The organism is Hydrocarboniphaga sp. (assembly GCF_028291725.1).
GTDB lineage: Bacteria > Pseudomonadota > Gammaproteobacteria > Nevskiales > Nevskiaceae > Hydrocarboniphaga.
Genome location: NZ_JAQGNT010000084.1, coordinates 1 through 56716 on the forward strand (window position 1 = coordinate 1; position 56716 = coordinate 56716).

The window sequence follows — 56716 nt, forward strand, 5'->3', positions numbered from 1 at the left end:
CCGTTCCGCGCACGCTGCTGCGTCAGAAATGCTCGCAATAGTCACCACTATTGCTGTGCTTTCTTCCTTGCATCGCACACGGCCCGGACGCCCGGACCCATCCGCTTCCTCCGATTCAGCGGACTAGCCGATCGCAGCGGTGCCGGGGCTATCGTCCGTCATTAGTATTTTCGAATACGGCCACAGCACCGAAACGCATGCATTTGTCATCCTGAACCCCTAAACTGTCGCGCGCTGCGAGGCCTTCCGGGCATGGACATTGCCAGACCGGCGGCCCCCGATCTTTTTTTGGAGCGATGCATGCGAATTCGTAAGGCGGTATTCCCGGTTGCTGGTCTGGGCACGCGGTTTCTCCCCGCGACCAAGGCCAGCGCCAAAGAAATGCTGCCGGTCGTCGACAAGCCCTTGATCCAGTACGCGGTGCAGGAGGCGATCAGCGCTGGCGCCGAAGAACTGATCTTCATCACGGGCCGCTCGAAGAATTCCATCATGGATCACTTCGACAAGGCCTACGAGCTGGAGGCCGAGCTGAGCCAGCGCGGCAAGGAAAAACTGCTGCAGACGGTGCAGGAAATCCTGCCGCCGGGGATCACCTGCATCTTCATCCGCCAGGCCGAAGCCCTGGGTCTGGGCCACGCGGTGCTGTGCGCCTGGCCGGCGGTGGGCGACGAGGATTTTTCGGTGATCCTGGCCGACGACCTGATCGACGGCAAGCTGCGCCCCTGCCTGGCGCAGATGCAGCGCGTCTACCAGGAGTACGGCACCAGCGTCATCGCCACGCAGCGTGTGCCCAAGGAAGAAGTGTCGCAATACGGCATCGTCGAGACCCAGCCGGTCGGGCCGGGCCTGGGCGAGATCCGCCGCATCGTCGAGAAACCGAAACCCGAGGATTGCACCTCGAACCTCGCCGTCGTCGGCCGCTACATCCTGACGCCGCGCATCTTCAAGCTGCTCGAGCGCACGCAGCGCGGCGCCGGTGGCGAAATCCAGCTGACCGATGCGATCAGCATGATGATCCAGGAGCAGACCGTGCTGGCCTACGAGTTCGAAGGCACGCGCTACGACTGCGGCTCCAAGCTGGGCTACCTGAAGGCCAACGTCGAATACGGTCTCAAGCACCCTGAGCTGGCCGATGATTTTCGCGAATACCTGACCGAGCTTCAGATCGATCTGAAGAAGCCCGAGAAGATCGAAAAAGTACATGCCAAGAAGTAAGTAACAACCCGCCGTGCGGGGCGGCTGTGCCGCCCTTGTCTCTGCCGCGATCCCTCAAGCGGCTCATTCGCCCCGCACGGTGTTTCCCTCAAGCCTCAACGCAGAGCATCGCGGCAGCCAAAGAAAATGAGCGGTAACAAATATCAGAGTCTGATCGAGTCGAGCTCGATCCAGGGCGCCAACGCCGCCTACGTTGAAGCCTACTACGAGCAGTTCCTCGAAGACCCGGAGTCGGTCGACGCGTCCTGGAGAGCCTATTTCAGGCTGATCCAGGATCAGAACGCGCCGCGCGAAGTCGCCCACAGCGACGTGCTGGCGCGCTTCGAAAAACTGGCGCGCGAGAAGAAGCCGGGCACCATCGTCAACACGGCGTCGGCCGCTCAGGGCAGCTTCGACGCGCGTGCGGCGGAAAAGCAGGGCGGGGTGCTGCGCCTGTTGAATTACTACCGCGTGCGCGGCCACCAGGCGGCTCGCCTCGATCCGCTGAATATCGCGCCGCAGGTGATGGTGCCGGATCTCGATCCGGCGTTTCATGGCTTGAGCAACGGCGACATGGATACGGTGTTCAACACCGGGTCCCTGATGCACGAAGGTCCGGATCGCCTGCCGCTGCGCGAGATTATCCGCATCATCAAGAACGTGTATACCGACACCGTCGGTGCCGAATACATGTACATCACCGAGACCGCGCAGAAGCGCTGGATCCAGAAGCGTCTCGAAGGCCAGGCGTTCAAGCCTAAAGTCCCAACCGAGTCCAAGCCCGAGCTGCTCAAGCAGCTGGTCGCGGCCGAAGGCATCGAGCGCTACCTGCACAACAAGTACGTCGGCCAGAAACGCTTCTCGCTGGAAGGCGGCGACTCGCTGATTCCGGCGATGGACGAAGTGCTGCGCGGCGCTGCGGTTCGCGACGTCGAGGAGATCGTCATCGGCATGGCCCATCGCGGCCGCCTCAACGTGCTGATCAACGTGCTCGGCAAATCGCCGAAGGATCTGTTCGCCGAGTTCGAGGGCAAGTACTCGGCCGAGAGCCTGTCACGTGCCGGTGACGTCAAGTACCACATGGGCTTCTCGACCGACGTCGAGGTGCAGGGCAAGCGCCTGCACCTGGTGCTGGCCTTCAATCCCTCGCACCTGGAGATCGTCAACCCGGTCGTCGAAGGCTCGGTCAAGGCGCGGCAGACGCGCCGCAACGACGAAGTCGGCCATCGCGTGGTGCCGGTGCTGATTCACGGCGACGCCGCTTTCGCCGGGCAGGGTGTGGTCATGGAGACCATGCAGCTGTCGCAGGCCAAGGGCTATGGCACCGGCGGCACGCTGCACATCATCGTCAACAACCAGATCGGCTTCACCATGCCGAACCCGATCGAGGCGATGCCCGGCCACGATTCGCGCACCAGCCGCTACTGCACCGATCTGGCGAAGATGTTCGAAGCGCCGGTATTCCATGTCAACGGCGACGATCCCGAGGCGGTGGTGTTCGTCACGCGGCTGGCGATGGACTTCCGCAACGAATTCCACAAGGACGTGATCGTCGATATCTGCTGCTATCGCCGCCTCGGCCACAACGAGGCCGACACGCCCAGCATCACCAGCCCGCAGATGTACGAGGCGGTGAAGAAGCAGCCGACCACGATGAACCTCTACGCGCGCAAGCTCGAGGAGGAGGGCACGATCGCCAAGGGCGATATCGATGGTCTGGTAAAGGCCTATCGCGACGGCCTGGACAAGGGCGAGAACATTGCTCGCACGACGCTCGGCCTGGTCGGCAACAAGTACACCGTCAACTGGGCCAACTACACCAAGGGCGAGTGGGATACGCCGGCGGATACTGCGATCAGCCTGGAAACCCTGCGCACCGCGCATGCTCGCGTCGCCAAGCTGCCGGATGGCTTCACGCTGCACCCGCTGGTGAAGAAGCTCTACGACGACCGCGCCAAGATGGCGGCCGGCGATCTGGCGATGGACTGGGGCTTTGCCGAAACCATCGCGTACGCGACGCTGGTCAACGACGGCTTTTCGGTGCGCCTGTCCGGTCAGGACGTGCGCCGTGGCACGTTCTCGCATCGTCACGCCACCGTGCACGACGCGGTTACCGGCAACCGCCATACCGCGCTGCGGCATCTCGATCCCGACAAGTACCGCTTCGTCGCCACCGACACGCTGTTGTCCGAAGAGGGCGTGCTCGGCTTCGAGTACGGCTACTCGACCGCCGATCCGGATTGCCTGGTGATCTGGGAGGCGCAGTTCGGTGACTTCGCCAACGGTGCGCAGGTGGTATTCGACCAGTTCATTGCATCCGGTCAGGCCAAGTGGGGCCGCGCCTGTGGTCTGGCGGTGTTCCTGCCGCATGGCTACGAAGGGCAGGGTCCGGAACATTCTTCCGGCCGCCTGGAGCGCTGGCTACAGCTGTCGGCCGGCAACAATCAGCAGGTCTGCGTGCCATCGACGCCGGCGCAGATGTTCCACATGCTGCGCCGCCAGATGAAGCGCGGCCTGCGCCTGCCGCTGATCGTGATGACGCCGAAATCGCTGCTGCGTCATCCGCTATCGGTGTCGACGCTCGACGACATCACCAAGGGACGCTTCCAGCCGATCATCGCCGACAGTGAGATCGATGCGGCAGGCGTCGATCGCATCGTGTTCTGCGCGGGCAAGGTTTATTACGACCTGTACCAGGCGCGCCTGAAGCAGCAGCTCGGCAATGTCGCGATCGTGCGTATCGAGCAGCTGTACCCGTTCCCGCGTCAGGATTACGAGAACATTCTGGCGACCTATCCGAACGCCAAGGACGTGATCTGGTGCCAGGAAGAGCCGGAGAACCAGGGCGCGTGGTACCAGATCAAGCATCGTCTGAGCGCGTACCTGCTGCCGCAGCACCGCCTGCTGTATGCGACGCGTCCGGGTATGTCGACCACCGCGGTCGGCTACCTGAAAGTGCACAACAAGGAGCAGGAAGAAGTCGTCAACGGCGCACTGAGCGGCGGCAAGCCGGCCGGTCACAACGCCTGAAAACGATCGCTAAAAAGCTCCTGACTACGAACAAACAAAAAAAGGACTCTCATTCAAGATGAGCATCGAGATCAAAGTACCTGCGCTACCGGAATCGGTGGCGTCGGCAACCATTTCCACCTGGCATCTGAAGGCCGGCGAAGCGGTGAAGCGCGAGCAGAACCTGGTCGATCTGGAGACTGACAAGGTGATGCTGGAAGTGCCGTCGATGGTCGACGGCATCCTCAAGGAAATCCGCATCCAGCCGGGCGCGACGGTCAATGCCGGCGACGTGATCGGCATCATCGAAGAGGGCGCAACCGCCGCCAGCCCGCCGGCTGCGGAACCGCAGATGATGGGCAAGGCCGAGGCGCGAGCTTCTGCGCCGGGCAGCTCGACGACGACGCCGGTTCCGGCCACCAACGGCGCCGGTGACGACGGCCAGAGCCCGGCGGTCCGCAAGCTGCTCAGCGAACTCGGCCTCAGCTCGGCGAACATTCCGGCGACCGGCAAGGGTGGTCGTCTGACCGTCGAAGACGTGAAGGCCGTCGCCGGCGCTCAGCCGGCCAAGGCGGCCCAGGCTCCGGTATCGACGCCGGCTCCGGTCAGGAGCGAGGCGCCGGCGACCGCGCCGCGTACTTCCGCCGGTCTGCGTGAAGAACAGCGCGTGCCGATGACGCGCATTCGCGCGCGTATCGCCGAGCGTCTGAAAGAAGCGCAGAACACCGCGGCGATGCTGACGACTTTCAACGAAGTCGACCTGAAGGCGGTCAACGATCTGCGCGCCAAGTTCAAGGACAGCTTCGAGAAGACCCACGGCACCAAACTCGGCTTCATGTCGTTCTTCGTCAAGGCCGCGATCGAAGCGCTGAAGAAGTACCCGCTGGTCAATGCCTCGATCGACGGCAGCGATGTCGTGTATCACGCGTACTACGACATCGGCGTTGCCGTCTCGAGCGATCGCGGCCTGGTCGTGCCGATTGTGCGCGATGCCGACACGCTGTCGTTCGCTGAAATCGAAAAAACCATCGCCGGTCTCGGCGCGAAAGCGAAAGCCAACAAGCTGACGATGGAAGATCTCACCGGCGGCACATTCTCGATCACCAACGGCGGCATTTTCGGCTCGATGATGTCGACGCCGATCCTGAACCCGCCGCAGGCCGCGATCCTCGGCATGCACGGCATCTTCGACCGCCCGGTCGTGGTAGAGGGGCAGATCGTGATCCGCCCGATGATGTACCTGGCGCTGACCTACGATCACCGCATCATCGACGGCCGCGACGCTGTGCTGTTCCTGAAGACCATCAAGGAAGGCCTGGAAGATCCCAGCCGCCTGCTGCTGCAGGTCTGATCGCTCGTTTTCATTCAAAAAGCCCGCGAAAGCGGGCTTTTTTGTCACTGCGGACGATTCCGGCCGAAGTCGCTCCCAATCACGCGGCGCGGTTGCCGGGCGGGAGCGGAAACCGCAGTATCACGACCAGACCCGGCACTGCGTCCGCCAGCACCAGCTCCGCACCGTGCAGACGTGCCACGGCCTGCACCAGACTCAGTCCGAGGCCATTGCCCGGCAGGTTGCGCGACTGGTCGAGTCGCACGAAGCGCTCGAGCACGCGTGCGCGGTCTACCGCGGCAATACCCGGCCCGGTGTCGCTGGTCGCGAGTTCCACGCTGTTGCCGATGCGCCGGACGCTCAGACCTACTTGACCGCCCGAGGGTGTGTATTTGATGGCATTGTCGAGCAGATTGCCCAGCGCCTGCGCGAGCAAGTCGCGGCTTCCGAGGATGCTCACTTGCTGGCGATCGCTGCTGTCGAGCGTCTGGCCTTTTTCTTCCGCCAGCGGACCGTAAAGATCGGCGACATCGTGAGCCAGCGCGTCGAGGTTCACCGGCTCCCAGCCATTGCTCGCACTGCCGGCCTCGGCCTGGGCAATGCCGAGCAGCGCATTGAAAGTACGGATCAGCTGGTCGACGTCGTCGAGGCTGTGGCCGAGCGTCTCGCGGTACTCGGCACCGTCGCGCGGCTCGAGCAGCGCCACTTCGAGTTGCGAGCGCAGGCGTGCCAGCGGGCTGCGCAGGTCATGTGCGACATTGTCGGTGACTTCGCGCAGGCCCCGTACCAGTTGCTGGATACGATCGAGCATCGTGTTGAGACGCGCGGCGAGCGTGTCGAACTCGTCATTGCGCTCGCTGACCGGTACGCGCCGCGCCAGATCTCCGGCTGCGATATCGGCTGCGGTGCGGCCGATATCGTCCATGCGTCTCAGCATCGTGTGCGAGAGGCTCAAGCTCAGCGGCAGCGCGAGCAAACCCGCGACGCCGAGCACTTCGCTGAGATAGTCGGTGATCTCCAGCAATTGCTCTGCTTCAGCGTCTCGGTGTATCAGCAGCAGGCGGCTGCCATCGGCAAACATCCAGGCGACGGCCAGGCCGAAAACGTCGGAGTCCGAGAGGTCTTTCGGAACGACTTCCTCCTCGATCAATACGAGGTGGGCACGGCCATCGAGTGTTATCGATTGTTCGCTTGGCCAGGCGATCAGGTTGCCCTCACGACGCGCGCCCTCCGCAGTGACCAGCAGGAACAGACGATCGTCCCGCTTTGCACCGGCCTGCAGCTGCCGGAGCCCTTGGATCATTTCGGCTTCTCTACCGTTGTCGTGTGCGAGGACAAGAACGTGCAGCTTGCTTTCGATCTCGGCGCGTGTCCGATCGTCGATGTGGCTATGCTCTACCCACATCAACGCCGCCAGGGCGCCGCCGAGCACCAGCACGTAGATCAGCGCATAACGCAGCGCAAAGCGTACGGCGGTAGTTCGCAGCAGGCGCGGCAAGCGCACGCTAGCTCGCTTCGCCAAGCTGATACCCGGCTCCGCGCACGGTATGCAGTAGCTGCAGCTCGAAATCCTTGTCGATCTTGTTGCGCAGCCGGCTGATCTGCACGTCGATGACATTGGTCTGCGGATCGAAGTGGAAGTCCCAAACCTGTTCCAGCAGCATCGTGCGCGTGACGACGTGTCCGGCGTGGCGCATCAGGCACGCCAGCAGCCGGAATTCCCGCGGCTGCAGTCGCAGCAGGCGGCCTGCGCGTTTTACGGTCTGGCACTGCAGATCGAGTACCAGATCGCCGACGACGAGCGCTTCGCCCATTGGCGCGGGCTGGCGACGTTGCAAGGCCTCTAGCCGTGCCAGCAGTTCTCTGAACGCGTAAGGCTTCACCAGATAGTCATCGCCCCCGGCGCGCAGTCCGGCGACGCGGTCGTCCACTTCGCCGAGCGCCGACAACACCAGCACCGGTGTCCGATTCCCGTCCGCGCGCAACATGCGGATGATGGAAAGCCCGTCGCGCTTCGGCAGCAGGCGGTCTGCGACGATCACATCGTAGGAACCGCGCAACGCGAGCTGCAGGCCGCTGTCGCCGTCGGCGGCGTGATCGACGACGTGCGCACACTGTCCCAGTCCCTTCACCAGGTATTCGGCGGCGCGCGCGTCGTCTTCGATCATCAGGATATGCATGCCCCGATCATAGTCCCGCGCCGCCGCGTCGCCATTACCGGATCGCAATGTATTGGAAAGGGCCGCGACAGGGCACCGGAATCAGAATGGGACGCTGCGATTCCCGCCAGCTTTTCCACTGCGTAAAGGAGTACGACGATGATAGCGATCGAGAGATTGATCAGTGCCGCCAGAAAGCGTTTGGGCCCGGAAGGGAAACATCAATGGACGCGATCGGCCCTGCTCTGTCCCTTGCTGCTGGCGGGGCTGCCCGGCAACAGCAGCGCGGCGGGACTGGTGCAGGCCGTTACCGGGAACTTTTGCTCCGCCGCCGCCGCCGACATGAGGACCGCCTGCGGTTTCGATACCGCGGACAATTTCTGGGTGAAGTCCGCGATCTGCGCGAACCTTGCCGATGCTGACGAGCGGGCGGCCTGCGAGGAGGAGAAGAGGCAGGACTTCGCCGACGATCACGCGCTCTGCGCGGCTCAGTACGCGGGCCGGGCCGATGTCTGCAAAGACCTCGGCGAAGCACGCTACGATCCGGTGGTCGACCCGGCCAATTTCGTCGATCCTGCGGCGATCGGCACCTCGGTTGCCGCCAATCCTTTCCTGATTCTGACGCCGGGCTATACCCGGATTTATAGCTCGCCGACAGAGCTGATTACGGTCACCGTCACGAAGAAGACGGTAAAGATCGATGGCGTGATCTGCACCGTCGTCCATGACATTTCAAAATCGGGCAACTACGTAAACGAAGATACCGACGACTATTTTGCGCAGGACCTTCAGGGCAATGTCTGGTACTTCGGGGAATTGTCGACGGCCTACGACAAGGGCGAGCTGCCGAGTACCGATGGCTCGTTCAAGGCCGGCATCGACGGGGCCAAGCCCGGCATCGTCATGTTCGCCGCAGCGCAGCTGGGCCAGGAGTATCGCGAGGAGTTCGCTCTCGGCGAAGCCGAAGATATTGCCAAGGTGGAAAGTCTCACCGCCACGGAAACCGTCCCGGCAGCGAGCTGTGCCGGCAACTGTCTCAAGACGCTCAATTTCACACCGCTGGAACCCGACGCGACCGAGAACAAGTTCTACGTCCCCGGCATCGGCGAGATTGTGTCCTTCGATTCTGCCGATCCTAGCCAGCGTGAGGAGTTGGTCGAGTACCACTACTGAGCCGCTGTTTTAGGGGTTCTATAACGGCGATTTCCGAAGCGCAACTGTAGGAGCGGGTCATACCCGCGACTGTGCCGGCGGGGACTCAGTCGCGGGTATGACCCGCTCCTACAGTTGCGGATCGAGGTTTATTGGTACCCGTCTTCGCGCCACGAAAACCCGTCGCGCGTGATCAGCGTGCTGGCTGCCGTCGGGCCCCAGGTTCCGGCCGCATAGGTCTTTGGCGGTTCGCCGATCGCATCCCAGCCGTCGCGGATCGGGTCGATCCAGCGCCAGGCTGCGTCGAGTTCGTCGCGGCGCATGAACAGGGTCAGCTTGCCGAGTATCGCGTCCATCAGTAGGCGCTCGTACGCATCCCACTGCCGGGTCTTGAACTCCTGCTTGAAGTCGAGATTCAGATCGACCGGACGTACCTTCATCTCGGCGCCCGGTACCTTGACCATCAGGTACAGCATCACTTCCTCGTTCGGCTGCAGGCGGATGACCAGGCGATTGCCTTCGTTGGCCGACGACGGAAGAATCGCGTGCGGCACCGGCCGGAAGTTGACGACGATTTCGGCGACGCGTTCCTGCATGCGCTTGCCGGTGCGCAGATAAAACGGCACACCCGACCAGCGCCAGTTTTCCAGCTCGGCTTTGATCGCGACGAAAGTCTCGTTGGTACTGTCGCCGGGGATGCCCTCTTCATCCAGATAGCCGGGGACGGCCTTGCCATCGATCGCACCGGCGCGATACTGGCCGCGCACGGTCTTGGTCTTGATGCAATCCAGCGTAATGGGCTTCAGCGCACGCAGCACTTTCAGCTTCTCGTCGCGCACGGCGTCGGGATCGATGCTCGACGGCGGCTCCATCGCCATGATGCACAGCAGCTGCAGCAGATGGTTCTGCACCATGTCGCGCAGCGCGCCGTAGCGATCGTAGTACTCGCCGCGGCCCTCGACGCCGACCGTTTCGGAGATCGTGATCTGCACGTCCTGGACGTTGGATCGGCGCCACAGCGGCTCGAAGATCGAGTTGCCGAAGCGCAACGCGATCAGGTTCTGCACGGTCTCCTTGCCCAGGTAGTGATCGATGCGGAAGATCTGCCGTTCTTCGAAGATCTTGCTGACCGCCTCGTTGATCTCGTAGCTGGAGGCGCGATCGCGGCCCAGCGGCTTTTCCAGCACGACGCGCGTCTGCGGGGTCACCAGGTGCGCGGCTGCGAGGTTCTGGCAGATCTGCGCGAACAGGCTCGCCGCGGTCGACAGATAGAACACACGCACACGTTCGCCTGAGTTCTGCAGGCGCCGTGCGAGTTCGGCGTAGTCGTCGGCATGCAGACCGTCGAGCCGCAGATATTCCAGGTGCGTGGTGAACGCGGTCCAGGCCAGCGGGTCGAATTCACCATTGGGGATGAACTGCTTGCAGTTTTCGCTGACCAGGTTCAGGTATTCCTCGCGCGTCATCTCCTGGCGCGCGACGCCGATGATCCGCCAGCCCTGGGTGTGCTGGCTGTCGCGGAAGCGGTTGTACAGCGCCGGCAGCAGTTTGCGCATCGCCAGATCGCCGGTGCCGCCGAAGAAGATCAGGTCGAACTCTTGCAAGCTGTTACTGGCTTTCGCGTCCTGCATAATTTCTCCTGTCGTGAAATCGTTTTCACAGACGCCAGTTTTGCATAGAATCCGCTGGTGATGCGACTGCTGCGGCGTTCCAGGAGTTGGAACATGCAGTGTTGCAACGGGTCAAGCCCATATCCCGAGCCGGCTGCTGGCTCAGCTTTTGCCAGTCCGATTATCCGGACAGGGAGACGTCATGCAACATGCCGAGCTGCACCCCGTCATCGCAGCGGTCACGCAGCGCATCGTCACGCGCAGTGCGCCCTTGCGCGGTGCCTACCTGGCGCGGATGAACGCGGCGAAGCGGGCCGGCACGGTGCGTTCGCACATGTCGTGCACGAATCTCGCGCATGCCTTCGCCGCATCCGACGAAGTGGACAAGCGCGAGCTGCGCCAGGGGCGCTGGCCGAATATCGCGATCGTGTCGGCCTACAACGACATGCTGTCGGCGCATCAGCCGCTGCAGCACTATCCCGAGATCATCAAGCAGGCGGCGCGCAAGGCTGGCGCGGTCGCCCAGTTTGCCGGCGGTGTCCCGGCGATGTGCGACGGCGTCACCCAGGGCGAGCCGGGCATGGAACTGTCGCTGTTCTCGCGCGATGTGATCGCGATGGCGACCGCGGTGGCGCTGTCGCACAACAGCTTCGACGCGGTGCTGTGCCTGGGCGTCTGCGACAAGATCGTGCCGGGCCTGCTGATGGGCGCGCTGCATTTCGGCCATCTGCCGGTGATCTTCGTGCCGGCGGGCCCGATGACCTCAGGCATCTCCAACGACACCAAAGCCAAGACGCGCCAGCTTTATGCCGAGGGCAAGGTCGGCCGCGAAGCCTTGCTGGAATCGGAGGCGCAGTCCTATCACGGCGCCGGCACCTGCACCTTCTACGGCACCGCGAACTCCAACCAGATGCTGATGGAGATCATGGGCCTGCATCTGCCGGGCGCGGCCTTCATCAATCCGTACACGCCGCTGCGCGATGCGCTGACCGCCGCGTCGGCGCAGCGCGCGGCCAAGATCACGGCGCTCGGCGACGAGTATCGCCCGCTGTGCGACATCGTCGACGAGCGCAGCATCGTCAATGGCATCATCGGCCTGCACGCCACCGGTGGTTCCACCAATCACACCATTCACATGGTCGCGATCGCGCGGGCCGCCGGCATCCTGATCAACTGGGATGATTTTGCCGATCTTTCCGCGGTAATCCCGCTGATGGCCAAGGTCTATCCGAACGGCAAGGCCGACGTGAATCACTTCCATGCCGCCGGCGGCATGGCCTATCTGATCGGCAATCTGCTCGATCACGGCCTGCTGCATGGCGATGTCGAAACCGTAGCCGGGCACGGGCTGCGGCATTACGCAAAACAGCCGCAGCTGGTCGATGGCACTTTGAGCTGGCGCGATGCGCCGGCAAAGAGTCTGGACGATTCGATCCTGCGTCCCGCGGATGCGCCTTTCAGCGCCGATGGCGGCCTGCGGCTGCTGACCGGCAATCTCGGCCGCTCGGTGATCAAGGTGTCCTCGGTCAAGCCCGAGCATCGCGTCGTCGAAGCGCCGGCCATCGTGTTCGACAGCCAGGAGGCGGTGCAGGCCGCGTTCAAGCGCGGCGAACTGAAGCGCGATTTCGTCGCGGTCGTCCGCTTTCAGGGCCCGCGTGCCAACGGCATGCCGGAGCTGCACAAGCTGACCCCGAGTCTCGGCGTGCTGCAGGACGAAGGCTACAAAGTCGCGCTGGTCACCGACGGCCGCATGTCCGGTGCGTCCGGCAAGGTGCCGGCCGCGATACACGTGACGCCGGAATGCCTGGCCGGCGGACCGCTGGCGCTGGTGCGCACCGGCGACATCATCCGGCTCGATGCCGACACCGGCGAGTGCTACGTGCGCGTGCCCGCTTCGGAATGGGAGCTGCGCTCGCCATCAATGGTCGACACCAGCGCCAATGAACACGGCATGGGTCGCGAGCTGTTCACCAATGCGCGCCTGCATGCGGCCGGAGCGGAGCAGGGTGCGCAGATGTATGCGCCGTATGAAGTGCCGATGCAGGTGAACGTTCCCGAGGTCGAGGCGGTCGAAGCCTCCGCGTAGCCCGGGTGCAACCCGGGTTTGTTGCGAATCCCAAGCCTCCCGGGTTTCCACCCGGGCTACGAGTGCTGACATGAAGATCGACGATATTCTCGCGCTGGGCCCGGTGATTCCGGTGATCGTGATCAAGCAGCTCGAGCACGCGGTGCCGCTGGCGCGCGCGCTGGTCGGTGGCGGTATCCGCGTGCTCGAAGTGACGCTGCGCACGCCGGCCGCGCTCGCCGCGATCCGCGCGATCGGCGAGCAGGTGCCGGACGCGGTGGTGGGCGTCGGCACGATCACGCGAGTGCAGGATCTGAAAGATTCGCTGGCCGCCGGCGCCAAGTTCGGTGTCAGCCCGGGCGTGACTCCGGCGCTGCTCGAGGCGATCCGCGATTCCGGCATGCCGTTTCTGCCGGGCGCGATGACGCCGTCCGATGTGATGCTACGCCGCGACGCCGGCTTCACCGCGATGAAATTGTTCCCCGCGCAACAGGCGGGCGGCATCGGCATGTTGAAGGCCCTGGGCAGCGTCTTCGCCGATGTGCGTTTCTGCCCCACCGGCGGCATCGATGCCGCGACGGCGCCGCAGTTCCTGGCTCTGCCGAACGTGGCCTGCGTTGGCGGCTCCTGGCTCGCGCCGCCCGATCTGGTCGAGCAGGGGCGCTGGAGCGAGATCACGGCGCTGGCGAAAGCGGCCGTGCAACTAGGTGTGAAAACCCGCTGATGCGCGCTGGCGTGTTTATGGCCGTCGGCATCATCGCGACGTCCGCGCCGGCCTTCGCCGCTGATCCCGATTCGACATCCGCGACGCCGGACGCAGCGACGACCCGTTCGGTGGTGATTCCGCCGGAACCAGAGCCGGAGCCGGGCGGACTGGTCTTCGACGTGCCGCTGCCGCAGCAGCGCAGCCTGCGAGAAAACGCCCCGAAGTTCGATCGCCTGCTGCAAGGCCTGCCTGATCTGGAGACCCACGGCGTGCCGTTCAAGAAAGGCTGGACCGAAGCGATTGTCGATTCCTTCAATTCGCAGTGGAAGGACGGCCCGCCGCCTTGCAAGCCGAACCAATGTGTCGGTGCGGATCAGGTGGGGCAGCGCCTGCAACAACTCGACACCGACTACGGTCCGCAGGACGACTGGACCTGGACGCCGCCCAGCCGCTCAGCGGGCGAGGGCGAATAAGCCGCCACCGCTGCGCGGTGGCTACTGCATGAAATCCGCCTCGACATCTTCCTGGGTCAGCAGCCGCACCGGCACCTTGGTCACGGTCCAGATCTCCTTGCAGTACTGCTGGATCGTGCGATCCGAGGAGAACTTGCCGGAACGCGCGCTGTTGATGATCGCCATCCTGGTCCAGCGTGTCTGATCCTGGTAGACGCGGCTGACTTCGTCCTGACAGGCAAGATAGGCATCGAAGTCGGCGAGCAGGAAGTAGGGATCGTATTGCAGCAGCACATCGACCAGAGGCTTGAACACGCTGGTGTCGCCGCGGGCGAAATAGCCGCTGCTGATCAGGTCGAGCACTTCGCGCAGCGGCGCGCTTTTCTCGTAGCAGTCCATCGGCCGATAGCCGCGCGCCTGCCAGGCATAGACCTCCTGAGTGGTCAGGCCGAACTGGAAGAAATTCTCGGCGCCAACCTCTTCCATGATCTCGATGTTGGCGCCGTCCATCGTGCCGATGGTCAGCGCGCCATTCATCTGGAACTTCATGTTGCCGGTGCCGGAAGCCTCCTTGCCTGCGGTGGAGATCTGCTCGGACAAATCCGCTGCCGGATAAATGCGCTGGCCGTTGGTGACGCTGAAGTTCGGCAGGAACGCGACTTTCAGGCGGTCGCGCACATGCGGGTCGACATTCACCACATCGCCGATCGCGGTGATCAGTTTGATCATCAGCTTGGCCATGTGATAGCCCGGCGCGGCCTTGCCGCCGAAGATGAACGTGCGCGGCACGATGTCGGCGTTGGGGTCGGCCTTGATCCGCAGATACAGCGCGATGATATGCAGCGCCGCCAGATGCTGGCGCTTGTATTCGTGGATGCGCTTCACCTGCACGTCGAACAGCGAATCCGGATCGACGGTGATATGCAGGCGCCGGCCGATATGGGCCGCAAGCTCGGCCTTGTTGCCGCGCTTGACGGCCTGCCAGCGTTGCACGAACGCTGCATCCTGCACATGTGCTTCCAGACCGCGCAGCTGGTCGAGATCGCGGATCCAGCCGTCGCCTAGGGTTTCGGTGATCAGCGAGGTCAGCTTCGGATTCGCCAGCACGATCCAGCGGCGCGGCGTGACGCCGTTGGTCTTGTTGCTGAACTTGTCGGGCCACAGCTCGTAGAAATCTTTCAGCACGTCCTGCTTCAGCAACTCGGTGTGCAGATCGGCGACGCCGTTGATCGCGTGGCTGCCGACGCAGGCCAGATTCGCCATGCGCACGTAGCGTGGGCCGTGTTCTTCGATCAGCGACATGCGCGCTAGGCGCTCTTCATCGCCGAAGAAGCGCAGGCGCACCTGGTCCAGAAAACGGGCGTTGATCTCGTAGATGATCTCCAGATGCCGCGGCAGCGTGCGCTCGAACAGCGGCAGCGACCAGCGCTCCAGCGCTTCCGGCATCAGCGTGTGATTGGTGTAGCCGAAGCTTCTGCAGGTGATGTCCCAGGCGGTGTCCCAGTTGACCAGGTGTTCGTCGACCAGCAGGCGCATCAGTTCGGCGACGCCGATCGACGGATGCGTGTCGTTGAGCTGCACCGCGAATTTTTCGTGGAAGCGATCGATCGGAATGCCCTGGACTTTCAGGATGCGCAGCATGTCCTGCAGCGAGCAGGAGACGAAGAAATACTGCTGCTGCAGCCGCAGCTCCTTGCCCTGCTCCTGCTCGTCGTTCGGATACAGAACTTTCGACAGGTTCTCGGAGACGATCTTCTGCGTCACCGCCCCGGCGTAGTTGCCGCTGTTGAACTGGCCGAAGTCGAAAGACTCCGGCGCCTCGGCCTTCCACAGCCGCAGCGTGTTCGCGGTGTTGACGTGATAGCCGAGGATCGGCGTGTCGTAAGGCACGCCGTTGACGATGCGCGCCGGCACCCAGCGCACGCGCAGCCGCTGATGTTCGTCGGTGTATCGCTCGGTGCGGCCGCCGATCTTGATCTCGACCACCCATTCCGGGCGCGCCAGTTCCCAGGGGTTGCCGTAGCGCAGCCACTTGTCGGTTTTCTCGACCTGCCAGCCATCGACGAGTGTCTGGTGGAAGATGCCATATTCGTAACGTATGCCATAGCCCAGCGCCGGCACTTCCAGCGTCGCCAGGGAGTCGATGAAACAGGCGGCGAGGCGGCCCAGGCCGCCGTTGCCGAGGCCGGGTTCTTCTTCCTGATACAGCAGCTCTTCGATGTCGAGGCCGAGTTCACCGAGCATCTCGGCCGCGGTGTCGTAGATGCCGAGGTTGATCAGGTTGTTGCCCAGATGCGGGCCCATCAGGAACTCGGCGGACAGATAGCAGACCGTGCGCGACGCCTGCGTGGTATAGGCCGCTGCCGTGCTGATCCAGCGCTGCATCAGGCGGTCGCGGACCGTATGCGCGAGCGCCAGGTAATAGTCGGTCTGGGTCGCGAGCCTTGGAAACTTGCCCTGTACGTAAAGCAGGTTGTCGAGGAACGAGCGGTGCAGCGCGCGCTGGTCGAGTGCGGCGCGTTCGCTGACCGCACGGCGTTCGGGTTCGCGGTCCTTGTCAGGTGTTGTGCTGTCCATAACCGGCTCCATTGTTCTGTTCTTGTTGGTCCAGCCTGAGCGTCGCAAGTTTCATGCTGATGTTTTTCTGCGCCAGCGGCCAACACTAGGCGTTACAATATGCGCGATCAACGAGAGGAAAAAATGAGCGAAAACTACGACGTTATCGTGATCGGCGGCGGTCCGGCCGGTTATCCCGCCGCAATCCGCGCCGCCCAGCTCGGTTTCAAGACGGTCTGCATCGATGCCTGGATGAACACCGACAAGACGCCGGCTTTCGGCGGCACTTGCCTCAATGCGGGCTGCATTCCGTCCAAGGCCCTGCTGGAATCCTCGGAGCTGGTGCATCGCGCCCAGCACGAATTCGAAAAACACGGTATCAGTTCCGGCCCGGTCAGCTTCGACCTGGCCAAGATGCAGGCGCGCAAGACCAAGGTCTCGCGCGATCTCACCGGCGGTATCAAGGCGCTGTTCCAGGCGAACAAGGTCACCGGCCTGTTCGGTTACGGCAGGCTGCTCGGCGACGGCAAGGTCGAGTTCAAGGATCACGAAGGCAAGACCCAGGAGCTGGTCGGCAAGCACCTGGTGATCGCCACCGGCTCGGCACCGGTCAATCTGAAGATCGCGCCGTTCGACGGCGAGCGGATCATCGACAGCTGGGGCGCGCTGGACCTGGCCGAAGTGCCCAAGCGCCTGGGCGTGATCGGCGCCGGCGTGATCGGCACCGAGCTGGGCAGTGTCTGGAACCGGCTCGGCGCCAAGACCGTCATCATCGAAGCGCTGCCGAGCTTCCTGCCGATGGTCGATCAGGCCGTCGCCAAGGAGACACTGAAGCATTTGCTCAAGCAGGGCCTCGACATCCGACTGGGTGCCAAGGTGCTAGCCGCCAAGGCCGGCAAGGACAGCGTCACCGTCGAGTACGAGCAGAACGGCGAATCGAGGACCGAAGAGTTCGACAAGCTGGTGGTCGCGGTCGGCCGGCGCCCGTACACCGATGGTGTCGGAGCCAAGGAGCTGGGGGTCGCGTTCGACGAGCGCGGCTTCGTCAAGGTCGATGCGCACTACAAGACCAGTGTCCCCGGCATTTACGCGGTCGGCGACGTGATCGGCAATCCGATGCTGGCGCACAAGGCGATCGAAGAGGGCGTGGCGCTGGCCGAGCAGCTCGCCGGTCATCACACGCAGCTGAACTACAACGCGATCCCGTCGGTGATCTACACCTCGCCGGAAGTGGCCTGGGTGGGCTTGTCCGAGGAGCAGGCCAAGGCCGCGGGGTTCGAGGTCAAGACCGGCACCGCGTCGTTCGTGCCGTCCGGCCGTGCCAAGGCGATGGAGCAGAATATCGGCATCTGCAAGGTGATCGCCGACGTCAAGACCGATCGCATACTCGGCGTGCATATGGTCGGCCCTCACACTTCGGAGATGATCGCCGAGTCGGTGCTGGCGCTGGAATATTCGGCGACCTGCGAAGACATCGCGCTGACCATTCATGGCCATCCTTCGTTGTCGGAAACCTTTCATGACGCGGTGTTGCTGGTCGACGGCCGCGCCGTGCACGCGGTCAACAAGCCGCCGCGCAAAGCCTGAAAAAATGGCCTAAAAAAAAGCGCTACAAAAGCACGCTACAAAAGCAAAGGAACGAAAAATAATGACCAAGCTCCATGGATGGCTGGCTGTCGTACTACTCACCGCGACGGCCTTGCCGGCGCATGCGGAAACCTTCGACCTCAACATCAACGACGCCGCCGTGTTCGGCCAGTTCAACGGCCCCTTGTCTCATGTGTTCAACAATACCGATGGCGAATACCAGCTCGGCGGCCTGTACAGCGACGACAAGAACACCCGCCTGACCAACCTCCACGCCGGCCTGATGTTGACCGGCGACGCCGGTGCACAGGAAGCAAGGCTGACGGCCGGCATCGGCTTGCGCGGCCAGTACACCGACACCAAGTACGACACCGGCGGTGGCGGCGCGATCGGCGGCCAGTTCGACCTGCGTTTTGCCGGTTTCGAGCGCCTGGGGTTCCAGGGCTACCTCTGGTACCAGCCGAAGGTGTTGAGCCTCGGCGATATCGAGGATCAGCTCGAATTCGCGCTGACGGCCGACTACCAGGTCCTGCGTAACGCCGCGGTTTATCTGGGCTATCGCAAGCTGCGCCTCGACCCGGACAACGGCCACGCCTATACCGCGGATGACGGCGCCATTTTCGGTCTGCGCCTGACGTTTTGAGCTGACGTTTTAGAGTTTAGAAAACACCAGGAGGAAGGCCTTCATGGGTCGTGGTCCGAGTATCGAAGGCCGCAAGAATGCGGTCGATGCGGTCAAGGCGAAGCTGTTCACCAAGCTGATCCGCGAGATCGGCTTGTCGGTGCGCGCAGCCGGCCCCGACCCGGCCGGCAATCCGCGCCTGCGGCTGGCGGTGTCGCGCGCGCTGGACGTCAACATGACCAAGGACCGTATCGAGGCGGCGATCAAGCGTGCCAGCGGCGAAGGTGCCGAGGCGCCGCAGGAAGTCCGCTACGAAGGCTATGGTCCGGGCGGCATCGCGGTGCTGGTCGACTGTGTGACCGACAATCCGACGCGCACCGTCGCCGAAGTCCGCCATGCGTTCTCGAAAAACGGCGGCCACATGGGCACCAGCGGCTCGGTCGCGTTCCAGTTCACCGAGGTCGGCCAGCTGTGGTTCGACCTCAGCGACGATGCCTCGCTGGAAGAAAAGATCATGGAAGCCGCTCTCGAAGCGGGCGCCGACGACGTACAGGCCGATGCGGGCTGGTGCGAGGTGCTGACCACTCCCGGGACTTTCGAGTCGGTGAAGGCCGCGCTGCTCGCGGCCGGCCTTAGGCCAGCGCAGTCGCGCGTGTTGCAGCGGCCTTCCAACCGGGTCGCGGTCGAGGGCGAGGCGGCGGACTCGCTGCGCAAGCTGCTGGAGCGGATCGAAGAGCTCGACGACGTGCAAGAGGTCTATCACAACGCCGACCTGCCGGACTGAGCGGCGCGAGCGTGGCCACGCCGACCGTGCGGATACTTGGCATCGACCCTGGCTCCAGAACGACGGGTTGGGGCGTCATCGATTCCAGCGGCTACAAGAGTCTGCATATCGCGCATGGCTGCCTGGCCGTCGGTGCGGGTGAGCTGCCGGAGCGCTTGCTGAAGATCCTGCGCGGCCTGTCCGAGCTGATCGGCGAATACCGGCCCGAGGAAGTCGCGATCGAAGAGACTTTCGTCAATCGCGCGAACCCGCAGAGTGCCCTGGTGCTGGGGCAGGCGCGCGGCGCCGCGATCTGTGCGATCGCCGGCGCCGGGGTGCCGATGGCGGAGTACGCGGCCGCCCAGGTCAAGATGGCGATCGTCGGCAATGGCCGCGCCGACAAGGACCAGGTCCAGCACATGGTCAAGGTGCTGCTGAACCTGCAGCAGAAGCTGGCCACCGATGCCTCGGACGCGCTGGCGGTGGCGTTGACCCACGCCCATGTGCGCGGCACGCGCGTCCGCGCCGGCATCGCGCTGAGCAAGAGCTGGGGTTGATGTAGGTCGGCAATCCCTTGCCGACGTGCGCCCTTTCCCAACTGACACGTCGGCAAGGGATTGCCGACCTACGGTCGATGCGCGTCGGGAGCAACGGAGTTTCGTTGGGTCGACGTACAAAAGCCGGCATACTTCGCCTCATGATCGGACGACTCAGCGGCAAACTCATCGCCAAGCAACCGCCGCTGTTGCTGCTCGACGTCGGCGGCGTCGGCTACGAGCTCGAGGCGCCGATGTCGACCTTCTACAAGCTGCCGCCACTGGGCGAGCAGGTCACGCTGCAAACCCATCTGACGATCCGCGAAGACGCGCACCTGCTGTTCGGCTTTGCGTCGAATGTCGAAAAAAGCCTGTTTCGCGAACTGATCAAGGTTTCCGGCGTGGGCCCGAAGCTCGCCCTGGCGCTGCTGTCCGGCACCAGCGTCGATGATTTCTGGACTACGGTCCGCGCCAGCGATGTGATGCGCCTGACCAAGATTCCCGGCGTCGGCAAGAAGACCGCCGAGCGCCTGATCGTCGAGATGCGCGACAAGGCCGGAGCCGGCGGCGACGTCGTCACGCTGCCCGGCGCGATACCGTCCGGCCCGGCATCGCCGCTGCAGGAAGCGCGCACCGCGCTGGCGGCGCTGGGCTACAAGCCGGTCGAGATCCAGCGTTTCACCGAGGCTGTGCACAAGGACGGCATGAGCACCGAGCAGATCATCCAGGAGGCGCTGCGCCGTGCGGTCCGCTGACAGCAGCGAGGGCCGCACCGTGTCGGCGCGCGTCGGCGGCGGCGACGAGGAGCGCGTCGAGCGCGCGATCCGCCCGAGCAAGCTCGCCGATTACGTCGGCCAGCCGGCGGTGCGCGAGCAGATGGGCATCGCGATCGAGGCCGCGCGGCGTCGCAACGAGGCGCTGGATCACGTGTTGATCTTCGGCCCGCCGGGCCTGGGCAAGACCACGCTCGCGCACATTCTGGCGGAGGAAATGGGCGTGAATCTGCGCCAGACCTCGGGCCCGGTGCTGGAGCGCGCCGGCGATCTGGCGGCGCTGCTGACCAACCTCGAGCCGCGGGATCTGCTGTTCATCGACGAGATCCACCGGTTGTCGCCGGTCGTCGAGGAGGTGCTGTATCCGGCGATGGAGGACTACCAGCTCGACATCATGATCGGCGAGGGTCCGGCGGCGCGTTCGATCCGCCTCGACCTGCCGCCGTTCACACTGGTCGGTGCGACCACGCGCGCCGGCGCGCTGACCTCGCCGCTGCGCGACCGCTTCGGCATCGTGCAGCGGCTCGAGTTTTATTCGATCGAGGATCTGACCCGCATCGTCGTGCGCTCCGCCGGCATCCTGCGCACGCCGATCGACGCCGAGGGCGCGCACGAGATCGCGCGCCGTGCGCGCGGCACGCCGCGTATCGCCAACCGCCTGCTGCGCCGGGTGCGCGACTACGCCGAGGTGCGCGGGCAGGGCGTGATCACCCAGCAGATGGCCGTTGAGGCAATGAAGCTGCTTGATGTCGATACCAATGGCTTCGACGTGATGGATCGAAAGTTGCTGCTGATGCTGATCGAACGCTTCGATGGCGGCCCGGCCGGCATCGACAACCTGGCCGCCGCGATCGGCGAGTCCCGCGACACCATCGAAGACGTGATCGAGCCCTACCTGATCCAGCAGGGCTACCTGATGCGCACGCCGCGCGGACGCATCGCCGGGCGGCTCGCCTACCAGCATTACGGCCTCAAACCACCGCGCGAGCTCGAGGCTCGCATCATCCCCGACCTGTTCGAAGGCCCATGACTTCGCCGACCTCCGCAGCAACCTCTGGCCCGACTCATATCCATCCGCTGCGGGTCTACTGGGAGGACACCGACGCCTCGGGCGTGGTCTATCACGCCAACTACCTGCGCTGGTTCGAGCGCGCCCGCACCGAATGGCTGCGCGCGCTGGGCTACAGCCAGGACAAGCTGATGAGCGAAGTCGGCATCGCCTTCACGGTCGCCAGTATCGACATCCTGTATCGGCGGCCGGCGCGGCTCGACGACCAGGTCGAGGTGTTCACCTCGATCGCCGAGTTGAAGAATGTCAGCCTGATTTTCAGCCAGGTGCTGCGGCGTACCGAAGCGCCCGACGAGGTTCTGGCCAAGGCCAGCGTGCGCGTTGCCTGTGTGGACGCGAAGACTTTCATGCCCAAGCGGATTCCGGCACTGGGTTGGTGACCCTGGCAGCCAGTCGGGCTGCCAGGGTGCCGCAAGGCAGCATTCACCGTCGATTCATTCCCAGACGACACAGTGTTCACCCTATAATTCGGGTGCTTTGCGGCCGGCGATGCGCTGGCCGCTGCAAGTGCTTCCCGTGTTTCTACAATTCCAATCAATCAGATTCAATCAAGCAGAGGTTCTCAGGGAATGAACGGCAACCTGTCGCTGGCGCAACTGATCACGCAAGCGAGCGTCCCGGTCCAATTCATCATGGCCTTGTTGATCCTGGCGTCCGTCAGCTCCTGGGCGGTGATCTTCGCCAAGCGCAGCCTGCTGTCGCGCACCCGCAAGCAGGCCGAAGGTTTCGAGAACCGTTTCTGGTCCGGCGGCACGCTGGTCGATCTCTATGAGAGCACCCGCCGCGGCAAGGAAGACGAGGGCCTGATCCCGATCTTCACCGCCGGTTTCGAGGAATATTCGCGCCAGCAGCAGGGCGGACGCATGGACCCGGAAGACGTGATCGCCGCAGTTCAGCGCCAGATGCGCGTCGCCCAGGTGCGTGAAATCGAGAAGCTCGAAGGCGGCCTGTCGATGCTCGCCACGGTCGGTTCGGTGAGCCCCTACGTCGGTCTGCTCGGCACGGTCTGGGGCATCATGAGCGCGTTCATCGCGATCGGCAGCGCCAAGAACGCCTCGCTGGCGATGGTCGCTCCCGGCATCGCCGAAGCGCTGATCGCCACCGCGATCGGCCTGTTCGCGGCGATCCCGGCGGTCGTCGCCTACAACTTCTTCACCAATTCGGTCGAGAGCCTCGAGAACCGCTACGCCACGTTCACCGACGAGATGATCGGCATCATCGAGCGCGCGCTGCGCACTGCCAAGGCTTGATGAAGCGGCTATCGGATGCCTAGAAAAATGAGCGAGCTGGACGATACTAAGCCCAACGCCAGTAAAGCCTCACGCAGAGCCTTCGCCGCCGTCTGCCTGCAAGGCGCGGCTGCGCCGGCAGGGTCATTCCCTGTCAAGCAGACGCAACGCAGCAGGCGGGCGGCGGCGAAGGCTCCCTCCGGGCGAGGCCTGTCGGCCCTTCTGGCGGCGTTGCCGTCGCTCGCCATAGGCTCGCTATGCCAGCGCGCCGGCGCCTTGCCACAAGCGCCGACAGGCCTCGCTGCGCGAGGCTTTACTGGCGTTGGGCTTAGTATGCGCGGCGCTAGCCGGCTCCTGCGGGATGGCCGCTTCATCAAAACGGAGCATGGCTTTTTGCTTGTTGCTCCGGCCACTATCGGGTGCGTTAACAGGAGCGGTGTAAGCATGCGAGCTGAGGTTCCCCGTTTTGATTGTCAGTGGCCGGAGCAGTAAGCATGGGCGCCTCGGTCAGCCCCCGCGGGGGCAAGAAGCGGCGCTTGAACGCCGAGATGAACGTCGTGCCGTATATCGACGTGATGCTGGTGCTGCTGATCATCTTCATGGTCACTGCGCCGCTGCTGACCCAGGGTATCGACGTCGAGCTGCCCGAGGCCGACGCGGCGAACATCACGCAAGGCGAAGAACCGATCACGCTGTCGGTCAGCCGCGATGGCCAGCTGTTCCTCAACGTCGGCGAGAACCGCAGCAGTGCGCTGTCCGACGAGGAGGTCGTGCAGCAGGCCGGCGCGATCGCGCGCAACAAGCCCCAGGAAATGTTCCTGGTCGAGGGCGATGCCAAGGTTCCTTATGAATCGGTCGCTCGCGGCATGTCGCTGCTGCAGACGGCTGGCGTCAAGAAGATCGGCTTCGTAACTTCGCCGGTGGCTCCGACTACCAAGAAGAAGCGCTAAGCGCGCATGCCTGCGAATTCTCGCCACTTCGGGCTTGCGATTGCGGTCCACGTCATCCTGTTGCTGTTCCTGCTGGTTGGCGTGCATTGCTCGCCGACCATGGTGCCGCCGACGCCGATGACCGTCGTGATGGTCAATCCCGCATCGACCAAGGCGAACACTCAGACGCCGACCCCGGTCGTTATCGACGAGCAGAAGCGCGACGATCACGACGATCAGGTCAAAGCCGAGCAGGCGCAGAAGCGGCAGGAAGAACAGAAAAAAGTCGAGCAGAAGAAGCAGGACGACGCCAAGCAGGCCGAGCAGCAGAAAACCGAGCAAAAAAAGCAGCAGGACGACCTGAAGAAGCAGCAGGAAGACCAGCAGAAAAAAGCCGACGATGCCAAGAAACTGGCCGAGACCGAGCAGAAGAAGCAGGCTGATCTGGCGCTGAAAAAAGCTCAGGAAGAAGAGCAGAAAAAGCAGGCTGACGCCGCCGCAAAAGCCAAGGCTGAGGCCGAAAAGGCCAAGGCCGACGCTGACGCCAAGAAGGCGGCCGCCGAGGCGGAAGCCAAGGCTCAGGCCGAGGCCGAGGCCAAGCGCAAGCAGGAAGAAGCGCGCAAGGCCGCCGAAGAGAAGAAGCGCCAGGAAGAAGCCGCACGCCGGGCACAGGAAGATCTGGCGCGTCAGGCAATGGCGGAAGAAGCCGCCCGCATGGAGGCCGAGCGTATAGCTGGCATTCAGGCGAGTTGGGGTCAGATCCTCGCGGCGTATATCGCGCAGTACTGGGAGCGCTCGCTGAATCTGCCCGCTGGCCTGAAGTGCCGTGTCGCAATTACCCTGCTGCCGAGTGGCTCGGTCCAGGATGTCCGGATCGTGCAGGGCTCGGGTGTTCCGGCCTTCGACGATTCGGTGATTCGCGCGGTCCAAAAGGCGAGTCCGCTGCCGCTGCCGCAGGATCCGAAAGCGTTTCAGCGCAACATCACCGCCGTGTTCACTCCCGAAATGCTCAAGCAGTAAACCCTTGGTGTGTCTATGAGAAATGCCTCGATGAAAGGAATCTATCGCTTCATCCTCGTGCTGTCGGTGTTCTGTGCGAGCCCGGCTTTTGCAGACCTGGATATCACCGTGACCGGTGGTGTCGCCGGCGCGCAGCCGATCGCGATCGTGCCGTTTTCGAGCAACGACGGCCTGCAGACCGATGTTGCCAGTGTGATCGACGCTGATTTGTCACGCAGCGGCATGTTCCGGACCTTGCCGCGCGGCGACATGCTGGAGAAGCCGGACGATCCCAGCCGCGTCGATTTCCGCAACTGGCGTTCGGTCAACATGAACAACGTCGTGGTCGGCAAGCTCAACCATGCTCCGGGCAGCGACCGGGTTTCCTCACGCTTCTTCCTTCTCGATGTGATCACTGGCCAGCAGTTGATCGCGTATGACATGCCGCCAGTGGCGCCGGATCAGCTGCGCTACGTGGCGCATCAGATCGCCGATCTGATCTTCGAGCGCCTGACCGGCATCCCCGGCGTATTCAACACAAAGATCGCCTACGTGACCTCGGCCGGTCTGGGCCCGACGCGCAGCTATCAGTTGATCATCGCCGACGCCGACGGCTACAACCCGCGCACCATCGCCAGCTCGCGTGAAACGCTGATGTCGCCGTCGTGGTCGCCAGATCGCAAGAAGCTCGCTTATGTCGGTTACGAACGCGGCCGCTCCGGCATCTACATCCACGACATCGCCAGCGGCCAGGTCAAGAAGATCCTCGCCGAGAAGGGCATCAACGGCTCGCCCGCGTGGTCGCCGGATGGCACCAAGCTCGCCATTACTCTGTCGTTCGAGACCAACCCCGACATCTATATTCTGGATTTGCAGAGCGGCCAGCGTAAGCGTCTGACCGATCATTACGGCATCGATACCGAGGCTTCGTTCTCGCCGGATGGACAATCGATCGTGTTTACGTCGGATCGTGGCGGACAGCCCCAGATTTACAAGATGTCGGTCGCGGGCGGCGAACCCCAGCGCATCACTTTCCAGGGCCGGCAGAATCTGGACGCCAGTTTTTCTCCGGACGGAAAGTCCCTGACTCTGGTGAATCTGGACGAAGGGCGCTATCGTATCGCGCTCCTTGATTTGGCTAATGGCAATCTTCGCATTCTCAGTGAGGGCGGACTGGACGAAAGTCCCAGCTTCGCTCCCAACGGCGCGGTGATCATCTACGCGACCCAGGTTCGCGGTGGTGGCGCCGAGCTTGCAACCGTTACCACGGACGGTCGTGTACGGCAGAGGCTGCATCAGCCAGGCGAGGTTAGAGAACCATCATGGTCTCCGTTGGCAAAATAAGTCTCATAGTTTCAGCATTCCCATAAAAATCGGGTCGTTTCTTCAGGAGTTGGAAAAATGTTCAAGCAAATTCTCGTTTCTTCGGTTGTCGTCGCGAGCCTCGCGCTCACCGCCTGCGCCAGCAGCGGCAAAAAGAATGCACCGCCGCCTCCGCCGCCGGTCAATAACAGCGGCATGGCCGGCTACGGTGCGTCCGACAGCAGTGTCAGCGGTACCGGTCTCGGCGGCGGTCTGGCTGATCTGGCCAACAAGAAGACGGTGTACTTCGAGTACGACAGCAGCGATCTGAGCGCCGAAGGCCAGGGTGTTGCCGCCGCCTGGGCCAAGTACCTGGCCGCCAACCCGAGCGTTCGCGTTCGCCTGGAAGGCAATGCCGACGAGCGCGGCACCCGCGAATACAACGTCGGCCTCGGCGAGCATCGCGCCAATGCCGTGCAGGCTGCGCTGGCCTCGGGTGGTGTTTCTGCCAGCCAGATCAGCGTCGTCAGCTATGGCGAAGAGCGTCCGGTCGCTGCCGGGCACGACGAAGCCGCTTATGCGCTGAATCGTCGCGTCGACATCGTTCAGCAGTAAGCTTCGCGCGTTCAGCTGATCCGTATCCTGAAGGAGTAGGTCTCAATGATGGGTCACCGTCTTTCCGCGTTGATGGGCGTGTCTCTGCTTGCTCTCAGTGGCTGCGCGGATTTCGGTGGGCCGATCAACGGTTCCGGGCAGCCGGTGCTCTCGCCACAAGAGCGCCGGCTGCAGGATCTGGAGAACAAGACGGCGCAGATGTCGCGCCGGCTCGATGCGATCAACTCGAGCGGACAGGATCAGGATCTGATCCGCCTGCGCGACGAGGTTCGCGATCTGCGCGGCATGGTGGAAAAACTGCGCTACGACAGCGATCAGCGGGATCGCGCCGCCAAGGATCAGTACCAGGATCTGAACGGCCGTCTGCAGCGTTTTGAAGGTAGCGCTCCGCCGGTGGTGTCCGGCGCGCCAGCTACCTATCCGGGTGCAACTCCGGGCACGATTTCGTCGGGCCCGACGCCGCAGCGTCCGACCGTCGCTTCGCCGGAGGAGGAGTCCGCGTATCTTGCGACTTTCGATCTGCTGAAGAACGGCAAGTACGACGATGCGATCCGCGGTTTCAAATCGATGCTCGAGCAGTGGCCGCAGGGCCGCTACGCGGACAACGCCTGGTACTGGATGGGCGAAGCCAACTACGTCAAGCGCGACTACAGCGCGGCGCTGAGCAGTTTCCAATCGCTGGTGGATCGTTTCCCCACCAGCCCCAAGCTGGCCGACGGCCTGTACAAGGTCGGTCTGTGCCAGATCGAACTCAGGCGCACCAGCGAGGCCAAGGCCACGCTGCAACGCGTGACCCGCGAGTTCCCGACATCCAATGCTTCCAATCTGTCACGGCAGAAATTGGAACAGCTAGGCGGTTGATGCATGAGTTGGGCATGACTTCGGCCGTCGCGGCGCCGGTGGCGCGACAGACACGGCTGAAGATCACCGAGATTTTCCTGTCGCTGCAGGGCGAGTCCTCCAGCATCGGCTGGCCCACGGTGTTCGTGCGGCTCACCGGTTGCCCCTTGCGCTGCCAATACTGCGATACCGAATACGCGTTCTACGGCGGCGCCTGGCGTGCTATCGACGATGTGCTGGCCGAAGTATCCAGGCTCGGCGCCCGGCATGTTTGCGTGACCGGCGGCGAACCGCTGGCCCAGAAGAACTGCTTCCAATTGCTGACCCGACTCTGCGATCTCGGGCATTCGGTGTCGCTGGAAACCAGCGGCGCGCTCGACGTGAGCGCGGTCGATCCGCGGGTGACGCGAGTCATCGACGTCAAGACGCCGGGCTCGGGCGAGCAGGCGCGCAACCACTGGCCGAATCTCGATGCGCTGCGTGCGCATGACGAAATCAAGTTCGTGCTGTGCTCACGCGAGGATTACGACTGGGCGCGCGCGATCGTGCAGCAGCGGGATCTGAGCAGCCGATGCATGGTGCTGTTCTCGCCCAGCCATCACCAGCTCAGCCCGCGCGAACTTGCTGACTGGATCGTCGCGGATCGTCTGCCGGTCCGCTTCCAGATGCAGTTGCACAAGCAGTTGTGGGGAGAGGAGGCAGGGCGATGAGCGATCAACCTCGCGGTGTGATTCTGCTGTCGGGCGGCCTGGATTCGGCCACGGTGCTGGCGATCGCGCGCGATCAGGGCTACGAGACCTACGCCATCTCGGTGGCCTACGGACAGCGCCACTCCGCCGAGATAAAAGCCTCGGCAGACGTGGCGCTGAGCCTGGGCGCGAAACGCCATCAGGTGATGCATGTGAACCTCAACGACGTCGGCGGATCGGCGCTGACCGATCGCTCGATCGCGGTTCCGGAGTCGCCCGGCGATGGCATTCCCGTCACCTATGTGCCGGCGCGCAACACGCTGTTCCTGTCGCTGGCGCTGGGCTGGGCCGAGATTCTTGGATCCACCGATATCTTCATCGGCGTCAACGCGGTCGACTACTCCGGCTACCCGGACTGCCGTCCCGAGTTCATCGCGGCATTCGAGCGGCTGGCCAATGTGGCGACCAAGGCCGGCGTCGAAGGCAAGCGCTTCAAGGTGCACACGCCCTTGATCGATCTGAGCAAGGCCGACATCGTGCGCTGGGGCACGAGGCTGGGCGTGAACTACGCCGAGACCGTGTCCTGCTATCAGGCCGATGATCGCGGCTACGCCTGCGGCCGTTGCGACTCCTGCCGCCTGCGCCGTGCCGGTTTCGACAGCGCCGGCGTCCCGGACCCGACGCGCTATTACTGATCATTGCCGCGATGCGGCACCGGTGAAGTTTCCAGTGCTGCGTCGCGGCCCGCTATTCAACGATGCGGCCTCATCCAGTATGATGCGCGGCTCGCCGGACCGGCATCGCCGTTTTTGGTTCTGGGGGTCGTTAGCTCAGTCGGTAGAGCAGTTGACTTTTAATCAATTGGTCGATGGTTCGAATCCATCACGACCCACCAATAAGTAGTCCGGCGGCTGGATCGCTATCGTGTGTAGCGCGCGAAGAAATCGAACAGGATGCTGGTCGCATCGATATCCGTGCTCGTGGTGCCGATAAGCGGAATCGGTAAATACTGCCAACCGCCCGGCCAGGCATGTCCGCCCCCGGTAACGGCATAACGGGCCACCTCTTTGCCTGAGCCGCAGGTCTCGTTGACGATTCGCTGGACCGTGGTCCCGTCAGCGGTGCTGTCCGGCAGGTCGGTAACGACTGCAGCACTGGTGTCGCATCCGTTGCGCTGTGCCCAGAACGCCAGAGTGTTGTCGGCGGAACGGATGTTGCCAATTCCGCCGTAGGGAACAATCGGATCAGAGGTGCCGACGATGAGCGTTATCGGCCGCGGCAGGCCAGTCGTGCAGGAACCGGCTAGGCCATTGCGCAGCGCGGCGGAAACCACGCCCACCGCCGCCAGGCGATCCGACAATTCGCAGCTGAGCCGCTGGCTCATGAAGCCGCCATTGGAAAGGCCCGCTGCATAAACCCGGTCGGGATCGAGGCCATAGCCGGTGACGGCGATGTCGATGACGCGCGAAATGAAGCCGACATCGTCCTTGCTCGGATCCGAATTTGCCGGATCGTCGTCCCAGACTCCATTCACCGCAGCCGGCAGAAAAACCCAGAGACCGCGCGCCGCGACCTGCGGCGCGATCTCGGCCAGGTTCGCCTGATTCTGCGGGGTGCCGCCGTTTCCATGGAGCATGACGACGGCCGCCACCCCGGTGGTCGCCGGCTCTGGCCTGACGACGATGATGGTGCGGCTGTTGCCGTTATGAGTCACGGTCAGATCGAAAGCCGCGGTGCCCGGTACCAGTTCCAGGGTACGGCCTTGAATGCGGATGACCGTGTGCTGGACAAATTCAGGTGCGATTTGCGTCACGCCGACCAGCACTCCAGCGAAAGGATCCGTCACGGTTCCGATAACGTTCGAGACGGTACTCACCACGCCGCCATAGATCTCTGTCACCAGGTTGCTGGCATATCCGCCGAACGAACAAAGGCTCAGACTGCCTAGCGCGACCCATCTCGCAATGGAAAATTTCATTTTGTCTCCTGCACGTTTTCAGGCAACCTCGCCTCAAAAGGTTTTGCCTGATTTATTGTTGGTAAAGCAGCGACATGGTCGCAGAGGCGGCTTCAGCGGCTTCCCGGGAAGACCGCGCGCTCGATGCTAGCGGACCCTGATCGAGCTGTCATGAGCGCCGAGCGATGAGGGTTGGCGGAACCCAATCAGAAGGCTCCGCCGGACGCTGCGGCGAGCGGTTGGAGCGCGCCGGTCCTGACGATGTTCTTGATCCGCCCAAAAATTCCGCTTGAGTGGAGGCCAAACCACACGTAGAGTCGCCGCTCCCCGATCGCAGGTCCATCGCGGCACGCATGACCGATCCGGCAACATCTACGATCCGTTCCAGGCTTCTCAATCCATGAGTCGAATCTCTGCCCGTCTCGCTGCGGTTAAAGACCGTGGGCGCAAGGCTCTGATCCCGTATATCACCGCCGGTGATCCACACCCCGGCCAGACCGTCGGGCTGATGCATGCGCTGGTCGAAGGCGGTGCCGACCTCATCGAACTCGGCGTTCCTTTCTCCGACCCGATGGCGGACGGCCCGGTAATCCAGCTAGCCTGCGAACGCGCGCTGGCACACGGCACCAGCCTGCGCCAGGTCATCGGCATGGTCGCGGAGTTCCGCAAGCGCGACGCGCAGACGCCGGTCGTGCTGATGGGGTATCTGAACCCGATCGAGCACATCGGCATCGCTGCGTTCGCCGTCGAGGCCAGCGCCGCCGGCGTCGACGGCGTATTGATCGTCGATCTGGCGGTGGAGGAGGCGGCCGATTTCATCGGGCCGCTGCGTGAATCCGGCATCGACCTGATTTTCCTGATCGCGCCGACCAGCCCGGCGGCGCGGATACAGGCGGTGGCCTCGCAGGCGGGGGGCTATCTGTATTATGTTTCAGTCAAGGGAGTAACCGGCTCGTCACAACTGGATGTCGCCAGCGTGGAAGCGAAATTGCAAGAGATCCGACGCTATACCGCATTGCCGCTCGCGGTCGGCTTCGGCATCCGAGATCCGGAGTCGGCGGCGAAAGTCGCCCGGATCGCCGACGGCGTGATCGTCGGCAGTGCACTGGTCAGCGAAATCGAGAAGCACCAGGGGCAGGCGCAGGTTTTGCCTGAGATATTGAAGGGGAAGCTCCGCGCGATGCGCCGGGCGATGGACAACGAGGGAGTGCCGTCATGAGCTGGCTCGACAAGATCGCGGGATCGCAGTTGCTTACTCACGGCGTGCGCAAGCACAACGTGCCCGAGGGCCTGTGGGTCAAGTGCGATGGTTGCGCATCGGTGCTGTATCGCGCCGAGCTCGAACGCACGCTGGAAGTCTGTCCCAAGTGCGGCGCGCATCGTCCGATCAATGCCCGGGCCCGCCTGAACCAGCTGCTCGACCCGGAAGGCCGCATCGAGATCGCCAAGCATCTCGCTTCGGCCGATCCGCTCAAGTTCAAGGATTCACGCAAGTACACCGATCGCATCAAGGAAGCGCAGAACGACACCGAGGAGAAAGATGCGCTGATCGTGATGAGCGGCCAGATCATCGGCCTGCCGCTGGTGGTTTCGGTGTTCGAATTCGGCTTCATGGGCGGCTCGATGGGCTCGGTCGTCGGGGAGAAATTCGTGCACGGCGCCAATGCCGCACTCGAAGCGGGCATTCCCTACGTGTGCTTCTCGGCCACGGGCGGCGCGCGCATGCAGGAGTCGCTGTTCTCGCTGATGCAGATGGCGAAGACCTCGGCGGTGCTGGCGCGGCTGTCGGATCGCGGTCTGCCGTTCATTTCGGTGCTGACCCATCCGACGATGGGCGGCGTATCAGCGAGCCTGGCGATGCTCGGCGACATCATCATTGCCGAGCCGCGCGCGCTGATCGGCTTCGCCGGTCCGCGCGTGATCGAGCAGACCGTGCGCCAGAAACTGCCGGAGGGTTTCCAGCGCGCCGAGTTCCTGCTCGAGCATGGCGCCATCGACATGATCGTGGATCGTCGCGAACTGCGCGAGAAGATCCACCGCCTGCTGGCGATGATGACCCATTGGGCGCCGTCGCCAAAGGCTTGATACTCGACCCGAAGCTGCTCTCCGCCGCGTCCCCGGCCACAGCGCCGGGGCCCGACGCCAGCCTGGATGCCTGGCTCAACTACCAGCAGCGGGTGCATCCGAATGCGATCGAGCTGGGTCTCGGGCGCGTGCGCATGGTCGCCGCGCGCATGGGCCTGCCTGCGGCCGGCATCGTCACGCTGACCATCGGCGGCACCAACGGCAAAGGCTCCAGTGCGACACTCGCTGCGCTGATCTATCAGCGGGCGGGCTATCGAACCGGCCTGTATCGCTCGCCGCATCTGCTGCGCTACAACGAGCGCGTGGTCATCGATGGAGTCGAGGCGAGCGACGCGGCCCTGTGCGCCGCATTCGCCGAGATCGAGAAAGCACGCGGTGAAATTGCGCTGACGTATTTCGAATTCGGCACGCTGGCGGCGCTGTGGCGGTTCCGCGAAGCGGGCGTGCAAATCCAGGTGCTGGAAGTCGGTCTCGGCGGCCGCCTAGACGCGGTCAACATCGTCGATGCCGACTGCGCGATGGTCACCAATATCGGACTGGATCACCAAGACTGGCTGGGTACCGGGCGCGAGGCGATCGGTTTCGAGAAAGGCGGGATTTTCCGCAGCGGCCGGCCTGCGGTGCTGGTCGATCCGATGCCGCCGCAGAGTTTGCTGGATCAGGCGCGGAACCACGGTGCGGAGCTGTTGCAGCTCGATACCGACTATCGCTACCAGGCCAGTGAAAGCGGCTGGCGTTGGCAGTCGGCGCAGATCGCGTTCAAGGATCTGCCTTTGCCGGGATTGAGCGGCGCAGTGCAACTGCGCAACGCCGCCGGCGTGCTCGCCGCAATTACCGCCTTGCAGCAGCGGCTCCCGGTCGGGGAGCACGCGATCCGTGCGGCACTGCCGGATCTCAGGCTCGCCGGCCGTTTCGAGAATCGTGGCCGCTGGTGGTTCGACGTGGCACACAACACCGAAGCCGCCGAAGTGCTCGCCGACAACATCGCGCGGACGATGCCCGGGCGAGCGCCCTGGCTGGTGCTCGGCATGCTGTCGGACAAACCGGTGGAGAACGTGGCGCGCCTGCTGGTGCCGCACGTGGCCGGCGCGAGCTTCGTCAGCCTGCCGCCGCCGCGCGGCCTGGATGCGAAAGGCCTGCAGCAGCGGGCCGCCTCTGCGGGTCTCAAAGGTAATGCAGTGCCCGACATGGCCGATGCGCTGATCGAGGCCCGCGCCAACACCGGCGCGGACACGCCGATTCTGGTCTGCGGTTCTTTCCTGACGGTGGCGATGGCGATGGACTTGCTGGATCGGGGTGCGATCGCATGAACCGTGTGCTGATGCGAAGGCTGCTGGGCGCCAGCGTGATGCTGATGATGCTGTTCATCGCCAGCCTGCTGTTGCCCGCGCCGAGCGATCCCAAGCCCGCCGAGCCCGGCATGCGCCGGGTCGAAATCGCGGTAGACGACCGCCATCCGATCGAAACGCCGAAGCCGGTGCCGTCCGCTGTCGGTCTGGCCGCGGATGAGGGCGCAAGCGCATCGGGTCGGCCGCAACCGCCGCAGGCGTCACAGAAAGAACTGGCGGATTCCGCGGAGGCCGCTGCAGCGCGCTTCTCCGGGATGACGCCTGAAACCGTGACCCGCCCTGAAGTCGCGGGTGTCCCCGCCGAGGAAGACGACGATATCGCCGCCGCGCCGGTGGCCGAGACGGCTGCGCCGGAGGAGCCGGAGCCGAACCCGGCACCAGCGGTGCCGCCGATCGGGCAGCGCACGCCGCCGGCGATGGTGATAGCAAAGCCGAAACCCGCGCCGCCGGTCGAGCAGGCCCCGCCCAAACCCGCTGCAGCCGCGACACCGGCGCCCAGCCCCGCAGGCAAAGGACAGCGCTGGGCAATACAGGCCGGCAGCTATGCCGACATCGCGAACGCGCGACAAATCGAAGCCCAACTCAAATCGCTGGGATTCGCGGCTTCGATTTCGCTGACCGAATCCAGCGGCAGCGCGCGCTATCGAGTGCGCAGCGGCCCTTATGCTACGCGCGACGCGGCCGACGCCGCGCGCCAGCGCCTGCAGCAGAACCGCATCCCCGCGAACGTGGTGTCTGATGGCGGTTGAGCGTCGGCTCATCCGTCGTCGTGCGATCCCCGCGCATCGCCTGCCGGCCACGCTGAATCCGGTCCTGCAGCGCGTTTACGCGGCGCGAGGTCTGATCGAGCCGCAGGAGATCGGTCTGGATCTGGCGCAGATGCTGCCGCCGGATCAACTGCTGGGCCTGCCGCTGGCGGTGCAGATTCTGGCCGACGCGATTCGCCTCAGGCGCAAGATCGTCATTGCCGGCGACTACGATGCGGATGGTGCGACCGGCGTTGCGCTCGCAGTGCTGGGCCTGCGCGCACTGGGCGCCGAGTCGGTCGCATACGTGGTGCCGCATCGCGTGACGATGGGCTATGGCCTGTCGCCGGCGCTGGCGCAGACCGCGCACGCGATGAACGCGCAAGTGCTGGTCACCGTCGACAACGGCATCGCCAGCATCGCCGGTGTCGCGGCGGCGCGCGAACTCGGTATGCAGGTGGTCGTCACCGATCATCATTTGCCGGGCCCGGTGCTGCCGCAGGCCGATGCGCTGGTGAATCCGAATCAGCCCGGCTGTCCGTTTGCCAGCAAGGCACTCGCCGGTGTCGGCGTGATGTTCTACCTGCTGGTGGCGCTGCGTGCGCATCTGCGTGAAGGCGGCGCCTTCGATTTGCAGCCGGCGCCGCGGCTGGCCGACTGGCTCGATCTGGTGGCGCTCGGCACCGTCGCCGACGTGGCCCGGCTCGATCGCAACAACCGCATCCTGGTGTCGCAGGGCCTCGCAAGATTGCGCAGCGGCCGCGCGCGTCCCGGCCTGCTGGCGATGCTCAGTGGTGCAGGGCGGGCCGTGGATACGATCAGCGCGCTCGACCTGGGCTTCGTGCTCGGCCCGCGAATCAATGCGGCAGGGCGTCTGGCCGACGCGCGCATCGGCATCGAATGCCTGCTTGCCGATGACGCTGTGCGTGCCGCGGAACTCGCGGCGGCGCTGGAGCAAATCAACCGGGAGCGCCGTGAAATCCAGCAGGGCATGACCGACACCGCGATCGCCATCGCCGAGCGTCAGCAGCTGGAGGATCGCAATGGCGTCTGCGTGTTCGACGAGGACTGGCACGAGGGCGTGCTCGGGCCTGTCGCCGCGCGGATCAAGGAGCGCCTGCACCGGCCGACGATCGCGTTTGCGCCGTCGCAGGATCGCGAGCTGTTGAAGGGCTCGGCGCGCTCGGTGCCGGGTCTGAATATTCGCGACGCGATTGCCGCCGTCGATGCGGCGCATCCGGGTTTGATCGAACGCTTCGGCGGTCACGCGATGGCGGCCGGATTGAGCCTGAGCAAGCGCGCTTATCCAGTATTCCGCGAAGCCTTCAATGCCGCTTGTGCAGCGGCGATGCTGCCGTTGGAACGCGAAGCAAGGCTGGACAGCGACGGACCTTTGTCGGCGACCGAATTGCAGATCGAAACCGCGCGATGCCTGGAGCAAGGCGGCCCCTGGGGCGCGGGTTTCGGCGAGCCGCGTTTCGACAATCGCTTCGAGGTGATCGATGCGCGCATCGTCGGCGGCGATGGCACGCACGCCAAGTATCGGCTGCGGCTCGCCGGCGGCAGTGGCGCCGACATCAGCGCGATTCATTTCGGAGGCGCCGACCGGCTATGCCGCCGCGGCCAGCTGCACGCGCTTTATGCGCTCGGCATCAACCGCTACCGTGATCGTGAAAGCATTGATCTGCGCATCGACTATCTGGAAGCGATCACGGCGTAGGTCGGCAATCCCTTGCCGACATGAGGCCCCGGTTGCGCATCGAGTGCGCACGTCGGCAAAGGATTGCCGACCTACTGCTCAACCACCCGGTGCGTAGAACACCACCGGCGAGGGTTTGGCGATCGCAAGCCCGAGCAGGTAATCGGCACCGAGACGACGCCAGGCATCGAGCGCACCGGCGTCGCCGAGATTGGCGACGACGACGCGTTTGCGCAGCGTGCGTGCCAGGCGCACCAGCGATTCCGCCAGCAGCTGTTCGACCGGGTCGGTGCCGAGGCTGCGGAAGTGCAGCGCGTCGATCTTGACGAAGTCGATATTCAGCCGGCGGATCAGCGCGACGTCGGACGCGCTGCGGCCGGCGAAGTGATCGACTCCGACGCGCACGCCCAGCGAGCGCATTGCCTCGCAGAAGATCTGCGCCTGGTTCGGGAATTCCGCCAGCGCGTCTTCGCGTAGCTCGAAACACAGCTTGCGCGGCGTTACATCCGGATGGCGTTGGAACTGCTCGGCCAGATATTCGACCAGCGAATGATCCGACAGCGTGCCGGCCGACAGATTGATGCTGCAGAACGCCAGGCGCTCCAGCGTATCCGGCGAGCGCGCCAGGTATTCGAGCGTATTGCGGATCACCCAGCGATCCATCTCCGGCACCAGGTGGTGGCGCTCGGCGACCGGCAGGAATGCGCTGGGCGATGCCCAGAAACCTTCTTCGTCTTCGAGCGCGAGCAGGATGTCGAAGACATGCCCTTCGCTCTGGTGGGTCTGTGCCGGCATCGCCCATTGCGTCGTCAGGTGAAACAGGCTTTGTTCGAGACCGGCGCGGATACGCCGCACCCAGATCGCATCGTCGGAGCTGCGCTCGGCTCGATCCTGGCTGTTGTCGTAGATCATCACCGCATTGCGGCCGGCACGCTTGGCTGCGGCGCAGGCATCTTCGGCGCGGCGCATCAGATCGACCGGGCCATAAGTCTCGTCCGTGATCGCGGTCAGGCCGATGCTGACGGTGACGTTGACCGACTTGGATTCCCAGTAGATGCGCGTGTTGCCGAGCAGCTCACGCAGCGCCTCGGCGAATACGCGGCCGCGCTCCTCGTCGAAATTGCTCAGCAGCACCGCGAACTGATCGGCGCCCATGCGGAATACTTCGCCTGCACTGGCCACGCGCGACACGATCGACTCGCCCAGGCGCGTCAGCACTTCGTCGCCGGCCTGCTGGCCGGCGCTGTCGTTGACGCGCTTCAGATGATCGACGTCGATAACCAGCAGCACGTGAGGCCGCGCGGTGATGCGCACGCCATCGAGCAGGGCTCGTATCGCCCGGTCGCAGGCGATACGGTTCGGCAGGCCGGTGACCGCGTCGACCATGCGGCGGTCCTGCAGAGCCGGGTCGGCCTCGCTGATCTCGGCCGCGGGGCGGAACACGACGATCGCGCCGATCACGCGGTTCAGCCGCGTACGGATCGGTGTGACCGAGACATGGACCTCGAGCTCGCGCCGGCTGTCGTTGTGCAGGAAGACGCCGTTGGCATACTCGAGCCGCGTGCCGCGCTGGATCGCCAACTCGGCGAGGTTCGGCAGCGGGCTGTCGGCCGCGGTGTTTTCCCGCGTCGCCTGGGCTTTGAATACCTCGGTAAAGATGCGGCCGCGAGCCGCCCGGGCCGTGACGCCGACCAGTTGCTCGGCGACCGGATTGATGTCCTCGACGATGCCGCGCTCGTTGGTCATGATCACGCCGTCGGCGACCGCCTGCAGCGCCAGCGTTGCGCGCTCCTGCGCTTTGGCGAGCGCTTCCTGCGCGGTGCGGCGTTCGTCGGACTCGACCACCAGCTGTGAGTTGGTGGCGACGGTGCGCTCCATCAACTCGCGCAGTTGCCGCACGCGCTCGTTGTGCCAGTGCGAAAGCACCCCGATCTCGTTGTCGGAGTTTTCGTCGAACTGCACGTGCAGTGCGTCTTCGGCGGTGTCGACATTGGCGAGATCGCTGGTCATCCGCCGCAACGGGCGCAGCACCAGCCAGTTGATGCTTAGATAAATCAGCAGTGCGGTAACGAGCGCGGCGCCGCCGACGATCAGCAGGGTCTGATTGAAGAAGTAGTGGACGCCGTTGAAGCCTTCACGCTCCGAGGTCACCCTGACGATGCGCCAGAAGGTCTGCGGCAGTTCGATCAGCGTGGCGAACGCGGGTTCGTTGAGCACCGCATCGTCGTCGAAACGCAGCAGTCGCGGTGCTTCGGGCTGGCTGCCACGCCTTGCGATCTGGTTCCAGATCGAGGCCAGCGCAAGCTCGGATTCCTGGCGCGACAGGTCGCGCGTGCCGTCCTTGAGAGCCGAAACCGTGGCCGCGTCGTAGGCCGGCGATTGCACCGCGGCACTGATGAAGGCTTCGTCCTGCTGATGGATCGTCAGCGCTAGCGGATTGAACTTGGGTTGCTGCTGGGCCAGCTGCACCAGGTTGGCTGGCTGCTTGATACCGAACTGGCGCGCGGCGATGTCGGAGATGCCGATCAGGCGCGTGTCGCGGCCGATCAGCAGGCTGTAGCCCGGGCTGCCGGCAGTGAAGCGCGCGAACATCTCGTTGAGACGGATCACCGACAGGCTGATCGTGATCGCGCCAATGAAGCCGCGGCCGTCGCGCAGCGGCAGCGTGCACGACACGACCTCCTGGCGGGTTAGCGGCTCGCGGTAGATCGGCGTCCAGTAGCAGCGATCGGCGGCGGCGTAGCGCGCCGGTGTGAACCAGCTTTCTCCGTAGTACGGCGCCGCGCGCTCGTCGTTGTAGTCGTCACGCGCGTTGAACACGCCGGAGGCATCGCGCTGCAGAAACAGGCTCGCCCGATCGACGGCGGGGTCCAGGGTGTGCGGCAGCGGCCAGACACCGACCGCGACGATCAGGCTGCTGGCGGCGCTGCGCTCGACCAGGATCGGCGTCACCGCGACGAACTGGGCCCGCGCCGGCACACCTGGCTGCACGGCCAGTGTTCCCAGGGTATTGGAAAGCTCCTGGACCTGATCGGACAGTGCGGTGAAGCGGTCGGCGACGCGCTGCGCGCTTTCACGTTCGTAGCGGAAGCTGTCCGCCATCAACTCGGCGCGGACCAGGTATCCGCCCGCCAGCCAGGTCGATACGCCCAGCACAAACAAGCTGCCGACCAGCAGCATCGCCAGCTTGAACTGGAGCCCCTGCCGCCAATGCAAAGGCCGCACCCGCGCCGGTGCACGCATCGGGATGCTGGGTCTTGATCGGCTCATTTTTATGAAGAGTCTCGGTTCCCACACCTTATCTCGGCATGGTTGGCCGAATAATTACACAGGCCGTGCTGTTTTGTGCTTTAAGGCGATCAGCGCGCTATCGCAGGACGATCGCCGGATCTGCCGGGCCGACTAGCGCAGCAGCCGGCTGGCCTTGCGCAGTGCCGCGGCGAGCTGATCGATGTCGTCATGGCTGTTGTACACCGCCAGCGAAGCGCGGACTGTCGCCGACACGCCAAAGCGCTCCATCAGCGGCATCGTGCAGTGGTGGCCGGTGCGGACCGCGACGCCTTCCTGATCCAGGATTGCGCCCACGTCGTGCGGATGTGCCTGATCCAGCACGAAGGACAGGATGCCGGCCTTGTTCGCAGCGGTGCCGATCAGGCGCAGGCCGTCGACGCCCTTGAGCGCCTCGGTGCCGTAGGCGAGCAGTTCGTGTTCGTGCGCGGCAATCCTGGCCAGGCCGAGCTGGTCGATCCAGCCGAGCGCCGCGGCGAAGCCGATCGCGCCGCTGATGTCGGGCGTGCCAGCCTCGAACTTGTAGGGCACCTCGTTCCAGGTGCTTTTGTCGAAGCTGACGGTGCGGATCATGTCGCCCCCACCTTGCCAGGGGAGCATCGCCTCCAAATGCTCGCGGCGTGCCCAGAGCACGCCGAATCCGGTCGGGCCGTAGGCCTTGTGCGCCGAGCAGCAATAGAAATCCGCGCCCAGAACCGACAGATCCACCTTTGTGTGGGCGATCGCCTGGGCGCCGTCGATCAGCACCGGAATGCCGCGAGCCTTGGCTTCCGCAATCATCTCGGCGATCGGGTTGATCGTGCCCAGCGAGTTCGATACCTGCACAACCGCAACCAGCCGCGTGCGTGGGTTTAGCATCGCTTTCCAGGCTTTGAGATCCAGGCTGCCGTCGTCGAGCACCGGTGCGGCTACGGTTTTTGCGCCGACCAGCTGCCAGGGCACGATGTTGGAGTGATGCTCCATGCCGGTGACCAGTACCTCGTCGCCGGGCTGCAGCAGCGGCTGCAGATAGCTGCGGGCGACCAGGTTGATGCTCTCGGTCGTGCCGCGCGTGAAAACGATCTGCTCGCGCGACGTATTGAAGAACGCGCCGATGTGATCGCGCGCCGACTCAAAGCGGCTGGTCGCGCGCGCGGCGAGTTCGTGTACCGCGCGATGTACGTTGGCGTTCGCGTGGCGGTAGTAGTCGTCGAGTGCCGCGAGCACGGCCTCGGGTTTCTGTGTCGTCGCCGCATTGTCCAGGTAGGCAAGGCGCTTGCCGTGAATGCTCTCGGCCAGTATCGGGAACTGGGCGCGGATCGCATCCAGGTCCAGCGCGGCGGCGCGAGTCAGATCCGGTCCGCGGTCGTTCATATCAAATCCTCGTAGGCGGTGGAGCCGGGCAAGCGGTTGGCGAGCCGACGTTCCATCTCGCGGCGCGCATCTTCTGCGCCGACTTTTGCCAGCACTTCGTGAGCGAACGCGAACAGCAGCAGATTGCGCGCGGTGTCGGAATCGAGCCCGCGCGAGCGCAGGTAATACAGCGCCATTTCGTCGAGCTGGCCGCAGGTCGCACCGTGCGCGCACTTGACGTCGTCGGCGTAGATCTCGAGCTCCGGCTTGGCGTTGATCTCGGCTCCGGGCGACAGCAGCAGCGACGCCAGCTTTTGTTCCGAGTCGGTTTTCTGCGCGGCTTTCTCGACGACGATGCGGCCGTTGAACACCGCATGCGCCCGGTCGGCGACCAGGCCGCGGAATACTTCGCGGCTGGTCGTGTGCGGCGCCTGATGCAGGATGCGTGTGTGGGTGTCGACATGCGTGCTGCCTCCGGGTGCGAACACGCCGTGCACTTCCGCATAGGCGCCAGGCTCACACAGCTGCACGTTCAGATCGTGACGCACCAGCGCGCCGCCGAGATCCAGCCCGACATATTCCAGGCGTGCGTCGCGGCCGACCCGGATCTGGCTGCGGAACAGATCGGTGGAAGCCTGGCCGCCATCCTGGATGCGCAGCAGCCGAAGCCGCGCGTTCGCACCGATTTCGACTTCGAGCACGCCGGTCGCCAGCGTCGCGCTGTCGTCGCCGCGCGTGTCGATCAGCAGGGTCGCCTCGCTGCCGGCTTCGAGCACGACGCGATGGCGCAGATGAGTCATTGCTGCAGCGGAATTCAGGCACAGCAGATGCAGTGGCTCGGCCTTCTGCTTGCGCGCGACGCGCAGATCGAGGCCGTCACGCGTCAGCGCTGCGTTCAGCGCGGTAATGCCGTCGTCGGCCAGCGGTGTTTCAAATGCGCGGACTTCGCCGTTCTGGCGCTGGCCGTTGGCGAAGACCAGTGACTGCCAGTTCTGAAGTGTCGTCGCGACTATGGAGGTTTCGGTTGCTTCCGCAAAGCGGGCGTCGTTCAGCGCGCTCAGGTCGGTATAACGCCAGTCTTCTTCGCGCTTGCTCGGAAAGCCCTTGGCAACGAACTGCTTCCAGGCGCCGGCGCGTGCAACACGCAGCGTTTCGGGCAACTGGTCCCAGGCTTTTTGGTAGGAAGCTGCGCTCACGCGGCCTCCAGCCAGCCATAGCCACGTTCTTCCAGTTCCAGCGCGAGTTCGGGGCCGCCGGATTTGACGATGCGGCCGCGTGCCAGCACGTGGACGATGTCGGGCTTGACGTAGTCGAGCAGGCGCTGGTAATGCGTGACCAGAATTACCGAGCGCTCAGGTGAGCGCATCGCGTTGATGCCATCGGACACCATTTTCAGTGCGTCGATGTCGAGGCCGGAGTCGGTCTCGTCCAGCACCATCAGCTTGGGCTGCAGCACCAGCATCTGCAGGATCTCGTTGCGCTTCTTCTCGCCGCCGGAGAAGCCTTCGTTGACGCCGCGCTGCAGCATCGCGGGCTCGATGCCGACTTTTTTGATTTGCATGCGCACGAACGCGAGAAAATCCGTCGCCTCGATCTCGGGCTCGCCGCGGCGCTTGCGCTGCGCGTTCATCGCAGCTTTCAGAAAGTACATGTTCGATACGCCGGGAATTTCCACCGGGTACTGAAAGCCCAGGAAGATGCCGGCGGCGGCACGCTCTTCGGTTTCGAGTGCCAGCAGGTCCCGGCCTTCGAAGCTCACCGAACCCTGGGTGCATTCGTAGCCTTCTCGGCCGGCGAGCAGGTGGCCCAGCGTGGACTTGCCGGCGCCGTTCGGGCCCATGATCGCGTGCACTTCACCGGGTTTCACGGTGAGGCTCAGACCCTTGAGAATTTCCTTGTCGCCGACTCTGGCGTGCAGGTTTTCGATAGTGAGCATGTCTATTTTTTATCCTGAATCTGGTCGGCCATCAGCGTGCCGCCGACGGCCCAGTTGTCTTTTTTGTGTTCGTCGATGACGACGGTGACGCCTGCCTCGGTACAACCCGCGATACGGGCCAGCTCGCGCGTGAACACGGCCGCGATTTCGCGCTTCTGCTCGATGCTGCGGCCTTCCAGCATTTCGACTCGGATAATCGGCATGGCTACGCCCCCCGCGCGCGCGAAACGCGCGGGCGTTCGCCGCTGTAAAAGCCGCTTAATGTGGCTTTTACTTGCCTTCGGCAACCGCGCCTCACCCCACCGCTCCTTCCAAGGACACCTGCAGCAGCTTCTGCGCTTCCACCGCGAACTCCATCGGCAGTTCCTTGAAGACGTCTTTACAGAAGCCGTTGACGATCATCGACACCGCGTCCTCGGCCGACAGGCCGCGCGAGCGCGCGTAGTACAGCTGGTCTTCGCCGATCTTGCTGGTCGTTGCCTCGTGTTCGAGCTTGGCGCTCCGGTTGCGCACCTCGGTGTACGGGAAGGTATGCGCGCCGCTTTCGGAGCCGATCAGCAGCGAGTCGCACTGCGTGTAATTGCGTGCGTTCTCGGCTGAAGCAAGGACGCGCACCAGGCCGCGATAGCTCTGCTCGCCGCGTCCGGCGGAAATGCCCTTGGAGATGATCGTCGAGCGCGTGTTCTTGCCGACGTGGATCATCTTGGTGCCGGTGTCGGCCTGCTGGCGATTGTTGGTCAGCGCTACCGAATAGAACTCGCCGACGCTGTCGTCGCCGCGCAGGATGCAGCTCGGATACTTCCAGGTGATTGCGGAGCCGGTCTCGACCTGGGTCCACGAAATCTTGGAGCGCGGGCCACGGCAATCGCCGCGCTTGGTGACGAAGTTGTAGATGCCGCCGCGGCCTTCCTCGTCGCCCGGATACCAGTTCTGCACGGTCGAATACTTGATCGTCGCATCGTCTAGCGCGACGAGTTCGACGACGGCCGCGTGCAGCTGATTCTCGTCGCGCTGCGGCGCGGTGCAGCCTTCAAGATACGACACGTGCGCACCTTCTTCGCAAATGATGATCGTGCGTTCGAACTGGCCGGTGTTGCGTTCGTTGATGCGGAAATACGTGGACAGCTCCATCGGGCAGCGCACGCCTTTCGGCACGAAAACGAACGAGCCATCGGTGAACACCGCGGAATTCAGCGCCGCGTAGTAGTTGTCGCCGAACGGCACCACCGAGCCCAGGTATTTCTTCACCAGTTCCGGATGCTCGTGCACGGCCTCCGAAATCGAGCTGAAGATCACGCCGGCTTTCTTCAGCGTGGCGCGGAACGTCGTGCCCACCGACACCGAATCGAACACCACGTCGACAGCGACGTTCTGCACGCCGGCCAGCATCTCCTGCTCACGCAGCGGAATGCCGAGCTTCTTGTAGGTCTCGAGCAGCTTCGGGTCGACTTCATCCAGCGACTTCGGCCGGTCCTTCATCGACTTCGGCGCCGAGTAGTACGAGATCGCCTGGTAGTCGATCTTCGGGTAATGCACGTGCGCCCAGGTCGGCTCGGTCATCTTCAGCCAGCGCTGATAGGCCTTCAGCCGGAACGCCAGCAGCCATTCCGGCTCGTTTTTCTTGACCGATATCAGGCGGATGGTGTCTTCGGAAAGGCCGGGCGGGGCGCTTTCGGATTCGACGTCGGTGATGAAGCCCGCTTCGTACTTGCGGGCTTTCACCATGTCCTGCATTTCTTGGGTGGCTGCCATTGGGTTGCCGTTGGTCTGTCTTGGGGTTTGCCGCGATTACTCTGGCGTCGGCCAGAGTACGGTGGATTTGGTGCTCTTCGCGGATTTGGCGCGTGGATGGAAAGTCAGCGGATTTTCGTTGCTGCTGCGACGCAGCGGCGCGGCGATCTGCGCCAGCGTCACCGCTTCCAGCGCCTGACGGATCGCGGTATTGATCAGCCGCCAGTTGGCGCGCGTGCCGCAGCTGGTTTCGATGTTGCAGTCGCCGGTGTGGATCGAGCATCGCGTGACAGCGATCGGGCCCTCGACTGCGTCGACGACGTCGGCGACGGTGATCTGCTCGGCGCTGCGCGTCAGCCGGTAGCCGCCCTGGGCACCGCGGGTCGCTTCGATCAGCCTGGCCTTGGCCAGCTGCTTCAGCAGCTTGGATACCGTTGCCGGCGGGAGATGCGAACGGTCGGCGAGTTCCTGCGCGCTGTGCAGCCGCGCCGGGTCGGCCGCGATTGCGGTCATCACGACCGCCGCGTAATCCGTCAGTTTGGCGAGTTTGAGCATAGGCTGTTTATACAGGACTAATTTGGTACGGATTAAATTTTAGACTCTCCGGCCCGTCATAACAAGAAGCTGAGATGGTGGATTCTGTTCAGGCGAGCCGATAACCGATGCCAGACACGCACAAAGCCCGGCTGATCGCGGCGGCGATCGAGCGCCGGCGAGGCCTGTCGATCGACTACGACGGCGGTCAGCGGGTAACTGGGCCGCATACGCCGGGCGCGGATGCGGTGGATCGATGATGGTTTGCGGCCATCAGCTACGCGGCGAGAGCCGCTCCGGCCAGGGCAGTGGCTTGAAGACGTTCACGCCGGCGCACATGCGAGGTCTCGCGACCGGATCGTCAATCCGGGGTATGTCCCTTGAGCGGGTAGTATTCGCGCCACGGCCTCGCCTCGTCGACGACCCGTGCGATCGACGGGCGAGCGAGCAGGCGTGCGCGATAATCCCGAAGCGCCGTGTGAGACTCCGGGATCGGGTAAGCCCAATGCGCGTAGAAGAGCGCCGGCGCCGCCGCGCAGTCAGCGATGCTGAAGACATCGTTCGCCGCCCATTCGCGCCCCGTCATCCAACGGTTCAGCCACGCATAGCTCTTGTCTAAGCTCGCTTTCGCCTCGGCGCCAACATGCGGATCGCGTTTGTCCTCATCGCGCAGGGCGTTGAACACCATCCGCGACTGTGGAGCCATGACGTAATCGTCAAAGACACCGTCCATCTGCCGCGCTTCGATAGCGGCGCGTGGATCGGCCGGGACCATCGGCGGCGCGTTGCCATAATGAAGGTCGAGATACTCGATGATCGCCGCCGATTCGATGACCGTTCGATCGCCGTCAACCAGGACCGGAAATTGACCGGTCGGGCCGAGGCGGCTGACGGCTTCGGCGTTTTCCGGGTGATCGGCGTCGATCATCAGAAATTCGAACGGCAGCTTGCGCTCGTACAGTGCAATGAGCGCCTTCCAGTAGAAGGCGGCGAAAGGGTGGCCATAAATTCGCACCATCGATTTGCTCTCCCGGCGGGTTAAACTGGTTGCTTAGTGCAAGCGGTTTGATCGTACTGAATGCGTTTGCATGCTGCAAGCCAATTGGAGGGACGATGCCGGACGACCATCGCTCGGGGTGCCCGATTAACCTAACGATGGAAGCGCTCGGCGACCGTTGGAGCCTCATTGTCATCCGCGACCTCATGTTCGGAAACCGCCGGTCATTTCGGGATCTGCTTACCCAGTCGGAGGAAGGCATCGCCTCGAATATCCTGTCGGCCCGGCTCAAGCGCCTCCTGTCGCTAGGGCTTCTGAGCAAACAGGACGATCCTCGACACCGCCAAAAGACCATCTACAGCTTGACCGAACCGGCGATCCAGCTGGTGCCGGTGCTCGCCGCGATCGGCGCCTGGGGCCGTCGCCACCTGGAGGTGAGCGAGGCGCTCGCCATCAGGGCGCAGCTCTTGGAGGAGGGCGGTCCGATCCTGTGGGACGCATTCATGGATGACCTTCGTGCAATGCACGTGGAAGATCCAGTGGGTGGCGCCACCGGAACCCGGCGGTCGGGGGTGCTCGACGATTTGACTGAAGCGTTCTTGAAGCTCGCAGGTGGGGACCGCGGGTAGATCGATCGAAGCTACCCGGCCGGGAGACTGCAGCCACGCGTTGCTCGCTCTGTCGCTATGGTTGTGAGCGAACGTCCGCACTTCGGCGAAGTCATTCCGGCAGCAGCGGGCTCGGCGTGCGCGGAGTCGACAGGAGGTCGAAGAACGCGCGCCACTGCGCCCACAGCGGCTCGTCGGGTCCGGTGGTGCGCTGCAGATAGTCCTTGATTACCCGCTCGCCATAGGAGTAATTGATGATGTACGCGCCGTAGGTGTCGAAGAACGTGATCCGCTGCTGCGCGCGCTCCGGCGTCGCCAGGCCGAACGTACGCAGCCAGTCGACGGTTTCTTCCATGCTCGCCGAGCCGTCGCGATAACGCCGGCCGGCTTCGAGTACCGCGGCGCCGCTGGGTTTGGCGGCTTCGCTGATCGCGTCGTAGTTCTCGACTTCGAACGGATCGAAGCCGGCGAGTTCGAACAGCTGGCGCTCCAGCGCGAGCCGGGCGTCCGGGGGAAATGCCATCTGCACGCCGTAGTCGGCGGTGCCTTCGGCGATGAAGGATTGCGGCGAATACAGCGGATACACCGTGAATTCCTTCCAGCCGCGGCCTTTCACCAACTGGTCTTCGAGCAGTACGTTGTAGACATGATGGCCGGGGTAGCCTTCGTGCGAAGCCAGGCCAATTGCGCGCGAAATCGTGATCGGCTGATCGACATTGACCTCGATCTTGCTGACGTAGCCGCCCTGGTACCAGTTGTAGGCGCTCCAGGGCTTGTCGTGCACTAGCGTGAGTTCAAAGCGCTCGCCTTCGGGAAGACGGAAGTACTGCAGAGTCCGGGCACGCGCCGCATTGATCGCGAATGTCATCACCGCTTCGATCCGGTCACGCGGAATCGCGTAGCGCTCGATGTAGCGGTTGTAGCGATCCGACACGCTGCCTTCGCCCGGCGGTAACAGCTTGTCGAGCGCTTTGATCATCGGCGAGAAATCCTCGCGGCCGTAGAACGGCGCGGACACGTCGAACAGCGCCAGCGACTCGTCGTCGAAGCTCGGCTTCCAGTCCTCGAGCATGCGCGCGCGCGCTTCGAGCGCGCCGAGCTGGTTGCGCAGGAAGCGTTTGCGCAGGGCCCACAGCTCCGGCGGCACGTTCGGATCCACCGGCGCGGTCTCGATGTCCTTGACCAGGCGGGCGTTGAAATTGCGGATCGCCAGCAGCGAGCGCTTCTCCTTCTTCTCGGAGTCGCGCCAAGCGGCGGGGCCGTAGTAGGCATCGACATAGTTCGGGTCGTGCTCGCCCATCGCGATCACCTGGCGCACGTAACCTTCGGCGATTTTGTCCATGCTCAGCTGCGGTGGTGGGACTGCTTTATGCGGGCCCGAGGTGGTGCAGGCGCTGAGCGCCGCGATGGAAAGCGCTGTGGTCAGCGCGGCAAACCGATAGTTCAAGCTTGAGCCCTCCTCAAGGCGGCAATTCGATGCTCAGCGTTCCCGGCCGCGAAAGCGCGGTGAAATGACGGACATTGAGCGTATACAGAATGCTGGCCTTGGCTTTCCGGGCCACGGCCAGATGAAGAAAATCGTATAACGCGCCACCACGCACGCCGGCTGCTGAAGTCTTGCCGATCGCCGCCAGCAATTCACGCGAAGTCAGGTCGACGGATTTGAGTCGCGGCGCCAGCGAACTTTGAATCAGCTCAGTGGCCAGCGCCGGCGGAACACGCAGCCCGAGTTTGCCGCCGGTCAGCGTTGCGAAGGTTTCCGCCAGCGCGTGGCTCCAGATGCACGCCGATTTGCGCGCGAGCAAGCGCAGACAGGCTTCGTGATGGGTTTCGTCCTCCACCAGGGCCGCGACCAGTACCGAGGAGTCCAGCAGCACGATGCTGCCAGGGGTCACCGGCGTGTGCCCCGGGCTTCTTGGTCACCGCGCTCGGCTGCGACAGCGGCGGCGGCATCGACCGGCTTGCCGGTCGCGGCGAGTACCATCAAGCCGGATTTCCTCACCACGGCCGGTTGTTCCTCGTCGGAAACCGGGATCAGCTCCAAATGACCGGCGACGACAGAGGCCTGCAAGCGGGCGCCGCCCTGGAGATTGAGCCGCTGGCGGATCGCCTTGGGCAGTACCAGGCGTCCGCTGGCATCCATGGAAATGGTCGTCGTCATGGCTGAATTTCTACCATGAAGTCCGCCATGAAACCAGCCGCGGGGTCGTTTCGTCCGCCCGTTCCTCCCGAGTAGCCGCAACGCGGCGTATCGAGGGACGCATTGAAGCTCGACGCGATCCCTCGATACGTCCCCTGCGGGGACTACTCGGGAGGAACGGAGGGAACGGAAGCGGCGAGCACAAAAAAGGGGCGGCTTTCGCCGCCCCCTTTCACTGCATCGACAGCCTGCGCTTACGCGGCGGCCATCTGACGCAGCATGTACTGCAGCACGCCGCCGTGAGCGTAGTACTCCCACTCCTTCGGCGTGTTGATGCGGACCTTGGCCTTGAAGCTGACGGTTTTGCCGTCGGCTTTCTTGGCGGTCACGTCGAGGCTGGTCGCACCGGCTTTCAGGCCGGCGAAATCGAACACTTCGGTACCGTCCAGGCCCAGGCTGGCGGCGGATTCGCCATCGACGAAGTTCAGCGGCAGTACGCCCATGCCGACCAGGTTCGAACGGTGGATACGCTCGAAGCTCTCGGAGATCACCGCCTTGACTCCGAGCAGGATCGTGCCCTTGGCCGCCCAGTCGCGCGAGGAGCCGGTGCCGTATTCCTTGCCGGCCAGCACGACAAGCGGGACATTTTCGGCCTTGTACTTCATCGCCACGTCGTAGATCGACTCGACCGGGCCGATGGCGCCGTTTATATGCTTGGACACGCCGCCTTCAACACCCGGCGTCATCGCGTTCTTGATGCGGGTGTTGGCGAAAGTGCCGCGCATCATGATTTCGTGGTTGCCGCGTCGGCTGCCGAAGCTGTTGAAATCGGCCTTGGCGACGCCGTGCTCTTCCAGGAACTTGCCCGCGGGGCCGTCCTTCTTGATGTCGCCGGCCGGGCTGATGTGGTCGGTGGTGATCGAGTCGCCGAGCACCGCGAGCACGCGCGCGCCGCCGATAGCCTTGATGCCCGGCGGGGTCATCGTCATGCCGTCGAAGTACGGCGGGTTGGCGATGTAGGTGCTCTTGCTATCCCAGGGATAGGTTTCCGACTTGCTGATCTTGATCGCCTGCCAGCGCGCGTCGCCCTTCAGCACGTCGCCGTAGCTGGCCTTGAACAGGTCGGCGGTGACGGCCTTGGTGACGAGGTCCGAGATCTCCTTGTTGGTCGGCCAGATGTCCTTCAGGAACACGTCCTTGCCATCCTTGCTCTTGCCGATCGGCTCGGAACTCAGATCCAGGTCGGTGGTACCGGCGATCGCGTAGGCGACGACCAGCGGCGGCGAGGCGAGGTAGTTCATGCGCACGTCCTGGTGGACGCGGCCTTCGAAGTTGCGGTTGCCGGACAGCACGGCCGACACGCTCAGCTTGTTGTCGACGATGGCCTTGTCGATCGGCTCGTTCAGCGGGCCGGAGTTGCCGATGCAGGTCGTGCAGCCGTAAGCGACGATGTTGAAGCCCAGGTATTCCAGGTCCTCGATCAGGCCGGCCTTGTTCAGGTACTCGGTGACCGCCTTGGAGCCCGGCGCCAGCGAGGTCTTGACCCAGGGCTGGCTCTTCAGGCCTAGCGCGCGGGCTTTCTTCGCCAGCAGGCCGGCGCCGATCAGCACGCTCGGGTTGCTGGTGTTGGTGCAGGAGGTGATCGCCGCGATCACGACCGCACCGTCCTTCAGCTGATAGGTCTGGCCCATGTCGGTGACGGTGGCCGGGCCGGCGGACGGGCGCATCTTCTGCTCGCCCTCGAAAGCTTTTTTGTAGTTGGCCTTGACGTCAGTCAGCAGCACGCGGTCCTGCGGGCGCTTCGGGCCGGCCATCGACGGCTGGATCGTGGCGAGGTCGAGGTGCAGCACGTCGGTGTATTCGGCTTCGGGCGCATCCGGCGTCCACCACATGCCCTGGGCCTTGGCGTAGGTCTCGACGACGGCGATCTGATCTTCCGAGCGGCCGGTCAGGCGCAGGTAGCTCAGCGTCTCGTTGTCGATCGGGAAGATGCCGCAGGTGGCACCGTATTCCGGCGCCATGTTGCCGATGGTGTTGCGGTCGCTCGCGGACAGGTTCGCGAGGCCCGGGCCGAAGAATTCGACGAACTTCTCGACCACGCCACGCTTGCGCAGCGTCTCGGTCACGGTCAGCACCAGGTCGGTGGCGGTGGCGCCTTCGGCCAGCTTGCCGGTGACGCGGACGCCGATCACTTCCGGCATCAGCATCGACGAGGGCTGGCCGAGCATCGCGGCTTCGGCTTCGATACCGCCGACGCCCCAGCCGAGCACGCCGATGCCATTGACCATTGTGGTGTGGCTGTCGGTGCCGAAGCAGCTGTCCGGGTACAGCATGCCGTTTTCGTTTTCGAACACGACGCGAGCGAGGTATTCGATGTTGACCTGGTGGACGATGCCGGTATCGGGCGGCACGGCCTTGAAGTTCTTCAGCGCTTCCTGACCCCAGCGCAGGAAGGTGTAGCGTTCTTCGTTGCGCTGAAATTCGACCTTGGCGTTGAGGTCGAGCGCTTCCTTGGTGCCGTAGTGATCGATCATTACCGAGTGGTCGATGACCAGTTCAACCGGGCACAGCGGGTTGACCTTGCCCATGTCGCCGCCGAGATTCTTCATCGCGTCGCGCATTGCCGCGAGGTCGACCACGCAGGGCACGCCGGTGAAGTCCTGCAGGATCACGCGGGCCGGCGTGAAGTCGATGTCCTTGGTCGGCAGGTTCTTGAAATCCGCGCCGGCCAGGGCTTCGATGGTTTCCTTGGTGACGTTGGCGCCGTCCTCAAAGCGGAGCAGGTTCTCGAGCAGAACCTTGTAGGAGTAGGGCAGACGGGACAGCTTGTACTTCGGCTCCAGCGCTTTCAGGTTGAAATACTGGTAGTTCTTGGCGCCGACCGTAAGGGTGGCTTTGGACTTGAAGCTGTCCGTCATGGCTCGAAATCTCCGGGAGGAAGTGGCTAGCGGTTGCAGCGATCACACGTGACGCGGGCAGGGCGCGCATCGGGCGAAACAGTGCCGAATTGGGCGCCGAATTGGCACGGAATTATAGCGGATGCGCACTCCCGACGCCTGCAGGAAACGGGCTTTGTTGGCCCCGATTCGGATAAAACCAGAAGCGAATCGGCTCAGGCAGCAACGGTCCGCCCCCGGCTGGCCGGCGTGATCCGCGCATCTTTCACCGCGTTGGCCTGGGTCTCGGTGATCTCGAACAGATAGCCGTCGATCTCAACCTGCCGCCCTGGCTGCGGGATCTGTTCGAGCCGTTCCATGACCAGGCCATTGACGGTCTTGGGACCATCCAGTGGCAGTTTCCAGCCGAGGCTGCGGTTGAGGCTGCGCAAGGTCACCGAGCCGCTGACGCGATAGCTGCCGTCGGCCTCGGCGTAGAAGTTCTTCACGCGCAGGCTGGGGTCGGTGGTGAACTCGCCAACCACTTCCTCGAGGATGTCGTCGAGCGTGACCAGGCCGCGGATGTCGCCGTATTCATCGACGACGAAGCCCATGCGGCGGCGCTGGTTCTGAAAGTTCAGCAACTGCTGGTTAAGCGGCGTGCCTTCCGGAATGTAGTAGGGCTCGCGCACGTATTCCATCAGCGTATCGGCGTCGAGGCGGCTCTCGGCAGCCAGGCGCATCAGCCGGCGCAAATGCACCACGCCGAGCAACTCGTCGATCGACCCGCGAAACACCGGCAGCCGCGTGTGCTGAGACTCGATGATCTGGTTGCGCACTTCGTCCCAGGGCTCGGAGACGTCGACGCCGATGATCTCGTTGCGCGGCACCATGATGTCCTCGACGGTGCTGTGCTCCAGGTCGAGGATCGACAGCAGCATCTTCTGGTGGCGTTGCGGGATCATCGCGCCGGCCTCGGCGACGACGGTGCGCAGTTCCTCGGCCGACAGCGAGTGCTGGGCCGCGTCCTCGGGCGACACGCCGAACAGACGCAGTATCCGGTTGCCGATGATGTTGACCAGGTCGACCAGCCAGCCCATCGCGCGCAGCAGCGGCCAGTAAACGAAGGCGGCCCGCAGCGCGACACGTTCCGGATGCAGTGCACCCAGGGTTTTGGGCATCGACTCGGAGAAGATGAAGATCAGCAGCGCGGTTGCGACCGTGGCAATCACCACCGCGGTTTCAGGATCGCCGGTCAGACGCAGCGCTATCGCCACCAGCAGCATCGGGATCAGCGCCTGCACGATGTTGTTCATCAGCAGGATCAGGCCGATCAGCCGGTCGGGACGCCGCAGCAGATCCTGGGCCATCCTGGCGCCGCGTTCGCCCTGCTGTGCACGGTGGCGCAGGCGATAGCGGTTCAGCGTCATCAAGCCGGTCTCGGAGCCGGAGAAAAAACCCGACAACAGCAGGCACGCGATGAGCGCGGCCACCAAAACTGCTAGGGGAATATCGTTCAAGCGCCGTGCGATCGTCCGTGAAGGCTAATCTAGTTACTGAATCTGGTCTGAAGCTGTCAACCGGCGGCCCGCCCTGACGGCTTTAAGTTCCGGTCCAAAGCCAATGTTTCTGCAGAATTTGTTCCAGGATAATCTTGGTGCCGAAATAGGCGAGAATCAGCAGCCCGTAGCCGGACAGCGCCCAGCGGATCGCAATCCGGCCACGCCAGCCGTAACGCCAGCGGCCCCACAGCAGCACGCCGAATACCATCCAGGCGATGATCGACAGGATCGTCTTGTGGGCAAGGTGCTGGGCCAGCCAGTCTTCGATGAACCAGAGCCCGGTGAACAGGGTCAGCGACAGCAGCGCAAAGCCGACCGCGACCATCTGGAACAGCAGGCGCTCCATCAGTTGCAGTGGCGGCAGGTGGCCGGTACGCGAGGCGATAGCGTGATTGCGCAACAGCCGCTCCTGAATGGCCAGCGCGACCGCCTGCACCGCGGCCAGGGTGAGAACGCCGGCAGCCAGCAGCGAGATCAGGATGTGCAGGCTGACTTTCCAGCTCAGAACATCGACATCGTTGACCGGCGAGGGCCAGAACGCGGCACAGGCGGCGAACAGGCCTGCCAACGGATAGATCAACAGGCCATTGACCGACACCGGCTCGCGCCAGCTGAATGCCCACAGCAGCAGCGCCGACTGCCAGGCAAACAGCGACAGCGCTTCGGTCACGCCGATGTGCAGGCCGCCGCCGTGCCACAGCTGGCCGGACAAGGCGGCGGTGTGCAGGATCAGGGCGGCAGCGACCGCCCAGGACAGCCATCGGTTGCCGCGCCAGGCGAGAAACCCGGCAAGGGCATACAGACCAGCGGCAAGGACCGTCAGCGCAAGGATGAGGGAAGATGACATGACGCGAGAATACCGGTTTTCGCTCGATTGCCGGGGTCGATCCGCATCTGCCCGAGGCGCGCCGGGCCTGCTAGCATCCCCGGTTATATCGGGCCGCACGACAGACGAATGCGTATCCAAGTGTTGGGGTGCAGCGGTGGAGTGGGGCCCGATCTGCGGACCACCAGTCTGCTGATCGATGACCACATCCTGATCGATGCCGGCTCCGGCGTCGGCGACCTGTCGCTGGCCGAGATGGGCCGCATCAAGCAGATCTACCTGACGCACTCGCATCTTGACCACATCTGCGGCCTGGCGTTCATGGCCGACAACCTGTTCGATCTGGTCGAAGACCCGATCGTGGTGCACGCACTGCCGGCGACGATCGATGCCTTGCGCAGGCACATCTTCAACTGGGTGATCTGGCCGGACTTCACGGAGCTGCCCAATACACAGAACCCGATCATGCAGTTCAAGCCGATCCAGCCGCTGCAGGCCGAGATCGCGCCAGGGCCACTGCAGATCACGCCGTTCCCGGTCAATCACACGGTGCCGGCGGTCGGTTACAGCGTGCTCGGCGACAGCGGCGTGTTCGCGTTCAGCGGCGACACCGCGGCCAGCGACAGCTTGTGGGCGCATCTGAACGGCCTGCCGCGGCTGGACAAGCTGATGATCGAGATCGCGTTCCCGAACGAGCAGGCCGAGATCGGTTCGACTTCCCGGCATTTCACTCCCGATTCGCTGGGCCGTGAACTCGCCAAGCTGCGCCATCGGCCGCAGCTGCTGCTGACCCATCACAAGCCCGGCAGCGAGGTGGTGATCGCGAGCCAGTGCATCCGGGCGCTCGAGGGCTGGGACTATCACCACCTGCGACGCGGCGACCTGATCGAAATTTGAGCTCCTGACGAGGATCATCCACACGGTCGAGGAAGCGGGCGGGGCTCGCGTACACTCTCGCACCGTCATATAAGGCAGCAACGTGTTCGAGAACCTGACCTCCCGCCTGACCCGCGTCCTCGATTCGATCCGCGGGCAGGGCCGCCTCACCGAAGAGCAGATCACCGCCGCCGCGCGCGAACTGCGCATGGCGCTGCTGGAAGCCGACGTCGCGCTGCCGGTGATCAAGGACTTCATCGACAAGGTCAAGGAGCGCGCGCTCGGCGCCGAGATCACGCAGTCGCTGACGCCGGGACAGGCGTTTTTACGGGTGGTGCAGTCGGAGCTGACCGCGACGCTCGGCGGAACCGCCGAGCCGCTGAATCTGCGCGCGCAGCCTCCGGCGGTGATCCTGATGGCCGGCCTGCAGGGCTCGGGCAAGACCACGACCACCGGCAAGCTGGCGCGGCGTCTTAAAGAGGACGAGAAAAAGAACGTCATCGTCGTATCCTGCGACGTGTATCGCCCGGCCGCGATCGAGCAGCTGCGCATCGTCGCCGCCGCTGTCGGCGTCGAATTCTTCCCGTCCGAAGTTGGACAATCTCCGGTCGCGATCGCCGCCGCCGCGCTGGCGCATGCGCGCAAGCAATACGCGGATGTACTGATCGTCGACACTGCCGGCCGCACCAGCATCGATCAGGCGATGATGGCCGAGATCGCCGAGTTGCATGCGGCGCTCAACCCGGTCGAAACCCTGTTCGTGGTCGACTCGATGACCGGCCAGGACGCGGCGAAAACCGCACGCGCGTTCGCCGACGCGCTGCCGCTGACCGGCGTGATCCTGACCAAGATCGACGGCGACTCGCGCGGCGGCGCGGCGCTGTCGGTGCGTCATGTCACCGGCCGCCCGATCAAATTCCTCGGCGTCGGCGAGAAGTCCGACAAGCTCGAAGTGTTCCATCCGGACCGCATCGCCAACCGCATCATCGGTCAGGGCGACATGCTGAGCCTGATCGAGGAGACCGCGAAGAAGGTCGATCAGGAGAAGGCTGCCAAGCTTGCCAACAAGCTCAAGAACAAGAAGAGCTTCGACCTCGAGGATTTCCGCGAGCAGATGCAGCAGGTGCAGAGCATGGGCAGCATGGAGTCTCTGCTCGAGAAGCTGCCCGGCGGTGCGCAGATCCAGGCGCAGATGAAGAACGTCAACACGGCCAAGGAAATGGGCAAGGTCGTCGCGATCATCAACTCGATGACGCCGCAGGAGCGCAAGCATCCCGATCTGATCAAGGCCTCGCGCAAGCGCCGCATCGCCGCCGGCAGCGGCGTGCAGGTGCAGGACGTCAACAAGCTGATGCGCCAGTTCGAGACCACCCGCGACATGATGAAGAAAGTCATGAGCGGCGGCATGGCGAAGATGATGCGCGGCCTGGCCGGGCGTCTGCCGCCGGGCATGATGCCGCGGCGCTAGTGCTTAGCACTAGCCCACTCGGAACCACACTCCGCCATATGCCGCTTTCTTCGTTCGCCGTTTCATTCCGTGTTCGCTGCGCGGCCTTGCTTGTGATGGGCCTGGCCATCAGCACCCGCTCGTCGGCGGCAGCGCCTTTCGTCGTCGGCATCGGCGACCAGGCGCCGGAAGCGGCGGGCATCGTGCTGCAGGGTCCGGCCGGCACCAAGCTGACCCAGCTGCGCGGCAAGGTCGTGCTGGTGGATTTCTGGGCGTCTTACTGCGGGCCCTGCCTGGAGTCGATGCCCGAGCTCAACCGGATGCGCGACGAGCTGTTCCGCGAAGGCTACGGGCAGGATTTCGAGATCCTGTCGGTGGCCACCGACAACGAGGTTGCCAAATCGCGGCGCTTCCTGGAGCGGGTCAAGGTTGATTTCCCGGTGGTCGCGGATCAGATCGGCATCTCGGTCCAGACCTATAAATTGTGGAGGCTGCCTTCGGCCTATCTTGTCGACCGCAACGGCCGCGTCCGCATGATCTA

At 64.0% G+C, this 56716-nt stretch carries 51 protein-coding genes and 1 tRNA gene (1 of these 52 cut by a window edge); 33 read left to right on the forward strand and 19 right to left on the reverse strand.

Annotation, left to right across the window (positions count from 1 at the left end; all coding sequences use genetic code 11):
- Positions 1 to 300 precede the first annotated feature (300 nt).
- From galU to odhB, 3 genes are all read left to right on the forward strand, one after another.
- The gene (galU, locus tag JWQ90_RS21715) at positions 301 to 1215 is read left to right on the forward strand and encodes a UTP--glucose-1-phosphate uridylyltransferase GalU (RefSeq protein WP_299697083.1); all 915 of its coding nucleotides are present in this window, start codon (positions 301 to 303) and stop codon (positions 1213 to 1215) included.
- Between the two features lie 126 nt (positions 1216 to 1341).
- A complete protein-coding gene (locus JWQ90_RS21720; protein ID WP_299697084.1) occupies positions 1342 to 4224 on the forward strand; it encodes a 2-oxoglutarate dehydrogenase E1 component in 2883 nt (960 codons plus the stop codon).
- A gap of 58 nt (positions 4225 to 4282) precedes the next feature.
- Positions 4283 to 5554: a 2-oxoglutarate dehydrogenase complex dihydrolipoyllysine-residue succinyltransferase gene (gene odhB, locus JWQ90_RS21725; protein ID WP_299697085.1), complete on the forward strand. Its 1272-nt coding sequence runs from the start codon at positions 4283 to 4285 to the stop codon at positions 5552 to 5554.
- A gap of 79 nt (positions 5555 to 5633) precedes the next feature.
- Here the strand turns inward: odhB and JWQ90_RS21730 are convergent, their stop codons facing one another.
- Together JWQ90_RS21730 and JWQ90_RS21735 are read right to left on the reverse strand one after the other, a co-directional pair.
- Entirely contained in the window at positions 5634 to 7055 is a 1422-nt protein-coding gene (locus tag JWQ90_RS21730; RefSeq protein WP_299697086.1) for an ATP-binding protein, read from the reverse strand.
- Complete coding sequence (locus JWQ90_RS21735) at positions 7039 to 7713, reverse strand: response regulator transcription factor (RefSeq protein ID WP_299697087.1); 675 nt, start codon at positions 7711 to 7713, stop codon at positions 7039 to 7041. Before JWQ90_RS21735 ends, JWQ90_RS21730 begins: the two co-directional genes overlap by 17 nt.
- A gap of 138 nt (positions 7714 to 7851) precedes the next feature.
- Here JWQ90_RS21735 and JWQ90_RS21740 point away from each other — a divergent pair, with 138 nt between their 5' ends.
- A complete protein-coding gene (locus JWQ90_RS21740; RefSeq protein ID WP_299697088.1) occupies positions 7852 to 8865 on the forward strand; it encodes a hypothetical protein in 1014 nt (337 codons plus the stop codon).
- Between the two features lie 128 nt (positions 8866 to 8993).
- Here the strand turns inward: JWQ90_RS21740 and zwf are convergent, their stop codons facing one another.
- Positions 8994 to 10475 (reverse strand): glucose-6-phosphate dehydrogenase, encoded by a 1482-nt coding sequence (zwf, locus tag JWQ90_RS21745; RefSeq protein ID WP_299697089.1) that lies wholly within the window; start codon positions 10473 to 10475, stop codon positions 8994 to 8996.
- Positions 10476 to 10656: 181 nt separating this feature from the next.
- Between zwf and edd the strand changes: the two genes are divergently transcribed.
- The 3 genes from edd to JWQ90_RS21760 all read left to right on the forward strand — a co-directional run bounded on the left by edd (position 10657) and on the right by JWQ90_RS21760 (position 13698).
- Positions 10657 to 12540 (forward strand): phosphogluconate dehydratase, encoded by a 1884-nt coding sequence (gene edd / locus JWQ90_RS21750; RefSeq protein ID WP_299697090.1) that lies wholly within the window; start codon positions 10657 to 10659, stop codon positions 12538 to 12540.
- A gap of 70 nt (positions 12541 to 12610) precedes the next feature.
- Positions 12611 to 13243, forward strand: a complete 633-nt coding sequence (gene eda, locus JWQ90_RS21755) for a bifunctional 4-hydroxy-2-oxoglutarate aldolase/2-dehydro-3-deoxy-phosphogluconate aldolase (protein WP_299697091.1) — start codon at positions 12611 to 12613, stop codon at positions 13241 to 13243.
- The gene (locus tag JWQ90_RS21760; RefSeq protein ID WP_299697092.1) at positions 13243 to 13698 is read left to right on the forward strand and encodes a hypothetical protein; all 456 of its coding nucleotides are present in this window, start codon (positions 13243 to 13245) and stop codon (positions 13696 to 13698) included. Before eda ends, JWQ90_RS21760 begins: the two co-directional genes overlap by 1 nt.
- A gap of 21 nt (positions 13699 to 13719) precedes the next feature.
- Here the strand turns inward: JWQ90_RS21760 and JWQ90_RS21765 are convergent, their stop codons facing one another.
- Positions 13720 to 16254, reverse strand: coding sequence for a glycogen/starch/alpha-glucan phosphorylase (locus tag JWQ90_RS21765; RefSeq protein WP_299697093.1), 2535 nt, complete (start codon positions 16252 to 16254; stop codon positions 13720 to 13722).
- Positions 16255 to 16377: 123 nt separating this feature from the next.
- Here JWQ90_RS21765 and lpdA point away from each other — a divergent pair, with 123 nt between their 5' ends.
- The 16 genes from lpdA (at position 16378) to JWQ90_RS21845 (ending at position 29081) form a co-directional block, all read left to right on the forward strand.
- Positions 16378 to 17820 carry a dihydrolipoyl dehydrogenase gene (gene lpdA / locus JWQ90_RS21770; RefSeq protein ID WP_299697094.1) on the forward strand — a complete coding sequence of 481 codons (1443 nt, stop codon included), beginning with the start codon at positions 16378 to 16380 and terminating at the stop codon, positions 17818 to 17820.
- Positions 17821 to 17881: 61 nt separating this feature from the next.
- The gene (locus JWQ90_RS21775; protein ID WP_299697095.1) at positions 17882 to 18463 is read left to right on the forward strand and encodes a YfaZ family outer membrane protein; all 582 of its coding nucleotides are present in this window, start codon (positions 17882 to 17884) and stop codon (positions 18461 to 18463) included.
- Between the two features lie 43 nt (positions 18464 to 18506).
- On the forward strand, positions 18507 to 19226 hold the full coding sequence (locus JWQ90_RS21780) for a YebC/PmpR family DNA-binding transcriptional regulator (protein ID WP_299697096.1): 720 nt from the start codon (positions 18507 to 18509) through the stop codon (positions 19224 to 19226).
- An 11-nt stretch (positions 19227 to 19237) separates the two neighbouring features.
- Positions 19238 to 19762, forward strand: coding sequence for a crossover junction endodeoxyribonuclease RuvC (ruvC, locus tag JWQ90_RS21785; protein WP_299697097.1), 525 nt, complete (start codon positions 19238 to 19240; stop codon positions 19760 to 19762).
- A 140-nt stretch (positions 19763 to 19902) separates the two neighbouring features.
- Positions 19903 to 20496, forward strand: a complete 594-nt coding sequence (gene ruvA / locus JWQ90_RS21790) for a Holliday junction branch migration protein RuvA (RefSeq protein WP_299697098.1) — start codon at positions 19903 to 19905, stop codon at positions 20494 to 20496.
- 19 nt (positions 20497 to 20515) lie between these two features.
- Entirely contained in the window at positions 20516 to 21544 is a 1029-nt protein-coding gene (gene ruvB / locus JWQ90_RS21795; RefSeq protein ID WP_366919570.1) for a Holliday junction branch migration DNA helicase RuvB, read from the forward strand.
- Positions 21541 to 21963 (forward strand): tol-pal system-associated acyl-CoA thioesterase, encoded by a 423-nt coding sequence (ybgC, locus tag JWQ90_RS21800; protein ID WP_299697100.1) that lies wholly within the window; start codon positions 21541 to 21543, stop codon positions 21961 to 21963. Before ruvB ends, ybgC begins: the two co-directional genes overlap by 4 nt.
- A 189-nt stretch (positions 21964 to 22152) precedes the next feature.
- Positions 22153 to 22833 carry a protein TolQ gene (tolQ, locus tag JWQ90_RS21805; RefSeq protein WP_299697101.1) on the forward strand — a complete coding sequence of 227 codons (681 nt, stop codon included), beginning with the start codon at positions 22153 to 22155 and terminating at the stop codon, positions 22831 to 22833.
- A 473-nt stretch (positions 22834 to 23306) separates the two neighbouring features.
- On the forward strand, positions 23307 to 23762 hold the full coding sequence (gene tolR / locus JWQ90_RS21810) for a protein TolR (RefSeq protein WP_299697102.1): 456 nt from the start codon (positions 23307 to 23309) through the stop codon (positions 23760 to 23762).
- A 6-nt stretch (positions 23763 to 23768) separates the two neighbouring features.
- A complete protein-coding gene (tolA, locus tag JWQ90_RS21815) occupies positions 23769 to 24761 on the forward strand; it encodes a cell envelope integrity protein TolA (RefSeq protein WP_299697103.1) in 993 nt (330 codons plus the stop codon).
- Positions 24762 to 24791: 30 nt separating this feature from the next.
- Positions 24792 to 26084, forward strand: a complete 1293-nt coding sequence (gene tolB, locus JWQ90_RS21820; protein WP_299697104.1) for a Tol-Pal system beta propeller repeat protein TolB — start codon at positions 24792 to 24794, stop codon at positions 26082 to 26084.
- 57 nt (positions 26085 to 26141) lie between these two features.
- Positions 26142 to 26657, forward strand: a complete 516-nt coding sequence (pal, locus tag JWQ90_RS21825; protein WP_299697105.1) for a peptidoglycan-associated lipoprotein Pal — start codon at positions 26142 to 26144, stop codon at positions 26655 to 26657.
- Positions 26658 to 26702: 45 nt separating this feature from the next.
- Positions 26703 to 27518, forward strand: coding sequence for a tol-pal system protein YbgF (ybgF, locus tag JWQ90_RS21830; protein ID WP_299697106.1), 816 nt, complete (start codon positions 26703 to 26705; stop codon positions 27516 to 27518).
- Between the two features lie 14 nt (positions 27519 to 27532).
- Entirely contained in the window at positions 27533 to 28207 is a 675-nt protein-coding gene (queE, locus tag JWQ90_RS21835; RefSeq protein WP_299697107.1) for a 7-carboxy-7-deazaguanine synthase QueE, read from the forward strand.
- The gene (gene queC / locus JWQ90_RS21840; protein WP_299697108.1) at positions 28204 to 28881 is read left to right on the forward strand and encodes a 7-cyano-7-deazaguanine synthase QueC; all 678 of its coding nucleotides are present in this window, start codon (positions 28204 to 28206) and stop codon (positions 28879 to 28881) included. The genes queE and queC overlap by 4 nt, the downstream gene beginning before the upstream one ends.
- A gap of 124 nt (positions 28882 to 29005) precedes the next feature.
- A tRNA-Lys gene (locus JWQ90_RS21845) sits at positions 29006 to 29081 on the forward strand.
- Between the two features lie 24 nt (positions 29082 to 29105).
- Here JWQ90_RS21845 and JWQ90_RS21850 read toward each other — a convergent pair.
- A complete protein-coding gene (locus tag JWQ90_RS21850; protein ID WP_299697109.1) occupies positions 29106 to 30164 on the reverse strand; it encodes a PHB depolymerase family esterase in 1059 nt (352 codons plus the stop codon).
- Positions 30165 to 30543: 379 nt separating this feature from the next.
- Between JWQ90_RS21850 and trpA the strand changes: the two genes are divergently transcribed.
- The 5 genes from trpA to recJ are packed head-to-tail and all read left to right on the forward strand — an operon-like array spanning position 30544 to position 36043.
- Positions 30544 to 31362, forward strand: a complete 819-nt coding sequence (gene trpA / locus JWQ90_RS21855; protein ID WP_299697110.1) for a tryptophan synthase subunit alpha — start codon at positions 30544 to 30546, stop codon at positions 31360 to 31362.
- A complete protein-coding gene (gene accD / locus JWQ90_RS21860) occupies positions 31359 to 32228 on the forward strand; it encodes an acetyl-CoA carboxylase, carboxyltransferase subunit beta (protein ID WP_299697111.1) in 870 nt (289 codons plus the stop codon). The genes trpA and accD overlap by 4 nt, the downstream gene beginning before the upstream one ends.
- Positions 32204 to 33538: a bifunctional tetrahydrofolate synthase/dihydrofolate synthase gene (gene folC, locus JWQ90_RS21865; protein WP_299697112.1), complete on the forward strand. Its 1335-nt coding sequence runs from the start codon at positions 32204 to 32206 to the stop codon at positions 33536 to 33538. The genes accD and folC overlap by 25 nt, the downstream gene beginning before the upstream one ends.
- Complete coding sequence (locus JWQ90_RS21870) at positions 33535 to 34326, forward strand: SPOR domain-containing protein (RefSeq protein ID WP_299697113.1); 792 nt, start codon at positions 33535 to 33537, stop codon at positions 34324 to 34326. The genes folC and JWQ90_RS21870 overlap by 4 nt, the downstream gene beginning before the upstream one ends.
- Complete coding sequence (gene recJ, locus JWQ90_RS21875; protein ID WP_299697114.1) at positions 34316 to 36043, forward strand: single-stranded-DNA-specific exonuclease RecJ; 1728 nt, start codon at positions 34316 to 34318, stop codon at positions 36041 to 36043. The genes JWQ90_RS21870 and recJ overlap by 11 nt, the downstream gene beginning before the upstream one ends.
- 78 nt (positions 36044 to 36121) lie before the next feature.
- On the opposite strand, the gene JWQ90_RS21880 is transcribed toward recJ, so the two are convergent.
- The 7 genes from JWQ90_RS21880 to JWQ90_RS21910 form a co-directional block, all read right to left on the reverse strand.
- Complete coding sequence (locus JWQ90_RS21880; RefSeq protein WP_299697115.1) at positions 36122 to 39292, reverse strand: EAL domain-containing protein; 3171 nt, start codon at positions 39290 to 39292, stop codon at positions 36122 to 36124.
- 132 nt (positions 39293 to 39424) lie between these two features.
- Positions 39425 to 40663: a cysteine desulfurase gene (locus tag JWQ90_RS21885; protein ID WP_299697116.1), complete on the reverse strand. Its 1239-nt coding sequence runs from the start codon at positions 40661 to 40663 to the stop codon at positions 39425 to 39427.
- Positions 40660 to 41838, reverse strand: coding sequence for a Fe-S cluster assembly protein SufD (sufD, locus tag JWQ90_RS21890; RefSeq protein WP_299697117.1), 1179 nt, complete (start codon positions 41836 to 41838; stop codon positions 40660 to 40662). The genes JWQ90_RS21885 and sufD overlap by 4 nt, the downstream gene beginning before the upstream one ends.
- A complete protein-coding gene (sufC, locus tag JWQ90_RS21895) occupies positions 41835 to 42578 on the reverse strand; it encodes a Fe-S cluster assembly ATPase SufC (protein WP_299697118.1) in 744 nt (247 codons plus the stop codon). Before sufC ends, sufD begins: the two co-directional genes overlap by 4 nt.
- 2 nt (positions 42579 to 42580) lie before the next feature.
- Positions 42581 to 42781 (reverse strand): 2-hydroxymuconate tautomerase family protein, encoded by a 201-nt coding sequence (locus tag JWQ90_RS21900; RefSeq protein ID WP_299697119.1) that lies wholly within the window; start codon positions 42779 to 42781, stop codon positions 42581 to 42583.
- 91 nt (positions 42782 to 42872) lie between these two features.
- Positions 42873 to 44330 carry a Fe-S cluster assembly protein SufB gene (gene sufB, locus JWQ90_RS21905; protein ID WP_299697120.1) on the reverse strand — a complete coding sequence of 486 codons (1458 nt, stop codon included), beginning with the start codon at positions 44328 to 44330 and terminating at the stop codon, positions 42873 to 42875.
- A gap of 36 nt (positions 44331 to 44366) precedes the next feature.
- Positions 44367 to 44864 carry an SUF system Fe-S cluster assembly regulator gene (locus JWQ90_RS21910; RefSeq protein WP_299697121.1) on the reverse strand — a complete coding sequence of 166 codons (498 nt, stop codon included), beginning with the start codon at positions 44862 to 44864 and terminating at the stop codon, positions 44367 to 44369.
- Positions 44865 to 44971: 107 nt separating this feature from the next.
- On the opposite strand from JWQ90_RS21910, the gene JWQ90_RS21915 reads away from it, so the two are divergent.
- A complete protein-coding gene (locus JWQ90_RS21915; protein WP_299697122.1) occupies positions 44972 to 45103 on the forward strand; it encodes a hypothetical protein in 132 nt (43 codons plus the stop codon).
- 101 nt (positions 45104 to 45204) lie between these two features.
- On the opposite strand, the gene JWQ90_RS21920 is transcribed toward JWQ90_RS21915, so the two are convergent.
- Positions 45205 to 45861 (reverse strand): glutathione S-transferase family protein, encoded by a 657-nt coding sequence (locus JWQ90_RS21920; RefSeq protein ID WP_299697123.1) that lies wholly within the window; start codon positions 45859 to 45861, stop codon positions 45205 to 45207.
- Positions 45862 to 45956: 95 nt separating this feature from the next.
- Between JWQ90_RS21920 and JWQ90_RS21925 the strand changes: the two genes are divergently transcribed.
- Complete coding sequence (locus tag JWQ90_RS21925) at positions 45957 to 46469, forward strand: helix-turn-helix domain-containing protein (RefSeq protein ID WP_299697124.1); 513 nt, start codon at positions 45957 to 45959, stop codon at positions 46467 to 46469.
- Positions 46470 to 46560: 91 nt separating this feature from the next.
- On the opposite strand, the gene JWQ90_RS21930 is transcribed toward JWQ90_RS21925, so the two are convergent.
- The 6 genes from JWQ90_RS21930 to ccsA form a co-directional block, all read right to left on the reverse strand.
- Entirely contained in the window at positions 46561 to 47895 is a 1335-nt protein-coding gene (locus JWQ90_RS21930) for a hypothetical protein (protein WP_299697125.1), read from the reverse strand.
- A 13-nt stretch (positions 47896 to 47908) separates the two neighbouring features.
- A complete protein-coding gene (locus tag JWQ90_RS21935; protein ID WP_299697126.1) occupies positions 47909 to 48343 on the reverse strand; it encodes a PIN domain-containing protein in 435 nt (144 codons plus the stop codon).
- Entirely contained in the window at positions 48340 to 48609 is a 270-nt protein-coding gene (locus JWQ90_RS21940) for an AbrB/MazE/SpoVT family DNA-binding domain-containing protein (RefSeq protein ID WP_299697127.1), read from the reverse strand. Before JWQ90_RS21940 ends, JWQ90_RS21935 begins: the two co-directional genes overlap by 4 nt.
- A gap of 233 nt (positions 48610 to 48842) precedes the next feature.
- A complete protein-coding gene (gene acnA / locus JWQ90_RS21945; RefSeq protein ID WP_299697128.1) occupies positions 48843 to 51506 on the reverse strand; it encodes an aconitate hydratase AcnA in 2664 nt (887 codons plus the stop codon).
- A gap of 194 nt (positions 51507 to 51700) precedes the next feature.
- Positions 51701 to 52984, reverse strand: coding sequence for an HlyC/CorC family transporter (locus tag JWQ90_RS21950; protein WP_366919569.1), 1284 nt, complete (start codon positions 52982 to 52984; stop codon positions 51701 to 51703).
- A gap of 82 nt (positions 52985 to 53066) precedes the next feature.
- Positions 53067 to 53873, reverse strand: a complete 807-nt coding sequence (gene ccsA / locus JWQ90_RS21955; protein WP_299697130.1) for a cytochrome c biogenesis protein CcsA — start codon at positions 53871 to 53873, stop codon at positions 53067 to 53069.
- Between the two features lie 108 nt (positions 53874 to 53981).
- Between ccsA and JWQ90_RS21960 the strand changes: the two genes are divergently transcribed.
- From JWQ90_RS21960 to JWQ90_RS21970, 3 genes are all read left to right on the forward strand, one after another.
- Complete coding sequence (locus JWQ90_RS21960) at positions 53982 to 54749, forward strand: 3',5'-cyclic-nucleotide phosphodiesterase (protein WP_299697131.1); 768 nt, start codon at positions 53982 to 53984, stop codon at positions 54747 to 54749.
- An 82-nt stretch (positions 54750 to 54831) separates the two neighbouring features.
- Positions 54832 to 56196: a signal recognition particle protein gene (ffh, locus tag JWQ90_RS21965; protein ID WP_299697132.1), complete on the forward strand. Its 1365-nt coding sequence runs from the start codon at positions 54832 to 54834 to the stop codon at positions 56194 to 56196.
- A 95-nt stretch (positions 56197 to 56291) separates the two neighbouring features.
- Positions 56292 to 56716, forward strand: partial view of a TlpA disulfide reductase family protein gene (locus JWQ90_RS21970; protein ID WP_299697133.1) — the 5' portion only. It continues 73 nt past the right edge of the window; 425 of the gene's 498 nt are visible here — the first part of the coding sequence; its start codon is at positions 56292 to 56294; its stop codon lies beyond the right edge, outside the window.

Bases quoted from the DNA above. Each gene is read 5' to 3' on its own strand.
- galU (WP_299697083.1), top strand. From the start codon at position 301: ATGCGAATTCGTAAGGCGGTATTCCCGGTTGCTGGTCTGGGCACGCGG.
- JWQ90_RS21720 (WP_299697084.1), top strand. From the start codon at position 1,342: ATGAGCGGTAACAAATATCAGAGTCTGATCGAGTCGAGCTCGATCCAG.
- odhB (WP_299697085.1), top strand. From the start codon at position 4,283: ATGAGCATCGAGATCAAAGTACCTGCGCTACCGGAATCGGTGGCGTCG.
- JWQ90_RS21735 (WP_299697087.1), bottom strand. From the start codon at position 7,713: ATGCATATCCTGATGATCGAAGACGACGCGCGCGCCGCCGAATACCTG.
- JWQ90_RS21740 (WP_299697088.1), top strand. From the start codon at position 7,852: ATGATAGCGATCGAGAGATTGATCAGTGCCGCCAGAAAGCGTTTGGGC.
- zwf (WP_299697089.1), bottom strand. From the start codon at position 10,475: ATGCAGGACGCGAAAGCCAGTAACAGCTTGCAAGAGTTCGACCTGATC.
- edd (WP_299697090.1), top strand. From the start codon at position 10,657: ATGCAACATGCCGAGCTGCACCCCGTCATCGCAGCGGTCACGCAGCGC.
- eda (WP_299697091.1), top strand. From the start codon at position 12,611: ATGAAGATCGACGATATTCTCGCGCTGGGCCCGGTGATTCCGGTGATC.
- JWQ90_RS21760 (WP_299697092.1), top strand. From the start codon at position 13,243: ATGCGCGCTGGCGTGTTTATGGCCGTCGGCATCATCGCGACGTCCGCG.
- JWQ90_RS21765 (WP_299697093.1), bottom strand. From the start codon at position 16,254: ATGGACAGCACAACACCTGACAAGGACCGCGAACCCGAACGCCGTGCG.
- lpdA (WP_299697094.1), top strand. From the start codon at position 16,378: ATGAGCGAAAACTACGACGTTATCGTGATCGGCGGCGGTCCGGCCGGT.
- JWQ90_RS21775 (WP_299697095.1), top strand. From the start codon at position 17,882: ATGACCAAGCTCCATGGATGGCTGGCTGTCGTACTACTCACCGCGACG.
- JWQ90_RS21780 (WP_299697096.1), top strand. From the start codon at position 18,507: ATGGGTCGTGGTCCGAGTATCGAAGGCCGCAAGAATGCGGTCGATGCG.
- ruvA (WP_299697098.1), top strand. From the start codon at position 19,903: ATGATCGGACGACTCAGCGGCAAACTCATCGCCAAGCAACCGCCGCTG.
- ybgC (WP_299697100.1), top strand. From the start codon at position 21,541: ATGACTTCGCCGACCTCCGCAGCAACCTCTGGCCCGACTCATATCCAT.
- tolQ (WP_299697101.1), top strand. From the start codon at position 22,153: ATGAACGGCAACCTGTCGCTGGCGCAACTGATCACGCAAGCGAGCGTC.
- tolR (WP_299697102.1), top strand. From the start codon at position 23,307: ATGGGCGCCTCGGTCAGCCCCCGCGGGGGCAAGAAGCGGCGCTTGAAC.
- tolA (WP_299697103.1), top strand. From the start codon at position 23,769: ATGCCTGCGAATTCTCGCCACTTCGGGCTTGCGATTGCGGTCCACGTC.
- tolB (WP_299697104.1), top strand. From the start codon at position 24,792: ATGAAAGGAATCTATCGCTTCATCCTCGTGCTGTCGGTGTTCTGTGCG.
- pal (WP_299697105.1), top strand. From the start codon at position 26,142: ATGTTCAAGCAAATTCTCGTTTCTTCGGTTGTCGTCGCGAGCCTCGCG.
- ybgF (WP_299697106.1), top strand. From the start codon at position 26,703: ATGATGGGTCACCGTCTTTCCGCGTTGATGGGCGTGTCTCTGCTTGCT.
- queE (WP_299697107.1), top strand. From the start codon at position 27,533: ATGACTTCGGCCGTCGCGGCGCCGGTGGCGCGACAGACACGGCTGAAG.
- queC (WP_299697108.1), top strand. From the start codon at position 28,204: ATGAGCGATCAACCTCGCGGTGTGATTCTGCTGTCGGGCGGCCTGGAT.
- JWQ90_RS21850 (WP_299697109.1), bottom strand. From the start codon at position 30,164: ATGAAATTTTCCATTGCGAGATGGGTCGCGCTAGGCAGTCTGAGCCTT.
- trpA (WP_299697110.1), top strand. From the start codon at position 30,544: ATGAGTCGAATCTCTGCCCGTCTCGCTGCGGTTAAAGACCGTGGGCGC.
- accD (WP_299697111.1), top strand. From the start codon at position 31,359: ATGAGCTGGCTCGACAAGATCGCGGGATCGCAGTTGCTTACTCACGGC.
- JWQ90_RS21870 (WP_299697113.1), top strand. From the start codon at position 33,535: ATGAACCGTGTGCTGATGCGAAGGCTGCTGGGCGCCAGCGTGATGCTG.
- recJ (WP_299697114.1), top strand. From the start codon at position 34,316: ATGGCGGTTGAGCGTCGGCTCATCCGTCGTCGTGCGATCCCCGCGCAT.
- JWQ90_RS21880 (WP_299697115.1), bottom strand. From the start codon at position 39,292: ATGAGCCGATCAAGACCCAGCATCCCGATGCGTGCACCGGCGCGGGTG.
- JWQ90_RS21885 (WP_299697116.1), bottom strand. From the start codon at position 40,663: ATGAACGACCGCGGACCGGATCTGACTCGCGCCGCCGCGCTGGACCTG.
- sufC (WP_299697118.1), bottom strand. From the start codon at position 42,578: ATGCTCACTATCGAAAACCTGCACGCCAGAGTCGGCGACAAGGAAATT.
- JWQ90_RS21900 (WP_299697119.1), bottom strand. From the start codon at position 42,781: ATGCCGATTATCCGAGTCGAAATGCTGGAAGGCCGCAGCATCGAGCAG.
- sufB (WP_299697120.1), bottom strand. From the start codon at position 44,330: ATGGCAGCCACCCAAGAAATGCAGGACATGGTGAAAGCCCGCAAGTAC.
- JWQ90_RS21910 (WP_299697121.1), bottom strand. From the start codon at position 44,864: ATGCTCAAACTCGCCAAACTGACGGATTACGCGGCGGTCGTGATGACC.
- JWQ90_RS21915 (WP_299697122.1), top strand. From the start codon at position 44,972: ATGCCAGACACGCACAAAGCCCGGCTGATCGCGGCGGCGATCGAGCGC.
- JWQ90_RS21920 (WP_299697123.1), bottom strand. From the start codon at position 45,861: ATGGTGCGAATTTATGGCCACCCTTTCGCCGCCTTCTACTGGAAGGCG.
- JWQ90_RS21925 (WP_299697124.1), top strand. From the start codon at position 45,957: ATGCCGGACGACCATCGCTCGGGGTGCCCGATTAACCTAACGATGGAA.
- JWQ90_RS21940 (WP_299697127.1), bottom strand. From the start codon at position 48,609: ATGACGACGACCATTTCCATGGATGCCAGCGGACGCCTGGTACTGCCC.
- acnA (WP_299697128.1), bottom strand. From the start codon at position 51,506: ATGACGGACAGCTTCAAGTCCAAAGCCACCCTTACGGTCGGCGCCAAG.
- ccsA (WP_299697130.1), bottom strand. From the start codon at position 53,873: ATGTCATCTTCCCTCATCCTTGCGCTGACGGTCCTTGCCGCTGGTCTG.
- JWQ90_RS21960 (WP_299697131.1), top strand. From the start codon at position 53,982: ATGCGTATCCAAGTGTTGGGGTGCAGCGGTGGAGTGGGGCCCGATCTG.